The organism is Blautia sp. MCC270, from assembly GCF_018785605.1.
Classification (GTDB): Bacteria; Bacillota; Clostridia; order Lachnospirales; family Lachnospiraceae; genus Blautia_A; species Blautia_A fusiformis.
This window is the reverse complement of sequence record NZ_WQQD01000017.1, coordinates 1-57,671: the sequence shown is the minus strand read 5'-3', so window position 1 is coordinate 57,671 and position 57,671 is coordinate 1. Positions and strand designations below refer to the sequence as shown.

Below are 57,671 nucleotides of genomic sequence, written 5' to 3'. Positions count from 1 at the left end.
TTGATGGTCTCGGTGACAAAGATGCCATTGCAAAACGTGTTGCACAGATCCGTGCGCAGATCGAGGAGACAAAATCCGAGTTTGATAAAGAGAAACTTCAGGAGAGACTTGCAAAACTGGCTGGCGGCGTAGCTGTTATCCGTGTAGGTGCTGCTACTGAGACAGAGATGAAAGAAGCAAAACTTCGTCTTGAGGATGCTCTTGCAGCAACAAGAGCAGCTGTTGAGGAAGGTATCATCGCAGGTGGCGGATCTGCTTACATCCATGCTTCCAAAGAGGTTGCAAAACTTGCAACAACACTTGAAGGAGATGAGAAGACAGGTGCTTATGTGATCCTGAAAGCTCTTGAGGCTCCGCTGTTCCACATCGCTGCAAACGCAGGACTGGAAGGCGCTGTTATTATCAACAAAGTAAGAGAGTCTGAGATCGGTACAGGCTTCGATGCTCTCAATGAGAAATACGTAAACATGGTTGAGAACGGAATCCTTGATCCGGCTAAGGTTACAAGAAGTGCTCTTCAGAATGCTACAAGTGTTGCATCTACACTCCTTACAACAGAGGCTGTAGTTTCCACAATCAAAGAAGATACTCCGGCTCCGGCTGCAAACCCGGGAATGGGAATGATGTAATTATCAGCTGAGCAGGTGAAATAATTAATTCACAAAATGAGAGGGCCTGCGCCATAGACGCGGCTCTCTTTTTGTGTTATAATCAAAAAGTCAGTAAATTACGAAAGGAAGAAACAAATGAGTGACTTATATTCAGAGCTTCTGGTAAAAAAGAAGCAGACAGCGAAAGATCTGGTTGTGAAATACGGTCTGATAGCGCTGACGGTGATCATGGTCCTGGGAGGCCTTGTGCTGAATGTACTTTTGCTGGTACCGGCTATTGCACTTGGTATTGCATGTTATTTTGTAATACCGAAGACAGATCTGGAGTACGAGTATCTGTTTGTTAACGGAGAACTGGACATTGATATGATCATGTCAAAATCAAAAAGGAAAAGAGTGAAATCGCTCCAGCTTGCGGAGGCAGACCTTGTGGCACCATTAAAGTCCCACAGAATGGACTATTATAATGGCAATCAGAAGATGAAAGAGTATGATTTTTCATCAGGAATTGAGGATCATAAACGCTATGCAATGATCATAAGAGACAGTGGAGAAACCTGCAAAGTGATCCTGGAACTGGATGACGCACTTGCAAATACCATGAAAAATTCTGCACCAAGTAAAGTTTTTTTGGATTGACATGAATCTTGTTTTTTGTTACACTAGTTCACAAATTTAAAATATCTTACACAAGGGAGGAAATGCAATGGGTACTATTATTGGTGAAGGCATTACGTTTGATGACGTCCTTCTGGTTCCGGCTTATTCTAAAGTGATTCCGAATCAGGTAGATGTTTCAACGTATTTAACCAAGAAAGTAAAGCTGAATATCCCCATGATGAGTGCGGGAATGGACACAGTTACAGAGCACAGAATGGCAATTGCCATGGCCAGACAGGGTGGTATCGGTATCATCCACAAGAATATGTCCATCGAAGCACAGGCAGAAGAGGTTGATAAGGTTAAACGTTCTGAGAACGGTGTTATTACAGATCCATTTTATCTTTCACCGGAGCATACACTGAAAGATGCCAATGATCTGATGGCGAAATACCGTATTTCCGGTGTTCCGATCACAGAAGGCAGAAAGCTTGTAGGTATTATCACAAACCGTGATCTTAAATTTGAGACAGATTTCAGCAGAAAGATCAAGGAGTGCATGACTTCTGAAGGACTGATCACAGCCAAGGAAGGAATCACACTTGAGGATGCCAAGAAGATCCTTGCGAAATCCCGTAAGGAGAAATTACCCATTGTAGATGACGACTTTAATTTAAAAGGACTCATTACCATCAAGGATATCGAGAAACAGATCAAATATCCGCTTGCAGCCAAGGATGCACAGGGACGTCTTCTCTGTGGTGCGGCAGTTGGTATCACAGCCAATGTACTTGCACGTGTAGATGCACTTGTGAAAGCGAATGTGGATGTAATCGTAATTGATTCCGCACATGGTCATTCTGAGAATATCTTAAAAGCAGTCCGCGAGATCAAGGCTGCATATCCGGAACTTCAGGTTATCGCAGGTAACGTTGCAACAGGAGCAGCTACCAAGGCACTGATCGAAGCTGGTGTAGATGCAGTTAAAGTTGGTATCGGACCTGGATCTATCTGTACCACACGTGTTGTTGCAGGTATCGGTGTACCGCAGGTTACTGCTGTTATGGATTGCTATGAAGTAGCCAACAGCTACGGAATCCCGATCATCGCAGATGGTGGAATCAAGTATTCCGGAGACATCACCAAGGCTATCGCGGCAGGCGCCAATGTCTGCATGATGGGCAGCATGTTTGCTGGATGCGATGAGAGCCCGGGAACATTCGAGCTCTATCAGGGAAGAAAATATAAAGTATACCGTGGAATGGGATCTATTGCAGCTATGGAGAACGGCAGCAAGGATCGTTACTTCCAGGAGAACGCCAAGAAGCTTGTTCCAGAAGGTGTTGAAGGACGTGTTGCATACAAAGGACACGTTGAGGATACCGTATTCCAGTTAATTGGCGGTTTAAGATCCGGTATGGGTTACTGCGGAGCAGAGAACATTGAGAAGCTGAAAACAACAGGCAGATTCATTAAGATCTCCGCTGCATCTCTCAAGGAGTCACATCCACATGACATCCATATCACAAAAGAGGCTCCAAACTACAGTGTAGATGAATAATAAAGGAAAAAAAGGTAAGACCGGTAAAAAGTCACCCAGGCCGTCCCATAGCGGGCGGCCTGTTTCCGTAAAGAAAACTTCCTCCGGGTCTTCCAGAAGAAAAAAGAAGTCTTTGAGAAAAAAGAACCCGATCAAGATCCTACAGAGGATTGTGCTGATATGTATCATTGTGATCGTTGCTTTTGCTGCGTGTGCGTTAGGATACGCATTTTTTGAGATGCGCATGGAACAGAGTGAAACTCAGTCCGGACAGGAAGAAATATCCGGGAATGCCAGCGGAAATGGCGGACCGGAACAATGGCAGGCAGAAGGAGCACCTTTTATTGATGTGGAGCTTCTGACACCGAATTCCTATTCCAGACCACAGATTTCTATCGAACAGGTAAATTATATAGCCATTCATTATACGGCCAATCCGGGATCTACTGCCATATCCAACCGGAATTATTTTGAAAATCTTGCGACAACGCAGGACAACAAAGTCAGCAGTCATTTTGTGATAGGTTTGGAGGGAGAAGTGGTACAATGTATTCCCACTTCAGAAATATCCTATGCCACAAATTCCAGAAATGTAGATACCATATCCATTGAATGCTGCCATCCGGATGAAACAGGGCAGTTTAATACAGCAACCTATGATTCGGCGGTAAAGCTGACAGCGTGGCTTTGTACACGCTTTGGACTGACTTCGGATCAGGTGATCCGTCATTATGATGTCACAGGTAAAGACTGTCCGAAGTATTACGTGGAAAATCCCGATGCATGGATCCAGATGAAATCAGACATTGCAGCACAGATCCAGACAGATTATGCATTACAGGGGAAATAAAGTGTTATTGTTTATTTTGTGAGCAACAAGAAGTCTGGAAAAATAATTTCTGAAAATAGGGGCTTGAAAATTAAGAAGAAGTATTGTAGTATAACAGCAGAAGCTGCATGACTGGCGGAAAGTAGGATTACCTACAGGGAGTGCAGTGAAGTGAGAAGCCGACCGCCTGGGCAGCCTGATAAGGGGTGTCCAGGCGGTTTTTTGTTACCGTTCATATCCTGGGATAAGCCCCGGGCCTTACATTAGACAAGGAGGACTGTGAAAAATGACGACATTTTCACTTGAAAAAGAACTGAAAGAAAATTCCTATCCGGGAAGAGGAATTGTGATCGGACGTTCCGCTGACGGGAAACATGCAGTTACTGCATATTTTATTATGGGAAGAAGCGAGAACAGCAGAAACCGTATTTTTGTTGAGGATGGGGAAGGAATCCGTACACAGGCTTTTGATCCGTCCAAGCTTACAGACCCGAGCCTGATCATTTATGCACCGGTACGTGTCCTTGGAAATAAGACCATCGTAACAAACGGTGATCAGACAGATACGATCTATGAGGGAATGGACAGACAGCTCACCTTTGAACAGTCTCTCCGCAGCAGAGAGTTTGAGCCGGATGCGCCGAACTATACACCTCGTATTTCAGGTGTTCTTCATGTTGAAGACGGTAAATTCAATTATGCGATGTCTATTTTAAAGAGCAATAACGGAAATCCGGATTCCTGTCTTCGTTATACATTTGCCTATGAGAATGCGGCGGCAGGACAGGGACGTTTTATCCATACTTATAAATGCGATGGAAATCCACTTCCAAGTTTCGAGGGAGAGCCGAAGCTGGTAGAGATCCCAAGCGATATTGATGAGTTTACGGATCTCCTCTGGAAGAGCCTGAACCAGGATAATAAAGTTTCTCTCTTTGTTCGTTTTATTGACATTGAGACAGGAAAATATGAATCCAGGATCGTAAACAAGAATAAATAAGAAAATAGGGATATCACAGAGAACGGAGGAGCTTTTTCATGAAAGAATTACAGTTAAAATACGGATGTAACCCAAATCAGAAACCATCAAAGATCTATATGGCAGATGGAAGTGAGCTTCCGATCCAGGTACTCTCCGGAAGACCAGGATACATCAACTTCCTGGATGCCTTTAATGGCTGGCAGCTGGTACGTGACCTTAAGAAAGCAACCGGACTTCCGGCAGCAACTTCATTTAAGCATGTATCTCCGGCAGGTGCTTCCATCGGACTTCCGCTGAATGAGACACTGGCAAAGATCTACTGGGTAGGTGATATGGACTGGAAGAATTTTTCCCCGCTTGCATGTGCGTATGCAAGAGCAAGAGGTGCAGATCGTATGTCATCATTTGGTGATTTTATTTCTCTTTCTGATGTCTGCGACAAAGATACCGCAATGCTGATCAAGAGAGAGGTTTCTGATGGTGTGATCGCACCAGGATATACAGAGGAGGCTCTTGAAATTCTGAAGCAGAAGAAAAAAGGCAATTACAATGTGATCCAGATCGATGAAAACTATGTTCCAGAACCTTTGGAGCACAAACAGGTATTTGGAGTCACCTTTGAGCAGGGCCGCCAGGAGCTGGCAATTGATGATGCGCTGATCTCCAATATTGTAACAGAGAATAAAGAGCTTACGGAAGAAGCCAAGAGAGATATGAAGGTTTCTCTGATCATCCTGAAATATACACAGTCCAATTCTGTATGCTTTGTTAAGGACGGACAGGCTATCGGCGTTGGTGCAGGACAGCAGTCCCGTGTACATTGTACACGCCTTGCAGGTCAGAAGGCAGATAACTGGTATCTCCGTCAGTGTCCGAAAGTACTGGAGCTTCCGTTTAAAGACACGATCACACGTGCGGAGAGAGATAATGCCATTGATGTTTACATTGGTGAGGAATATATGGATGTCCTTGCAGATGGTGCATGGGAAAAGACATTCACAGAGAAGCCGGAAGTGTTCACAAAAGAAGAGAAGAGAGCATGGCTGGATGGTCTTACCGGCGTGACACTGGGATCCGATGCATTCTTCCCATTCAGTGATAATATCGAGCGCGCATATAAGAGCGGTGTAAAATATATTGCAGAGCCGGGTGGATCTGTACGTGATGACGCAGTTATCGATACATGTAATAAGTATGGAATGGTGATGGCATTTACAGGAATCCGCCTTTTCCACCACTAAAAGATGCATGCCTTGGCCATGATATGCAGCTGAAATAAAAGATAAAAAATATAAAGTCCCGAATCTGAATTTCTGGAAAAAAGAGATCAGACCCGGGACTTTTTGATCGAAAAAGGATAGTTTTAAAAATAAAAAAGAACTCTGAAAAACTCAGAGTTCTGAAGAGCGATAGACGGGGCTCGAACCCGCGGTCTCGACCTTGGCAAGGTCGCGCGTTACCAACTACGCCACTATCGCATATGTCTTATCGTTTCAAGTGTTTCCCTCAGCGACAAGACATATATTAGCATAGATTTTATATTCTGTCAAATGTTTTTTGGAATTTTTTTGAAATTATACACAACATATAAAGTTTATTCCAGACGTCTGAAATAGAACTTGTATATGACAATATTTCGGTGGTTTATGAGTTATTGTCTAAGTGGTAATAGCGCAAAACATGATCCGGATAGTATTGGTCACCATAGTCCCATGGACCGGCAGGATCATGAAGGGGATCATCTTCATCACGTTGTGTGCCGCCGCTTGCCATCTGAGCAAAGGCCTGAGCACTTTGGGCCGTCCACACAGTCTGACCGTTTTCTTCCAGATAAGCAAAATAGGAATCGGCTCCGAAATTGTATGCCTGCAGAGCCAGACGGATTTTGGAAAGATCAGTCGGACCGGTACAGACGGCCTTTTCCAGAGCATATTTCAGTTCCTGGATGCCACAGGAAATAGAGTAAGAAGGATCTGTGATACCATTGGGCTGCTGAGGATATCTGGTGTTGTAGGCTCCTTCTGAGGACTGCATGGGATCGGTACCCTGTCCGGAGCTTTCCTGCATCATCACAGCCAGGATCAGGTCTACATAGTCGGACATATCATATTGTGCTGCTTCGCTGGAAACCTCATCGCGATAAGCTTCACAGGCTGCATTGATCTGATGGGTTTCCTTCTGCCTGCCGGAAAATTTGGAAAAACGCAGAAGGATACAGCCCACGATCAGCAGAAAAAGACATGTCAGAAAGATCTTCTGCCTTCGCACCTGCTGTACACGGAGTTTGTGGCGCTGTTTTTTAGTAAGGGTTGGTTTCTTGTGTTTTGTATTCATATAAGTATTGTATCCGTTACGGATAGATTTGACCAGTTAAAAAATATGATCTTTTTGTTAAAAATTTCTGAAGACTGTCCTGTGAAATTGCAAAATATGATCTGATATGCTATGATAGTCGGGACAAACCGTAGAATGCCGGAATAAAGGAGGCAAGATTTCATGCGAAAAAAGCTTCTGGCAGTTATTTTATGTGCTTCTATGCTTTTCCCTGCATCCGTATCAGCAGAGGTACTGGGATATGAAGCAACATTGGATACATATACAAAGGAGAAAAAAACACCTCAGCAGTTTCAGATCGATGATGGGGCGGGAAATACAGTAAATGCTCTGGCGAAGAGTGATACGCTTTATGTTACAGCGAAAAATACGGAAATCCGGTCCAATCCGGGAGACAGTGGTACAGAGCTGCGTTCTGTGATCCTGGGAACGAAGCTTGAAAGAGTTGCAGTCTGTGACAATGGCTGGAGCAAGGTGACCTTCCAAAAGAAAGGTGAGGACAAGATCATCGGTTATGTTTCGGACAGCGTGCTCAGTGATACGGAGATCGTAAATAAATTTACAGATACAGTTACAGCGGCACAGGACAGTGATATCCTGGATTATCCCGGCAAGAAGGACGGAGAGGTTGTAGGAGAGGTCCTTCAGGATGATGAGCTGAAAAGAACAGGTACGGTAGATGCTATCTGGAGCAGGATCGTTTACACAGATGACAGTGGTTCAGATCACGTCGGCTATATTCCGACCAGCTGTCTGGAAGGTTATCAGGCTACGGAAGTGGCCAAGGCAGAGCAGGAAAAGAATACAAAAGCAGGATCCCTTACTAAGAGTTCCGGGGAGGGCGTTTTTGCGGATGCGGTGGATGGTGTAACTTCCACAGGTGGTTCCGGAAGTACCGCAGCTGGCGTACAGATCGGAACGCCGGTATCAGTATCTTCGGACGCGACATTGAAACCACTGGGAACATTCCGGATCACGCATTATTGTCCGTGTAGCATCTGCTGCGGACCATGGGCGAATGGAATTACTTCCACAGGAGTAACGGCCACTACCAACCGTACGATCGCAGTGGATCCGAGTCAGATCCCATACGGTTCCAAAGTAGTGATCAATGGACAGGTTTATGTTGCAGAGGACTGCGGAGGAGCGATCCGGACCAATTGCATTGATGTATATGTGGCAACACACTCCGAAGCAGAGCAGAAGGGCGTGTTTTATACAGAAGTTTATTTGCTTCAGTGATCAGAAAAAGACTGCTGTAGATTCCACAAGGGATTTGCAGCAGTTTTTTGTATAAAAAAACTCTGACCAGCAGAGGCTATTCTGCGATCAGAGTAAAAAAATAATGCCCAGAGCCGGAATCGAACCAGCGACACGAGGATTTTCAGTCCTCTGCTCTACCAACTGAGCTATCTGGGCATGTCTCTTTCGAGTACTTTGTTACTTTAACACATTTATGTAGAGAATGCAAGGAAAAAATAAAAAAAGCAGATGTTTTTCTGAAAAATCTGATTTTCAAAAAAACATCTGCAATATTATGGCTACAGATTTATCTGGCAGCAAGATAGATTTTTTCCATATCTTTCATGTTCAGCTGTTTGAACACACCGATGGTACGGGTGTCTTCAAAGCTGCATTTAAACGCTAGATCATGGATCTCCTTTTCTGTAAGATCAAGACCAAGCTCATGAAGGCTGGTAGGCATCTGGATGGAACGGAAATAATCTTCCATGGCTTCTATGCCGGCAAGAGCAGTTTTGTTGAAGTCGGTACTGCAGGGAATGTCAAAGATATTGACTGCAAACTGGGCAAAGCGTTCCGGATTTGCATCATAAACGTAACGTGCCCAGCTTCCCCACAAAGCGGCAAGACCGGCTCCGTGAGCCACATCGTAGGTGCCGCCCAGTTCATGCTCCAGCTGGTGACAGGCCCAGTCACCACCGCCGGTTCCGCAGCCGGTAAGTCCATTGTGGGAAAGACTGCCGGCCCACATGATCTCTGCCCGTGCAGTATAATTATCCGTCTCCTTCATCAGGATCCGGGAGTTATAGATCACGGTCTGCATCAGAGATTCGCTGATACTGTCGGTGATCTCCATGGTTTCGATATTTACAAAGTACCGTTCCATAGTATGCATCAGGATATCCACACAGCCGCTTTCGGTCTGATATTGCGGCAGGGTATAGGTGAGGCGGGGATTTAAAATAGCAAAACGTGGGCGGCACAGATCGTTGCGGGCACTACTCCGTTTCAGCCAGCCCTCTTCATTGGTGATCACACAGGATCCGCTCATTTCACTTCCGGAAGCTGCGATCGTCAGGATAACGCCTACAGGAAGACAGGCTTTTGGGGTTTCGGTGCGGAGAAAAAAGTTCCATACATCTGTATCCGGATTGGCAAGTCCATAGCCGATGGCCTTGCAGGAATCAATAACGCTGCCACCGCCAACAGCCAAAAGAAAATCAACCTGTTCTTTGCGGCAAAGCTCAATACCTTCACGTACCTTGGAGAGACGGGGATTGGGAACCACACCGCCAAGAGTGACATAGGAAATTCCAGCTTCATCCAGAGAAGATCGGATCTCATCGATCAGACCGGAGCTTACTGCACTGTGGCTGCCATAATGGATCAGTACTTTGCTGCAGTTCTGCTCTTTTAGAACAGTGCCGATCTTAAGGTGTGTATCTTTTCCGAAAATAACCCGGGTAGGGGTAAAATATTCAAAATTTCTCATAGAGATTAGGCTCCTTTTTATGATTCATGATCTATTGATAAATATAAGGAATCTGTTTCCTTACAGGTCAAGCAGATATTTATGATCCCGCAGGGGTATCATCTTGATTCATTTAATTGGTTTAAAGTCGTTATAATAATAGCATAGAAGAGAAACAGACGCAAATAAAAGCTATTGAAAAAAAGGTGTAATTTTGGGGGAATGTGATATAATGACTTCTGTGAAGGAAAAGTGACCTGATCACAGAAACAGACCAATGCGAAGCGTATATTATAGAACAGATCCAAACGAAGAAGAAAGCAGGTGTCTGAAATGGAGAATATCATTATCATAGGAGCAGGTCCGGCCGGGATCTCGGCAGCACTTTATGCGGCAAGAGGAAATATGGATCCGCTGATCATAAATACAGGGATCGGTTCACTGGAAAAAGCGGAGAAGATCGAGAACTATTACGGACTGGAGCAGCCGCTGTCCGGCAGAGAGCTTTTCGAAAGAGGTCTTGCCCAGGCAAGAGCACTTGGAGTACGGATCCTGGATGCCCAGGTTGTGGGAATGGGTGGTTTTGATACTTTTGAGGTGAAAACTACCGCAGGAGATTTTGAGGCACGCAGCGTGATCCTGGCAACCGGAAGCAGGAGAGCTTCTGCCAGGATTCCGGGAGTAAAGGAATTTGAGGGAAAAGGTGTCAGCTACTGCGCAGTATGTGACGCATTTTTTTACAGAGGAAAAGAAGTGGCAGTGCTTGGAAACAGTGATTTTGCTCTTCATGAAGCAGAAGAACTTTCTCATACCGCTTCCCGTGTGACGATCTTTACAGATGGAAAGAAACCGGAATTTTCAAGAGAAAATCCGCTTCCGGTTAACACCATGAAGATCCAGGCAATCGAAGGGGATGAGCGTGTTTCCGGCATCCGCCTGAAAAGTGATGTGTCCATGCAGGAAGCAGGTACCGGAGCAGATTCTTTTGTGCCGGCAGAGGGAGTCTTTGTAGCACTTGGTACAGCCGGAAGCTCGGAGATGGCCCGCCAGATCGGAGCGGAATTGAATGAAAAAGGAAATATCCGGGTCAATGAAGAGATGGAGACTACAGTTCCGGGACTGTATGCAGCGGGTGATTGCACCGGTGGACTTCTCCAGGTGGCAAAAGCTGTTCATGACGGTGCCCAGGCAGGACTTTCCGCCTGTCAGTATGTGCGGAAGCTTCTGAAGGCGTAAGCATAAGCTGATACTAAAAATAAATACAGGATCAAGGAGGAATTTTATCATGGCAAAAGTTTTTACAACAGACAATTTTGAAACAGAGGTATTAAAGGCAGAAAAGCCGGTACTGGTAGATTTTTGGGCAACCTGGTGCGGACCATGCAGACGTCAGGCTCCGGTCGTGGAAGAGCTTGCAGAAGCCGGATATGAGGTTGGCAAGGTTGACGTAGACAAAGAGCCATCACTGGCACAGCAGTACAAGATCATGAGTATCCCCACACTGTTGGTATTCAAAGAAGGAAAAGAGACCGCACGTTTTGTGGGACTGACATCAAAGACAGAGCTTGAGGCAGCGCTTCAGTAACCAAAACAGAAAACAGAAAAAACAGATACAGCTCTGGGAACCGAAACGGTTTCCGGAGCATTGTTGGTTTACTGAAAATTTTAGACAAGGGTTAATAAAAATATGGATGAGAAAATAATAAAAAAGAATGCAGTGCCTGTGATCGCGGCAATGATCACAGCGCTGGCCTTTTCTTTTACGGGCCTTCCAATGGATGGAAATACTTCTGTAGAAAAAATGAGCGATGTTTATAATGGATTGGGATGCACGAGCTTGCTTGCATGGATCCTGCTTCTTATTTTATACGTGAAAGGATGGGAGGGCTACCGGAAATACAGAAACTGGCAGGCACATGTTTTGGCAGTGATCTTTTCGGCGGGAATGCTTCTTGGAACTTCTTATTTTACAAATGGAAACTGGGATTTTCTGTTTGGCGCAAAGAAACAGATCCTGATCTCAGCCGGATGCTTTATAGGATTTTATATTATCTGTGATATGGGAATCACTTATTTCTGGAGGATTCCTGAGATGGAGTTTTTCCGAAAGGCCTGCGGGCGTATCCCGGCCAGAGAGGAAGAAGTAATGTGGTTCCGCCTGGCAAAGATATCTATGATCATTGGATGGACACCGTTTATCCTGGCATTTCTCCCAGGTTCGATCCCGGCAGATGGATTTCGGCAGCTGGATGTATTTTTGGGAGCTATGCCGCTGGACAATCATCATCCATGGGTCCTGACGATGATCATGGGTGGACTGCTGACACTTGGAAAAACTATCTGGTGTTATAATTTTGGAGTGTTTCTGATCATCATTGTGTTTACTTCTGTGGAAATCTGGTGTTACAGTGCGGTAGTCCGCTATCTGTACAGATGGAAGGCTCCAAAATGGATACTTTTTGGTACTGTTCTGCTGTTTGCATTTGTTCCCATATTTGGAAGCTATGCGCAGGCAGTGATCAAAGATGGATTATATACGGCAGTCATTACTTTGTATTTTGCAGTGTATATAGATATTTGTCATTCCTTTTCCAAGAGAAAGGCAGTATATTTATTTCTTCTGGGAATCAGTGTTTGTCTTACCCGAAATAATGGCATTCATCTAGTCCTGCCTTCTTTGATCCTTTTGTTTTTCTTCCTGGTAAAGGGCGCGAGGAAATATGCATTTATTGTGGCTGTCTGTGTTTTTGCCTGTTATCTGGGCGTAGAAAAGGGGGTAGCACCTGCCCTTGGCGTGGCACCTGGATCCCGATGTGAAATGCTTTCGGTACCGTTTCAGCAGACTGCCCGATATCTGAGAGAATATCCGGATGATGTAACCGCAAGTGAGAAGAAAGCGATCAACAGGATCCTGGATTATGATGTTCTTGCCGAGAAGTATAATCCGGAACTGTCGGATCCTGTGAAAATTACATTTAGGTTCAGAGATGATGATAATGATCCTAAATTGGATGGATACATGAAAGATTATTTTAAAGCCTGGTTTGCCATGTTCCGTCGTCATCCGGGAGTATATATCCAGGCGACATTGAATAATATCTACAGTTATAATGATCCGTTCCATATGGGAAGAGGACAGCAGGGCGTGTACCGGTTTTACATAGATAAACTGTATCAGAAAAAATCCGGGATCGATGTCAGCTATGTGGGCCCAAAAAAGATCCAGTATCTATTCAGGCTTTATGATGAATTATGGATGCGTGCACCTGGGCTGGGACTTATCTTAAGTGCAGGAACGTATACCTGGCTTACTCTGTTGCTGATGGGGTATCTTCTGGTGAAGAAGCAATGGAAAAAACTCCTGATCTTTGCCATACCGGTGCTGAATATACTGATATGCCTTGTGTCTCCTGTAAATGGGATGATCCGTTATATGTGGCCGGTAATGACTATTATGCCGATGCTGTTCTGGTGGATCCTGCAGCCGGCACCTAAAACATCTTCAAATTAAAAAGTATTCATCATTTCATAAAGACGTCTTTTATCCAGAATGCGGATCGATCCCCGTGAGATCTGGATAGAGCCGTCTTTATTCATTTTTTTAAGGCTGCGGCTGACAGCTTCTCTGGCACTTCCGATGGAGCGGGCGATGGCTTCCTGTGTGAGAGCGAGCTCATCGGAACCGGTATCTGCAGCTTCATCCAGAAGAAAGGCTGCGATTCTCTGAGTCAGGGTCATAAAAAATGTCCGTTCGATTCCTGCGATCACATCTGAGAAATGTTCAGTTGTCCGTTTGTAGATGAAATTTTCCAGATAGATATTGTTTTTCATCAGCCGGGAAAAAGGAACTGCCGGAAGCAGAAGCAGATCACAGTCTGTTTCTGCATCGATCTGTACATCAAATGTAATGGCAGAAAGCATGCAGGAGGCGGAAAGAGTGCAGATGTCACTGTCCCTTAAACGGTACAGGGTAGCCTCTTTTCCCTGAGCAGACAGTAGATAAACACGGAGAACTCCCTTCAGAAGAAAAAGAGTTCCTAGGCACTGGCGCTCTTCAGACTGTATGGCAGCACCTGCCGGGTAATGAAGCTCGCGAATGTTATCAAGAAGAAAATTCCGATCTTCTTCCGTCATATGTTCCCAGAAGGGAAACGCCTGAAAATAATTCAGACAGCTGTTTCGATCCATAAAAAGATTACTCCTTTATAAAAATATATAGTACTCATTTTAACGCTGTTTGGATGGAAATACAACAAAAACGGCATTTTTGCGGCAGGAGGGAAATCCCTGTTTGTTACTGTTCACTCCGTTCTCAGCAACACGCTTCGCGATGCACAGAATTTATGCTGATCGCATAAATTCGCGCGGTATGTCTCGGGTTTTCTGTGACCTTCGCTCACAAAAAACACCTCGCGGAATATTACCAGTGAACAGTAACCCCTGTTTTTCTATTTACATCCGGTGGCGGGAACGTTATAATCATAAAGCGAAAAGGATCAACAGAGAAATAATGAAAACTGCCGGGGAAAGAAATTATCCGACAGAAGTTAGGAGAATATAAAATTTGAAAATCTTACTTGCAGCATGCAATGCAAAATATATCCATTCCAATCTTGCGGTATATAACCTGAAATCCTGTTCCGGAGAATACAGCTCCAGGGTTGTGGTCAAAGAGTATACGATCAATCAGATCAGGGATGACATTTTAAAAGATATTTATCTGGAGCAGCCGGATCTGGTCTGCTTTTCCTGCTATATCTGGAATATTTCCTTTGTCAGGGAGCTGGTGCCGGATCTTAAGAAAATCCTTCCACAGGTGGAGTTTTGGGCAGGAGGCCCGGAGGTATCCTACGATGCGGTGGAATTTCTGAAAAAGAATCCTGCGTTTTTTGGAGTGATGGTGGGAGAAGGAGAGGAAACCTTCCATGAACTGGCAGGTTATTATATAGAAAGAAAACCGGAAACTTTGAGCGGGATCCGCGGAGTAGCTTTTCGTGATGAAAACAAAGGCAGGGATATTGTACACACGGGCTGGCGGGAATTGATGGATTTAAGTAAAGTTCCGTTTGCATACAGCAATCTTACAGAGTTTAAAAACCGCATTATTTATTATGAGAGCAGCAGGGGATGCCCCTTTTCCTGCAGCTACTGCCTTTCTTCCATAGATAAGAAGCTTCGGTTCCGTGATATTGAGCTTGTAAAAAAGGAATTGCAGTTTTTTATTGATAATAAAGTTCCTCAGGTCAAATTTGTGGATCGTACCTTCAACTGCAAGCATGACCATGCCATGGAGATCTGGAGGTATATTACGGAGAATGATAACGGGATCACCAATTTTCATTTTGAGATTTCAGCAGATCTTCTCCGTGCGGAGGAGCTGGCGCTGATGAAAACCATGCGTCCGGGCCTGATCCAGCTGGAGATTGGTGTACAGTCCACCAATCCTCAGACCATCAAAGCCATTCGTAGAACCATGGATTTTGAAAAGCTGAAAGGGATTGTAGAGCAGATCCACAGCTTTGGAAATATCCACCAGCATCTGGATCTGATCGCAGGACTTCCCTATGAGGGATACGACAGCTTCCACAAGTCCTTCTGCGATGTTTACGCACTGCGTCCGGAACAGTTTCAGCTTGGTTTTCTGAAGGTGCTGAAGGGCTCACACATGATGGAAATGACAGGGGAATATCAGATTCTTTACAAGGATCGGGAACCCTATGAGGTACTTTCCACAGCCTGGCTGACCTACGGGGAGATTTTAAGGCTGAAAATGGTGGAAAGTATGGTGGAAGTGTATTATAATAGTGGGCAGTTCAAAAATACCCTTGTATTTCTGGAGAAGTATTTTGACGATCCTTTCCGGATGTATGAGGCACTTGGCAGATTTTATGAGAAAAAAGGATACTCGGAGATCTCTCATTCCAGGATGAGGCGCTATGAGATCCTTATGGAGTTTGCCGGAGAACAGAAAGAGATCCCGTCGGAAGCACTTTCCGATGTAATGCTCCTGGATCTTTATCTTCGAGAGAATTTAAAGAGCAGGCCATCCTTTGCTTCAGACCAGAAGCCGTATGAGCGGCTGATCTGGGATTACCGGAAAGCGAAAAAAATCCCGAAAACCGCCCATATCGAGGTGTTCCGGGATGGAAAGAAGCTTCTTTTTGATTATACAGACAGGGATCCTTTGACCAACAATGCGCAATTAACGGATATTACAGATGAGGTGAATGATAATTATGGGAATGTTTGATCCGAAAAAAAGAAAAGTGATCACAGCGATCATCGCAGTTATTCTGGTACTGGCAATGGTAGTTCCGACTGTGCTTTCGCTTATCCTTTATTAAGGCGGCAGTTATGAAACTTGGAAAAAAAGCACTGGAGGCGCTTCAGGCAGAGATAGACGGACGGCTTATGCCGGGAGACGAGCTGATCGTGGCAGGCCCTGTGGCAGCAGAAGGAACTGCATGGATCACAAAGAATTATTATGACAGGCTGCGGGAGTTTTTTGCAGAACGGTTTCTCGAGGATGCTGTAAAGCTTCCTGAGGTTTACGGAACAGGAACAGAGAATGATAAAATTTGGAAAATGGCGGAAGAATCCGGAGCCAGTGCCCGATATCGGATGGGAGAAGGCGGCTTTCTTGCTGCCCTCTGGAAAATGGCGGAGGCATCCGGAGTAGGTCTTAGTGCAGATCTTCGAAGTGTGCCCATCCGACAGGAAACCATAGAGATCTGTGAGATCCTTGATGTGAATCCGTACAAGCTGCTTTCCGGCGGAAGTATTCTTATGGGAATCCATGGCGGTGATGCGTTTGTGCAGCAGTTGCGGCGAGAGGGGATCATGGCAGCAGTGATCGGGCAGACCGATTCCGGAAATAACAGGCTTCTTTACAGCGGCGGAAATGCCAGATATCTGGAACGCCCGGCAGAAGATGAGACCAAAAAGCTTGGCTTTTTGATCTCATGAGCAAGCAGCGAAGCGGATTGCGAATGCATATTTTGTATATTTAATGCTATGTAGAAAAGAGGAAAAAAATAAATGGGAGTTTTGAATATTGTGCTCCATGAGCCGGAAATTCCGGCAAATACAGGAAATATCGGAAGAACCTGTGTGGCAACAGGAACCAGGCTGCATCTGATCGAACCGCTTGGTTTTCGCCTGAATGAAAAGGCCATCAAGCGTGCAGGTATGGATTATTGGGAACATCTGGATGTGACCAGATATCTAGACTATGAGGATTTTCTCAAAAAGAATCCGGGAGCAAAGATTTATTACGCAACCACCAAGGCACCTCAGACTTATACAGATGTGCAGTATGAGGATGACTGTTTCATTATGTTTGGCAAGGAGAGTGCGGGAATCCCGGAGGATATCCTGGTAAACAATCAGGAAACCTGCGTGCGGATCCCGATGATCGGAGATATCCGTTCCCTGAATTTAAGCAATTCAGTTGCCATTGTGCTTTATGAGGCGCTGCGACAGCATAATTTTACGCATATGAATCTGGAAGGCCATCTGAGAAATTACGACTGGAAATAAGCCTGCAAAGAGTAAATAAAAACCTCTGATCCGGAAATACTGTAGGAGATATTGAGAGATATTTCTTTTACAGCCTTCCGGATCAGAGGTTTTTTGATGTTTTATTTTGCTTTTTCCAGTGTAAAGATAAATTCTGTTCCAACACCTACGGTGCTGATCACATTGATATTCTGCTTATGAGCGTTGATGATCTCTTTTACAATGGCAAGGCCAAGCCCGGTACCCTTGCGGTCTTTTCCACGGGAGGCATCGATCTTATAGAAACGATCCCAGATCCTGGAAAGACTTTCCTTTGGAATTCCGCTTCCATGGTCTTTGACTGAGACAAAAACCTTGCCATGATTGACTGTGGTTTCCAGTGTGATAGAAGAATTGTCGTTGCTGAATTTTACTGCATTGTCCAATAAATTGTACAGTACCTGCTGGATCTGTTCCATATCTGCACGGACAAAAAGCTCTTTTCCCGCAAGGAGGAGCTCCAGACGGATGTTTCGTTCCGAACAGGTTCCCTCAAAGGTGGCGGCTGTGGTACGGATTGTTTCATTGATATCAAAACGCCGCATATGCATCATACGCTTTTTGACATCCAGTTCGTTTAAGGTAAGGAGACTTCGAGTAAGCTTCTCCAGACGGGTGGATTCAAAAGCAATGACTTTCAGATAACGTTCCTGCATTTCCGGTGGGATGGTACCGTCCAGCATGGCTTCCACATAGCCTTTGATGGAGGTCAGAGGTGAGCGGAAATCATGGGACACATTGGAAATGAATTGTCGTTGATACTCTCCGTTTTTGTTCAGCTTGTCTGCCATGTAATTCAGGGAGTGGGAAAGATATCCCATCTCATCTTCAGAATCTACTGGGATCGTGTAGGTAAGATTTCCGTTGGCAAATTCCAGGGCACCCTTTAAGATTTCTTTCAGAGGTTTGTGGACCCTGTAAAAATAGATCAGAAGAAAACTGAAAAAAAGTGCATAGATCACAATAAAGATCAGGATCATAACCTCTACGATATTGCTGCGGCTTTCGTAGAGGTTTTTCATAGGGTAGTGGATCACCAGATAACCAGTCACCAGATCCGTATCTTTTATGGGAACGACTGTGCTTAGCTGTGGGGTTTTTAATGTCCCGTAAAACGTACCGGAGGAATAGCAGGTATCTTCGTAATCTTCCGGTCGGAAGTTCCTGACGGTGATATCACCGGAATCAGAGGACTGCTGGTTTGTGTTTATCAGAACGTTCCCATCTGTATCCATAACCCAGAAATCTGCATTTTGAAAGGCTGCTGCAGAGGAAAGAGCCAGGGTGAGGGATTCGTTTTTGGGGTTTTTTACAGCCTGACGAAGTTCATTTTTGGAAACCAGCTGGCTGGCAGTGCGGTAAAGGGACTCTCCGGTAGAGCGCTCCAGCCTTTTTTCTACCAGGTAGGAGCCACCGGAGGAAAGCAGCAGAAAGCAGATTCCGCCCAGCATAAAGTACAGGATCAGCAGTTTAGTATAAAGATGCTGTTTCATGAATCCTTTACCTCAAATTTGTAACCGATTCCCCAGACTGTGGAAAGAGCCCAGTTTGGGTTATCCTTGATCTTCTCACGTAGACGTTTGATGTGAACGTCTACGGTTCTGGTATCGCCAATGTATTCATAGCCCCAGATGTGATCCAGAAGCTGTTCTCTTGTGAAAACCTGATTGGGAGAAGCTGCCAGGAAATAGAGAAGCTCCAGCTCCTTTGGCGGCATATCGATCTGGTGTCCCATATAAGTTACAGAATAGTTGGTCAGGTTGATCACCAGATCCGGATAGGAAACACATTTTTCCTTTGGCGCGGCAGACGGAGATTTTACATGAAATCTGCGCAGTACCGCACGGACACGTGCCACCAGCTCTTTGGAGTCAAAAGGCTTGATGATGTAATCATCTGCTCCAAGTTCCAGTCCCAGGACTTTGTCAAAGGTTTCTCCCTTGGCGGAAAGCATAATGATCGGTATATCGGAGGTGTGACGGATCTCACGGCATACCTGGTATCCGTCAATGCCCGGAAGCATGAGATCCAGAAGGATCAGATCCGGATGAAAAATATGGAACTGCTTCAGGGCTTCCTCGCCGTCATTTACGATCTTAGTCTCAAAGCATTCTTTTGTGAGATAGAGAGCAACCAGCTCTGCAATGTTGTTGTCATCGTCAACAATGAGGATTTTCTGTTTTGTAGCCATGGCTTCAGCTCCTTTTTATTTCTTGAATTCTACAATGGTCACGCCGGCATCGCCTTCTCCGAATTCGCCGAGACGGAAGGAAGCTACGTGCTTTTGACGCTTCAGGTAATTGTGGACACCTTTGCGGAGGGCACCGGTACCTTTTCCGTGAACGATACGGACGGATTTCATGTGTGCGATATAGGCGTCATCCAGATATTTATCCAGCTCTGCAACTGCCTCATCTACGGTTTTTCCCAGAAGATTGATCTCTGTGGAAATGCTGGCTGCCTTGGACATACGGATCTTTCCGGCGCCGGTACGCTGCATGGACGGAGTGGTGATCACCGGCTCGTCCACAAGCTCCAGATCGGAGATATGAACCTTGGAACGGATGATACCCATCTGCACAAAGAGATATCCTCTGGAATCCGGATGACTGGAAACTGTTCCTTTCAGATTCAGGCTGAGCACCTTTACGGTATCGCCAAGAGAAAGATCGGATGGCTTCAGCTGTTTCTTTGGCTTTTGCTTCTGCTGTCTGGAAGACATTCCATTTTCGGCTTTTGACATACGTTTTTTCAGGTTCTGGCGTTCTTTTTCCACGGAAGCGGTATCTATGTGATCCTTCTGGAATTTATGGAAAAGCTTCATGGTCTGATCTGCGTATTCCTTGGTATCGCGGAGAATCGCATGTGCCTGTTCATTGGCTTCTCTGAGAATCCGCTCTTTACGTTCATCCAGTTTTTCTTCTTTTTCCTGAAGGGATTTTTTCAGCTCTTCTACCTGCTCTTTGTAACGGGCAATTTCAGCACGCTCGTTTTCGATGGTGACACGGCTCTGCTCCAGGGATGTCAGAACATCTTCAAAAGATTCATCCTGCTCGCTGATCTGTTCCTTTGCTTTGTCGATGATGAAATCCGGAAGCCCCAGCTTGGAAGAAATGGCAAATGCGTTACTTTTTCCCGGAACACCGATCAGAAGGCGGTAGGTCGGACGTAAGGTTTCCACATCGAATTCACAGCAGGCATTTTCCACACCTGGAGTGGAGAGGGCATAGATCTTCAGTTCGCTGTAATGGGTGGTTGCCATGGTACGGATACCCTGCTCGTGAAGATGTGACAGGATCGCAATGGCAAGAGCGGCACCCTCTGTAGGGTCCGTACCTGCACCAAGCTCATCGAAGAGGACCAGGGAATCCTGATCTGCGGATTTCAGGAAGGAAACCACGTTTGTCATATGAGAGGAGAAGGTACTTAAGGACTGTTCAATGCTCTGCTCATCTCCGATATCAGCATAAACCTCGCGGAAAAGTGCAAGTTCGGAACGATCCAGCGCCGGGATATGGAGACCCGACTGTCCCATCATGGTAAGAAGACCTACGGTTTTCAGAGAAACAGTTTTACCACCGGTGTTTGGTCCGGTGACAACCAGGAGGTCAAAATCATCCCCGAGACGGATGTCAATAGGAACGGCTTTTTTCTTATCGATCAGTGGATGACGGGCCTGGCGAAGCCGGATCCGGCCTTCTGTGTTGAAAACAGGTTCACTGGCGTTCATGTCCATGGCAAGTGCGGCACGGGCAAAAATAAAGTCCAGCTGTACCATGATGGAAAGATCTGCGTGAATAGCCTCCAGCTCAGCAGCTACCTGCTGGCTTAAGGATGCAAGGATCACTTCGATCTCTTTCTGCTCTTTCAGCTCCAGCTCGCGGATGTCGTTGTTCAGCTTGACAACAGCCATGGGCTCAATGAAAAGAGTGGAACCTGTGGCGGACTGGTCGTGGATCATACCGGGAACCTGGCCTTTATATTCAGCTTTTACCGGGATACAGTAGCGACCGTCGCGCATGGTGATAACGGAATCCTGAAGATAATTCCTGGCACTTCCTGCAACCAGAGAAGAAAGCTGGGTGTGTATCCGGTCGTTGGTGGCTTTGATGCTGCGGCGGATCTGGCGAAGCGTGCTGCTGGCATCGTCACTGATCTCATCCTCGGAAAGGATACAGCGGCGGATCTCTGTGCTGAGTGGTGTCAGAGGTTCCAGTGCCGCAAACATTCCGTCAAGGGAATCGGTCATTCCGTCATCACGGTCACTTCTGGAATAGGCCTTTACACGACCGGTATTCTCAAGAAGACTGCAGACAGAAAGCAGCTCCGGTGCATTCAGGGCGCTGCCAACAGTAAGACGTTTTAATGTGCCGCGGATGTCCTTGACGCTGCCGAAGGAAATGCCGCCTTTTTTGAACAGGCGTGCAAGGGCATCGTGTGTCTGCAGCTGCATGGCCCGGATCTCTTCAATGTCTGTGGAAGGGGTAAGCTTCCGACAGAGATCCTTTCCCATGGGGGAGGATGCCTTGTCTGTGAGCAGATCTATGATTTTATAGTATTCAAGTGCTTTGTATGCTTTTTTGTTCATTGTTGCTATAGTTACTCCTTTTTGTTACTTCTGTTACTTCTGTGCTTTTCTGCGTAACACAGGATATGCAAAAAAACACTTCGTTTCCTATTTTACATGATTTCCATAGCAAAGGAAAGTAAAATGTGTTATGATACTGAATAAAGCCCGGAAGTAAGTGGAAACTGTGCAAAAATGCCAGAAAGCCCGGACCGGGATGCGGCCAAAGATCATAAAGAAAGTCTGGCTATGAATGCAAAGTGTGAAGCGGATGTGTTCGTGAGTATGTCTGCTTTGAAAGTAAAAAGAACAGAAAGGCAAGAATTTTATGCGTTTTTTAAATGAATTACATGAGGGAGACAGAGTAAACGGGATCTATCTCTGCAAACAGAAACAGGCAGCTACAACGAAGAATGGCAAGCCCTATGAGAATCTGATCCTTCAGGATAAAACAGGTGTGATCGATGGTAAGATCTGGGATCCCAATTCTCTGGGAATTGATGAGTTTGATACTCTTGATTACATTGAGATCATGGGAGATGTGACAAGCTTTGCAGGCGCCATGCAGCTGAATATCAAGAGAGCACGCAAGGCAGGAGAAGGGGAGTATGATCCGGCAGATTATCTTCCTACCAGTGAGAACAGTGTGGATGATATGCAGAGCCAGCTACGAGAGCTTATCAACAGTGTGAAGAATCCCTATCTTTCCCAGCTTCTGAAGAAGCTCTTTGTGGAAGATCAGGAATTTATGAAGATATTTGAGGGACATTCTGCAGCGAAGACCGTACATCATGGCTTTATCGGCGGGCTGATGGAGCACACTCTTGGAGTGACCCGTCTCTGCGATTATATGGCGAATGCATATCCACTATTGAACCGAGATCTTCTGATCACAACCGCACTTCTTCATGATGTGGGCAAAACGAAGGAGCTTTCTGCTTTTCCGATGAATGATTATACAGATGAGGGACAGCTTCTTGGACATATTGTGATCGGGGCACAGATGGTACATGATCTTGCAAAAGAGATCCCGGATTTTCCGGAGAAGCTTGAAAATCAGGTGATCCATTGTATTCTTGCACATCATGGTGAGCTGGAGTACGGTTCTCCCAAGAAACCGGCACTTGCGGAGGCAGTTGCCCTGAATCTGGCAGACAATACAGATGCAAGGATGGAGACACTGACAGAAATTTTCCACGCAGACAAAGGCAAAAAAGAATGGCTTGGTTTCAACCGGCTTTTTGAGTCCAATTTAAGAAGAACAGGAGATATTTAATACATGGAATTCCGTAAAAACGATATACTCACTTTAGATATAGAGGATTGCGGAGTTGACGGTGAAGGTATCGGGAAAGCCGATGGCTTCACCGTTTTTGTGAAAGACGCCGTGATCGGAGACCGGATCAAAGCCAAGATCATCAAGGCAAAAAAGAACTATGGCTATGGCCGTCTGATGGAGGTGATCACACCGTCTCCATACCGTGTGAAACCTGCCTGCTCTATTGCCCGCCAGTGCGGAGGATGCCAGCTTCAGGCATTATCCTACGAGCAGCAGCTGAAATTCAAGGAGAAAAAAGTCCGTGGCCATCTGGAGCGGATCGGCGGTTTTAAGGATTTCCCGATGGAGACGATCATGGGAATGGACGAGCCTTACCATTACCGCAACAAGGCACAGTTCCCGGTAGGAAAAAATAAAGACGGAAAGATCATCACCGGTTTTTATGCAGGAAGGACCCACTCCATCATTGATAACCGAGAATGTATTCTGGGAGTGAAACAGAATAAAGAGGTTTTGGACCGTGTGATCGGACACATGGAAAAATATCATGTACAGCCCTACGATGAGGCCACGGGAAAAGGTCTTGTACGTCATATTATGATTCGTTACGGCTTCCATACAGATGAGATGATGGTCTGTCTGATCTTAAACGGAGATAAGATCCCTGCAGAAAAGGCTCTTGTGGAATCACTCTGTGAAATTCCGGAAATGACCAGCATTACCATCAATGTTAATAAAAAACGGAACAATGTGATCCTGGGTGATCAGCTTCGCCTCCTTTGGGGACAGTCCTATATAACGGACAGCATCGGAGATATTTCCTATCAGATCTCTCCCCTGTCCTTTTTCCAGGTCAATCCCATCCAGACCGAAAAACTGTATGGAAAGGCTCTGGAGTACGCCGGCCTTACGGGAAATGAAACTGTCTGGGATCTGTACTGCGGAATCGGAACTATCTCCCTGTTCCTGGCCCAGAAAGCAAAATTCGTCCGCGGCGTGGAGATCGTACCACAGGCCATTGACAATGCAAGAGAGAATGCGAAGCTCAATGGCATTGAGAATGTAGAGTTTTTTGTCGGAAAAGCAGAGGAAGTGCTGCCGAGAGAGTATGAGAAGAATGGCGTTTATGCAGACGTTATCGTGGTAGACCCGCCACGGAAGGGCTGTGATGAGGTACTTCTGAATACGATCCTTAAAATGAAGCCGGAGAGGGTTGTGTATGTGAGCTGTGACAGTGCGACACTGGCGAGGGATCTGAAGGTGCTGTGTGCGGAGGATTATGAACTGGTGCGGGTTTCTACTACTGATATGTTTCCGCAGGGAGTCCACGTTGAGACGGTCTGTTTGCTGTCAAGAAAAGATAAATAAAGGCTAAAAAGTGGCGTATTTCCGGGCTTTTTGTAAGGTTAGTATCATCGTAAGAAGCCTTGCGGAAAGCTCGGTTTTCTTGTATGGAAACATATCTACTTTTCGGTCTGACTGGAGAGAAATTGAGTAACCGGAGAATAGCGGTAGGGTTTAGGCTGTGGATTAGATGTCAGAGGTTGTGGCACCGGGATTGTTGCCAGAGCCGACCGCAGTTTAAGCCACTCGATACTAAGAGGCAGACTTGGCAGTGGAATAGATGATATGGAAGGAGGAAGATACCGTTGGGGAGAGCAAAGAAAAAAAGAGTAGCAAAAAGAAGAAAGCGTATGTTTAACAGAAACTCTATAAGAGCAAAAATGGGGAAACCTGTATTTTTCACTTTGACTCACTGCAATAAAAAGATGAGTGGTATATCGAATAAATACAATTATAAAGCGAATATGCATAAGCTTTGCTTTGTAAGTGCACGTTTTTATAATGTAAAGTATCAGGCCTCTATTATGACTGATTGTAATTATCGAGATGCAAATATCATTGGAGTGGATTATTTCAATTGCAACATGCGTGAAACATCATTTAAAAATGCACGATTAAAGAATGTAGTATTTTTTAATTGTAATCTCAAAGGCGTGGATTTTGCAGGAACTCAATTTGATGATGTTACATTTATTAGTACAAATCTGCAGGAGCCAAAAAACCTTAATCTTGATAATCCGGGAATCAGAATTTTACGTACTTATAGGACGATTAATCTTGATAGATTAGTTGAGGACAGATTATTAGTATTGGCGAAGAATAAGTCGATATTTAATGCTAAGGTACTTCATGTGAATAAGAATAAATTAAATCAATGGACGATTGGCTTAATTTATGACAAGTATGGTATCGATGGAATAGACACACTTAGTCGGATTCTATGCAAGAAAGAAAAGTGGAATAATATGTACACTGTCTTTTCGTATATGTTGCTAATTGAAAATTGGAATAAAAAATGATATAATAATTAAGTCCTGCTCCGGAACCAGTGATGGTGTATGCTAACTTGTATAAATGAGGACACATAACATTAGCAAGTATTCGAGGAGGGATGTCTATGATTAGTAATATCTTAACGGTTTTATCTTTTGTTGTATTATTGTTGAGCTCTATAATTGATTGTAACTTCCTATCCCGATTACTCGGGGTTTCGAGCAAATAATAAGTATTTTCACCCTCTTAGGCAGTTTTGTCTCGGAGGGATTTTTTTTACAAATAATTCACAAAAAAGTATTGCTTTGCCATCAGGGCAATGTTTTATAATGGATTGTGTCAGGAGGTGGTGTAGTGGGATACAAAGTTAAATGGGTAGAAGACCATCTTGGAATTTCGCGTAAGGCATTACGTAACTATGAAAGACTTGGTTTAATGCCACCAAATAAAGGTGGAAAATATCGAGATTATTCGGATGAAGATATTGACCGTATATGGAGTATAAAACTTCTTCAAGGTGTAGGGTACTCGTTAGCAGAAATTCGCGAGCTCATGGATAATCCAGAAGCAGATTTTTATAAATCAATCTCAGAGAAAGTTGTTGAGCTTGAAAGAAAACGAGATGACATTACAAATTTCATAGAATTTGCGAAAACCATCAAGCTTACAGGTCGAGTTCCAACCACTAAAGAAGTGGGTAGCATTAGGTATTCCGAGTTCATGGAGTATTCAAGGGAAAATTGGAACTTTTATATTGAACCAAAAGCGGCTTCCTATTTAGATGCAATGGAATTAACACAGAATGCTAATGAACAGGAACTTTCTGAAATTGATATTGACAGATTAGAGTCTCTTGCAAATTTGATGAGGGATTATAAGGAAATGCAATACACATATACGATAAATGCCTACTATCAAATATTATCAAGAATGAAGTCACTTGACTTTAACAGTGAAGCAGTACAGACTGTGGTTGAACAGTTGTTCTGTTTTCTTTCAGAGTGTGATACAGCTAAGGAAATTGGAGAAAAATACACACCTGTTTTCTTTTCAAAATTTACAGCACCATTTTTCTTAGAGGGAAGTGATATTGGAGAAATAAACATTGCTACATATGGAAGAGAAGGGGCTGAATTTATTGCAAGGGCTATAGCTTTCTTTGGAGGCTTTGATTCTCTAGATGATTTATACGAACTGTAAGGAATGGAGGAAAAGAAATGCTTGTTTTAGGAATTAACAAAATTTTGAATTGGTGTCAAATTATTTCCGGAGGCAGAACATATACTTGTCCGACGAAGCTGATTGACGGAAAGTTGGTTTTTCATTTCAAGAAAGAATGGCATAGTGTGGCAGAGTTTGTTTCTGACCATGCGGAGGAACTTGTTTCAGAAGGCGGTAAGATTTTCTCTCGCCCATTCAAAAAGTAGGAGGTAATTGTTATGAGATGTGCAAATTGTGGAAATGAAGATGAGAATACTCTATGGGACGAGGGAGGTACAATTTATTGTTCTCGCTGTACTCATAGAACGAGAACCTCTGATGGAGAAGAGGACTTGGTTGAATGCCCTCATTGTCATGAGATGAGAGATAGCAAGGCATATTATTGCAGACATTGTAATATGCCGTTCTAACAGAGGAAGGTGAAAAAATGACCAGAGATGAACTTAAAGAACAGATTGATGAGTTGATGAGAGAGTATGCTGATGAAGAAATTGATGGTGCTACATACTCACAAAGAATGAAGGAGTTAACCACAACAGCTCAGAATGAAAACGATGATTGATAGAAGGGAGAAAGTGTATTATGACAAAAAGTGAAGCAGAAATTTTTATTGATGAAATGGAATCAATAGGTGATGTTTGGACAGTGGAGCAGGTTATGGATGTGTATGGGAATGTCACATTAGAAATGGCTTTAAAAGATCGTAAGGCATCAGTGGGAACATTTATGAATATTATAAGTGCTGTAATTCAGAAATAACTCTTGATGTTATTATTTCTGTTGGCTATCGTGTAAAATCAAAACGAGGAATACAGTTCAGAATCTGGGTAACCGGGATTCTAAAAGAATACATGAGAAAAGGTTTTGTCTTAGATGACGATCGTTTGAAAAATCTGGGTGGTGGTGGATATTTCAAGGAATTATTGGAGAGAATCCGTGATATTCGTGATATTCGTGCATCCGAGAAAGTGTTTTATCGTCAGATACTGGAAAGTTATGCAACGAGCATAGATTATGATCCGAAAGCGGAAATATCCATTGTATTTTTCAAAATGTAGTTGCCAAGAATTATGGAGCGATCTGCTTGATCAGTATGCCAAATATCATAAAACACTGCACTTTGATCAAATCAATTAAGTCCCCTGAAACATACCATGTTCCTTATACAGAAGTCGTAAGCTGTAAATTCCAAAACGATGCAAATTTGGGTGGGCACTGCAATGTTTTCTGACATATGCAGGATAGTAGATTGACTGGGAGAAAAAGAAAATTGCTTAACAGCTTTTCAGATCAGGTGATGCTGCATAAATCCTCAAATACTCCTTGCAATAAAAAAATACAGCAATTATAATATAAATACAAAAGCCGGATGCGGAGGCTGACTTCTGAAAACAAAGAAAGGAAGTATAAAATGGCGAAAATTTTAATCAGTCCATCCAAATATTTACAGGGTGCGGGAGAAATGAAGAATCTTGGAACTTATGCTGCAAAGAGCGGAAAAAAAGCGTTGGTTCTGATCAGTAAAGGCGGATATAAAAGAATCGGTAAAACGATCGAAGAGAGCTTTGCTGAGAGTACCTGTGAGGTGGTTTTTGATTATTTTAACGGAGAATGCTGTAACAGTGAGATTGATCGTCTGATAAAGATCGTAAAAGATGAGCAGTGTGATCTTACCATTGGTATTGGTGGAGGAAAGATCTTTGATACAGCGAAGGCAGTTGCATACTATGCGGGAACACCGGTATTTATCTGTCCGACGATCGCATCTACAGATGCCCCTTGCAGTGCTTTGTCTGTTATTTATACAGAAGAAGGAGTTTTTGAAAAATATCTGTTTCTTCCGGCGAATCCGAATCTTGTTCTGATGGATACAGATATCATCACCAAATCGCCGGTTCGTCTTACTGTGGCTGGTATGGGAGATGCACTGGCAACATATTTTGAGGCAAGGGCATGCAAGAGAAGCGGAGCAACTTCCTGTGCAGGAGGTAAGACAACAGAGGCTGCCATGGCACTGGCTGAACTTTGCTTTAATACCTTGATGGATGAGGGCGTAAAAGCTAAGATAGCTCTGGAAGCAGGCGTATGCACACCGGCAGTTGAGAAAGTGATTGAGGCTAATACACTTCTTTCTGGAATTGGTTTTGAAAGTGCAGGACTTGCAGGTGCACATGCGATCCATAACGGATTTACTGTACTGGAAGAATGCCATCATATGTATCATGGAGAAAAAGTTGCATTCGGAACCATCACACAGCTGGTACTGGAGAATATTCCCCAGGAAGATCTGGAAGAGATCATCTTATGGTGCATTGAAGTAGGACTTCCTGTTACTCTGGCAGAGCTTGGAGCTGGGAAGGTAACGGATGAGCAGCTTATGGAAGTTGCCACAACTGCATGTGCGGAGAATGATACACTTCACAACATGCCATTTGAAGTTACACCGGAAACTGTATTTGCAGCAATCAAAGCGGCAGATGCATATGGAAGATATTACCTGGATGAGGAATAAACAGATAAAAAGTAAATAGCTGATATAAAAATTGCAATCTGCAGAAACAAGAGTTATCAAGTATTGTTATCCTGCAGGTTGCTTTTTTTTATGTATGGCTGTAATATAACAGAAAGATCAGTAAATATTGGAACAGAAAACATACGGAGGAATATTTGTGGCAAAAAAACGAAAACCCAAAATGGAGCTTCGATATTATAAGATGCCGGAGGGGAGCCCCATCCTTGCATTGCTTGGACAGAAGTGGGTTCAGAATTATGGGAACGATATCGATTATCTCCATTTTCATAATTATCTGGAAATCGGATTCTGCTATGAAGGACAGGGATTTATGATACTTGGAGAGGATAAGGTACAGTTTCATGACCGGGATTTTACGGTGATCCCATCCAATTATCCACATACCACAAACAGTGATATTGGAACTATCAGCCGCTGGGAGTATCTTTTTATTGATGTAGAAGGATTCCTGGATAAATTTATTAATAATTCGGTAAAAAAAGAAAAAATCGTTCAGCGGATCAACTCCAGATCACTTTTTCTGAATGAAAAAGAAAACCGATCCATGGCAGGTAAGATCCTTAAGATCCTGGATATCATGCGGGATGGAGAGGAATTTTATCTGGAAGAAGCTAAGGGAGTTTTGGCATCGCTTCTTGTGGAAATCGCAAGGATAAACCGGGATTCAGGCGAAGAACGTTACAGCGAAGGCAGAGGAAAAGTCATGGATATGATATCCAGGTTCCAGGATTATATTTCTGATCATTACATGGAGGATCTTCGTATTGACGAACTGGCAGAATACTGTCATATCAGTGAAACTCATTTGCGCCGGATATTTACGACTTACATGAAGATGAGCCCGCTGGAATACATCAATACGATCCGTATCCAGGCGGCCTGTGATTATCTGAAAAAAACAGATCAGCCAATTGCAGATATAGCACATAAGTGTGGCTTTACCACCAATTCCACATTTAATCGGAATTTTCGTCAGGTTACGGGAATGACACCGCTGGAGTGGAGAAAACGTCCGGAGAACTATGAACAGCAGCTTCTTAAGTTTGACATCCATTCAGAGGAAGGCTGGTAAAACAACAAAACCAGATCTGTGGATCTGTCACGACAGAATAGAAATATCAGACTGTATGCGGATCAGGCAGATAGAAAGAGGTAAGAAATGTACGATTACAGGATTGTGGAGCAGGTCTCCAGAAAAAAGAAACATATGTCAGGAGCTCTCAGAAAAGTAATGGTGATCTTTGCGGCAATTTTTGTACTGATGGGTATCACGATCTCTCAGGCATTCATGCTTCCGGGATTTCTTCTGGCGCTGCTTTACTTTGCTTATGACATATTCAGCCAGAGAGACTATGAATATACCATGGAAAACGGACAACTGACCATAGATGTGATCTATGGTAAAAAATATCGTAAAACAGCTCACGTGCTGAAGCTTGAGGAGATGGAAGTGACAGCACCTCACTATCATGAAAAAGTGGCAAAATATAAAAAGAATACCGGAACGGAGAAACTGAAAAAATACGATTATACCTCTTATGAAGATGATGTGCCTTACTATACCATGATCATTCAGGAAGATGGACGTAAAATAAAACTTCTTCTGGATCTGACAGAGGAAATGCTGCATACGATGAAAACGCAGTTTCCTGAAAGGGTTTATTTTGCATAATATGCAGAAATGTTTGTGAAATATGTATGAAAAACAACATAAAATTTTATGAAATAGAAACAAAAACCTTCTTTTTTGACAAAAAATGTTCGCACAATGTCAAAAAAGAAGGTTTTTTTGGGGCATCCTGACGAATGTAAAAAGAAAAAATCCTCAAAGTGCATATTTTTTGTAAAAATATAGCGTGACAATAGTGCACAATCAATAAAATGGTTGAAATTGCACATTATATGAACAATTCTGCAAACTATAGAGGAAATACGTATGCTATAATCCATTCATAAGCAAACGGGAAATGCTTAATAAAGGAGGAAAAGTAAATGAAGAAAAAATTACTCGCAGTATTAATGACAGGTATCATGGCAATGTCTTTTGCTGCAACTACTACAGCAGTATATGCAAAAGGTGATGACGATAACACCCTGACTGTATGGGCATGGGATCAGAACTTCAACATCAAGGCTATGAATATTGCAGGTGAGCAGTATGCAAAGGATCACGAAGGATTCAAGGTTGATGTAGTTGAGACATCTTCTGATGACTGCCAGACCAAACTTACAACAGCAGCAAACGCCGGAGATTACAGCACACTTCCGGACATCGTTCTGATGCAGGACAACAGCTATCAGAAGTATCTGAAGAGTTATCCGGATGCTTTCACAGATCTGAAGGATATGGATATCAACTGGGATGATTTCGGAAAACTGAAACAGTCCTACTCCATGGTAGATGACACACATTACGGAGTTCCGTTTGATAACGGTGCAACAATTGCCTGCTATCGTACAGATATCCTGGAAGAAGCAGGATATACCATTGATGATCTTACAGATATCACATGGAGCAAATTCATGGAGATCGGAAAAGACGTTCACGAAAAAACAGGTAAATATCTCCTTACAAGTGAAGCAACAGGTGGCGATACTCTGATGATGATGATCCAGTCCTGTGGAGCAAACTTCGTAAATGATGACGGAGAGGCTTATATCGTTGGCAACGATGTAGCAGAGAAATGCGTAGATCTTTATGTGGATCTTGTAAAGAACAATGTTGTTAAATTAGTAAATAACTGGGATGAGTACATCTCCACAATCACAGGCGGAGAGGCTGCCGGTATCGTTAACGGTAACTGGATCACAGCTACACTGATGGGAACAGAGGATCAGAAGGGTCTGTGGCAGATCACAACAATGCCGAAAGTTGACGGCGTTGATACAGCTACAAACTATGCAAACAATGGCGGATCTTCCTGGTACATTACATCTAACTGCAAGAATGTAGAGCTTGCTGAGGACTTCCTTGCAAGTACATTTGGTTCCAGCACAGACTTCTATGATGCAATCCTTCCGGAAACAGGTGCAATTTCCTGCTACCTGCCGGCTGGTGAGTCTGAGGTTTACAATGAGCCAAGCGAGTTCTTCAATAACCAGCCGATCTTCTCAACAATTGTAGAGTACTCTTCACACATTCCGGAATTTACAAAAACTCCGTACCACTATGAGGCAAGAGAGTGCATCAACACAGCTGTTGTTAATATTGTAAACGGCGCAGATAAAGAATCTGCACTTCAGGAAGCACAGGATACACTGGCATTCAAGATGACAGAGTAAAACTGAAATATTAATGAAATACAGAGCAGGGGACTGCATGCAGTCCCTTGTCTTATGTAAAGGTTTAGATGTTTGAAAGGAGGAGTTCCTGTGAATTCCAAAAAAAGTGGCATGTCTCTGGTAGCGAAACAAAGAGCGGCCGGCTGGATCTTTCTGGCACCGGCAACCATTATGATCGCTGTCATGAGTTTTTATCCGATGATCCGCGCATTTATCATTTCTTTACAGACAGGTGCCGGAGCAAACATGAGGTTTGCGGATCCGATCTTCAGTAACTATAAACGTATTATGGTGGATAAGGTATTCCAGCAGTCCATTGTCAATACATTTCTGTATCTTATTATCCAGGTGCCGATCATGCTGGTCCTTGCGATCCTGCTCGCACAGCTTCTGAATAACAAAGATCTGAAATTCAAAGGATTTTTCCGTACATGCGTATTCCTTCCATGTGCGACATCTCTTGTATCTTATTCCCTGATCTTCCGTTCCATGTTTGCAACAGATGGCCTGATCAACAGTATCCTGATCAAACTTGGAATTTTAACAACCGGTTATAACTTCCTTGGAAACTCCACAAGTGCAAAGATTGTTATTATCATCGCGCTGATCTGGAGATGGACTGGATATAACATGGTATTTTATCTTGCGGGACTTCAGAATATCGAATATTCCGTATATGAGGCAGCAAAGATCGATGGAGCCAATGGCTGGAAGACTTTCTGGAAGATTACAGTACCGCTTCTGAAACCGACGATCATCATGACATTCATCATGTCTATTAATGGTACACTGCAGTTGTTCGATGAGTCTGTCAACCTGACAAAAGGTGGCCCGGCTAACTCAACCATCACAATGTCTCACTATGTTTACAATACATGTTTTATTAATGTGCCAAACTTCGGATATGCTGCAGCAATGTCATTTATCATATTTATCATGGTAGCGATCCTGGCCTTTATCAATTTGAAAGTAGGTGATACACGTGACTGAGAAAAAGAATAAATCCGCAATTCAGAGAAGATTGATCCCTACATATATTTTTCTGATCATCGTATCATTTATCTCTGTATTTCCACTGTATTGGATGATCTCTGCGGCAACCAATACATCCACAGATGTATCCAGAGGCCGTATCCTTCCGGGTACATATTTTATGCAGAACTTTAAAAACCTGACTGCACAGCAGCCGCTGTGGAGAGCTCTTGGAAACTCTCTGTTTTATGCAGTTCTTACTACAGTGATCTGCCTTCTGATCTGTTCTATCGCAGGTTATGGCTTTGAGGTATATCATGACAGATGGAAAGACAGACTGTTTTCCACCCTGCTTCTTGCAATGATGGTTCCGCAGGTTGCAACGATGGTTCCTTTATTTAAGATGTTTTCAAAAGCCGGACTCTTAAATACAGCGGTAGGTTTTATCCTTCCGATCATTTCCACACCATTTATGATCATGATGTTCCGTCAGAATGCCAGAGCATTTCCTATCGATATCATTGAGGCAGCACGGATTGACGGATTAAGCGAGGTAAGGATCTTTTTCCAGATGTTTATCCCGACTATGAAATCTACTTATGCGGCGGCAGCAGTTATCACATTTATGAATGCATGGAATTCCTATCTGTGGCCGAAGGTAATCATGACAGATAATAAGGCGATGACCATGCCGATGTTGATCGCCAATCTGATCACAGGATATGTAACGGATTACGGCATGCTGATGTGCGGCGTATTATTCTGTTCCATTCCGACCATGATCGTATTCTTCGTATTACAGAAACAGTTCGCAGAGGGTATTACCGGAGCTGTAAAATAATTTTAAAACAAAAAGGATGCTGCCGAAATCTGTAGGTATATTGTATAATATGCTTTAACTGGATCACGCAGCATTCTTTTTATACCAGATCAACTGTGGATCAGTTGTCTGGTATAAATTTTCTCAGAGAAGAGGATGCTTTTGTCCGCTTGATGTGAATCAAATCATAAGGAGATAAAAAATGGCAGAGCAGATTAGATACAGCCATTATCTGCACGGTGGCGATTACAACCCTGAGCAGTGGCTGGACAGACCGGATATTCTGAAAAAAGATATCGAATATTTCAAAAAAGCCCATATCAATACCGTTTCCATGGGAATGTTTTCCTGGGCAGTGCTGGAGCCAGAAGAGGGAAGATATAACTTTGACTGGCTGGAAGAAGTGATCGATAATCTGTATAAAGAAGGAATTTATACGATACTTTCCACACCATCCGGAGCAAGACCGAAATGGATGGCAGATAAATATGAAGAAGTTCTTCGCATGGATCCGGATCGCACGAGAAGATTTTTCGGTGGAAGACATAATCACTGTTATACTTCTCCAGTATACAGGGAAAAAGTCTACAATATTAATAAGAAGCTTTCTGAACGTTTCGGAAAACATCCCGCAGTGCTTTTGTGGCATATTTCCAATGAATATGGCGGAGAATGCCACTGTCCTCTGTGCCGGGAAAAATTCCGGGAATGGCTGAAAGAAAAATACGGGACCATCGAAAATTTAAATTCCAGCTGGTGCACAACATTTTGGAGCCATACCTATAACAGCTTTGATCAGATCGAAAGTCCTTCGCCAAAGGGGGAAAATGCTCTTCATGCACTTACCTTGGACTGGAAACGTTTTGTTACAGACAGGACTGTGGATTTTATGAAGCATGAGATTTCTGCGATCCGTGCAGGTGGTTCCGAGCTTCCGGCAACTGCCAATCTGATGTATGACTACAACGGACTGGACTATAAAAAATTTAAGGATGTTATGGATATTGCATCCTGGGATAATTATCCAAGCTGGCATAAAAAAGACAATTATACCACAGCGTTGGACGGAGCCATGCAGCATGATCTTATGCGAAGCATCAAGAAAGCACCGTTTCTTCTGATGGAATCCTGTCCCTCTGCGACCAACTGGAAACCTATCAACAAGCTGAAAAAACCAGGAATACATCTGGCTGCCTCTCTGCAGGCAGTTGCTCATGGTTCAGACAGTGTTCTGTATTTCCAGCTTCGTCAGAGCCAGGGAGCCTCTGAGAAATTCCATGGTGCGGTGATCGATCACTACGGTGGGGATGATACTCGTATTTTCCGCGAAGTGACAGAGGTAGGAGAAGCGTTGGAGCAGATCCGGGAAACTGCTGGAAGCGTGACGAAGTCTCCGGTGGCTGTTCTCTATGACCGGGAAAATGACTGGGCGCTGAAGGATGCGCAGGGACCTCGAAACGAGGATATGCATTATCAGGAAAATGTACTGAAACAGTATCGTGCTCTCCGAAGAAAAGGCTATAATACAGATATCATCAATATGGAACATGATCTGTCCCGGTACCGTTTGGTAACGGCACCGATGGCCTACATGTTTTATCATGGATATGCCGAAAAGCTTCGCGCTTTTGCAAAAAACGGTGGTACTCTGGTAATTTCCTACTGGTCCGGACTTGTAGATGAAACAGATAAATGCTATCTGGAGGGAACCCCTCACGGACTGATGGAAGCAGCTGGTATCCGTACGGAAGAAATCGATGCACTTTATGACTGGGAAGAAAACGTAGGTATCCCGGAAACAGGAAATCATCTCAGAATTACAGAAAGCTATACCTGCAAAAATCTCTGTGAGCTTGCAAAGGTTTCCGATGCGGAAGTACTGCTGCGTTATGGAAGGGATTTCTATCAGGGGTATCCGGTACTGACTCACAAGAAATACGGAAAGGGCCATGTTTATTATGTGGCGGCAGATATGGAAGCAGCCTTTTATGAGGATTTTCTGGGAAGGGCAGCAGAGGAAGCAGGCGTGAAGATGCCGCTTACATTTATACCGGAAGGTATTTCTGTGACAACCAGAGAAAATGAGGATACGGAATATCTGTTTATCCAGAATTTCGGAGAAAAGACAGAAACGGTTTCTGTCCCGGGGGATTACGAAGTTCTCTACGGATCAACGGATGAAAATATGGCTCCGCTTGCCACCAGGATCTTAAAGCGGAAAAAATAATCATAGTAAAAAAATCACAGCAAAAAGTATAAAGCATATTTGGTTTCGGACGGTATGCTTTTTACTGCTGTCTGGGAAAGAGAAGGTAAAATGGCAGGTACACCAAAAGAAAAGATAAAAAGAATAGCGGATCAGTTTGCATTTACCGGAGAACTGGTTTCCTGCGGCCCCTGCGGAAGCGGGCATATCAACGAAACCTATATGCTTAGATATCGGATCGGAGAGATGGGGTCCATTAAGGTGATCCTTCAGAAGATCAATCGGGAGATCTTTCAGAAACCGGAAGAACTGATGGAGAACATTGCCGGAGTCACCAGGCATCTGAAAAAGAAAGTTCTTCAGAAGGGGGGAGATCCGGAACGGGAGGTTCTGAACCTGATTCCGACAAAGGACGGGAAGGCATTCCTGACAGATGAAAACGGAGAATGCTGGAGAGCTTATATTTTTATTACCGACGCAGTAAGCTATGATCTGGCGGAAAAACCGGAGGATTTTTATGAAAGTGCAGTTGCATTTGGAAAATTCCAGGAAATGCTGGCGGATTACCCGGCAGAGACTCTGCATGAAACGATAAAGGATTTCCATGATACAAAGAAACGTTTTCAGACTTTGAAAAATGCCATAGAGAAGGACAGCTGCCATCGTGCCGCATCCGTAAAAGAAGAGATCGCATTTGCGTTTCAGCATGAGTATCTGGCAAATGTATTCGGTGAGCTTCTGGCAAAAGGTGAGGTGCCCCTTCGGGTAACACACAACGATACGAAGCTGAATAACGTTATGATCGACCTGGAAACAGGAAGGGGAATCTGTGTAGTGGACCTGGACACGGTTATGCCGGGACTTGCCATGAATGATTTTGGAGATTCCATTCGTTTCGGGGCCAGCACTGCATTGGAGGATGAGAAAGATTTAAGCAAAGTTTCCTGTGATATGGAGCTCTATGAAATCTATGTAAAAGGCTTTCTGGAAAGCTGTGGAGATAAGCTCAGTGCAAAAGAGATCGAGATGCTTCCCATGGGAGCTAAGGTGATGACTTATGAATGCGGCATTCGCTTTCTTACCGATTATCTGGAAGGAGATCATTATTTTAAGATCGACCGGGAAGAACACAATCTAGACCGCTGCCGCACACAGTTTAAGCTGGTGGCTGATATGGAACAGAAATGGGATACTATGCAGACGATCGTGAAAAAATATCAGAAATAAAAAAAACAGGGGTTTTTACAATGGAGGTAAAGCGATGAGCGAAACAAAAGGAAGAGTGACTATTCCGACAGATCTGGATGTGATTCCGGAGACACTGAAAATGCTGGACGAGTGGGGTGCAGATGCCATCCGTGACTGTGACGGAACGGAATTTCCGGCAGAGTTGAAGAAAACCGGCGCAAAGATTTATGCAACTTATTATACCACCAGAAAGGATAATGCCTGGGCAAAGGCCCATCCGGAAGAAATCCAGCAGATGTATATCATGACATCCTTTCACACGGCAGTGTCGGATACTCTGGAAATCCATCTGATGGATCATCTGTATCCGGATATGCTGGCTGTGAATACAAGAGATGATATCAGAAGATGGTGGGAAGTCATTGACCGGACTACAGGGGAAGCTGTCAGTACAGAGGAATGGTCATACGATGAAAAAAACGGAAATGTTGTGATCAGGCCGGCGAAAGAGTTTCATGAGTATACGGTAAGTTTTCTTGCATATATCATGTGGGATCCGGTACATATGTACAATGCAGTTGTCAATGACTGGAAGGATGTAGAGCCTCAGATCACTTTTGATGTGCGTCAGCCCGCAACACGTGCACATTCCATGGATCGCCTCCGCAGATTTCTGGATTCCCATGATTATGTGAATGTAGTACGATTTACTACCTTTTTTCACCAGTTCACACTGATCTTTGATGAGATGGCACGGGAAAAATATGTAGACTGGTTCGGGTATTCCGCTTCGGTGAGCCCCTATATCCTGGAACAGTTTGAGCAGGAAGTGGGATATAAGTTCCGTCCGGAGTTTATCATTGATCAGGGATATATGAACAACACTTATCGGATCCCATCAAAAGAGTTTAAAGATTTCCAGGCCTTCCAGAGACGGGAAGTGGCGAAGCTTGCAAAGGAAATGGTAGACATTGTCCATGAATACGGAAAAGAGGCCATGATGTTCATGGGCGATCACTGGATCGGTATGGAGCCCTTTATGGATGAGTTTGCTTCCATCGGGCTGGATGCGGTAGTGGGAAGCGTCGGAAACGGAGCGACCCTACGTTTGTTCAGTGATATTAAACATGTAAAATATACAGAGGGAAGATTTCTGCCGTACTTTTTCCCGGACACCTTCCATGAGGGCGGGGATCCTGTAAAAGAGGCAAAAGTAAACTGGGTGACTGCAAGAAGAGCTATCCTTCGAAGTCCGATCCAGAGAATTGGATACGGCGGTTATCTGAAACTGGCTCTGGAATTTCCGGATTTTGTACAGTATATCAAGGAAGTCTGCCAGGAATTCCGTGTGCTCTACGACAATATCCAGGGAACCACACCGTACTGCGTAAAACGTGTGGCTGTTTTAAACTGCTGGGGAAAAATGCGCTCCTGGGGCAACCATATGGTACATCATGCCATCTATTACAAGCAGAACTATTCCTATTTCGGAATTATCGAGGCATTAAGTGGTGCGCCTTTTGATGTTTCCTTTATCAGCTTTGACGATATCCGTGAGGATAAAGATCTACTGAATGATTTTGATGTGATCATCAATGTAGGTGATGCGGACACTGCACAGTCCGGTGGTGAGAACTGGGCAGATCCGGAAATCCTTACAGCAGTGCGGAAATTTGTCTATAATGGCGGCGGATTTATTGGCGTCGGTGAACCGGCAGCTCATCAGTGGCAGGGAAAATTCTTCCAGCTGGATGACATCCTTGGTGTAGAGGAAGAAAGAGGATTTAATCTTAATACCGATAAATACAACTGGGAAGAGCATAAAGATCATTTTATCCTGAAGGATACAGATGGAACCGTAGATTTCGGTGAGGGGAAAAAGAATATCTTTGCACTTCCGGATACGAAGATCCTTATCCAGAAAGATCAGGAAGTCCAGATGGCAGTAAAAACCTTCGGAAAAGGCCGGGGCGTTTATATCAGCGGACTTCCGTACAGCTTTTGCAACAGCCGTATTCTTTACAGAGCCGTACTCTGGTCAGCGGCAGCGGAAGGTGAGCTTCACCGTTGGTTTTCTTCCAATTATAATGTGGAAGTACATGCTTATGTGAAAAATAAAAAGTATTGTGTGGTAAACAACACCTATGAGCCACAGGACACTACGGTTTACACAGGGGATGGAAAGAGCTTTGACCTTCATCTGGAAGCTAATGAGATCCGCTGGTATCAGATCTGAGAAAGCAGGATACAGGTTTACTGATAAAGAAAAGCTGTGAAATTGTCTGAGGGCGTTGACAGAGAAAAAAACTTATAATATAATAAATCCATTCCAAAAGTAGGAAAACAAAGCTGTTGTAATAGAGAAAATCTATTATAACAGCTTTTTGTTATTGCTGACAAACAATTTTACTTACAAAGAGGAGGGATTTATGAACAAAAAGATCAAAACCCTGTTTTGCAGAAAAAGAGTGCTTTTTCTCCGAAAAATAAAAGCAGAAAAAGCAGTATTGTGATAAAATAAAAGAAAAATATTTCAAAGATAAAATGATCAGAAGAAAAGAGGTAGATAGATTATGATAAAAGCAGAAAAAAAGACACTGAAGCTTTCGGTAGAGAAGCCTCAGTATATTACAGTAAATGATATTACTTACGCACAGGTGGATTCCTGGTTCGGACATTGCAGGCGGGATCTGAAACTGGATATAATCTACCCGGAAACAAAAGATGGAAAAATCTATCCCTGCATCCTCTGGATCTGTGGAGGCGCATGGCTGATGATGGATAAATCCGCACATAATCTTTATCTGAGCAGACTGGCATCCAGTGGCTTTGTAGTGGCAAGTGTGGAGTATCGTACTTCCAATCAGGGCCCGTATCCCATGCCGCTGCAGGATGTAAAGGCAGCTATCCGTTATCTGAAAGCCCATGCAGACCGGTTCCGCATCAACAAAGAGCAGATAGGAGTTATGGGAGAGTCTGCCGGAGGATATCTTACCTGTATGGCTGCGCTGGACAATGATCCGGCTCTGGATGTGGGAGAGTATCTGGAAGAATCCAGTAAGGTACAGGCTGCCTGCCCATGGTATCCGCCTACGGATCTTTCCGCATTTCCATGTGAATCTGCAGAAAAATGTGCTTCTTCCGCAGAATCCCTTCTGCTTGGATTTAATTCCATGTTAAATAAAGAAAAGGCATACCAGAGCAGTCCGGTTTCCAAGGTTACGAAGGATGCACCGCCATTTCTGATCATCCATGGCAACTGCGATCAGGTCGTTCCTTATGTTCAGTCGGAAACTTTATACGGACTTCTGGAGAAAAAAGACTGTGATGTCACTTTGCTGACACTGGATGGTGCAGACCATGCAGATATCCAGTTTTTCCAGGATGAGGTGTGGAACCGGATCGCAGAGTTTTTCCATGAAAAACTGAAATAAATAAAAGACAGGAACACAGATCATCCAGCAGTTGTTGTAAATATGTGATCCTGAAAAGACCAAAATAGAAAAGAGAAACACAAATGATAACATTAAACGATTATCTGTATTCCGGAGATACTCTTCTCCGGATACTGAAGAAATACATTCGGGATCTTAGGACAGAGGCGAAGGAAAAACATAATGAGATCGATCTGGTACACTGTAATTTTTTGATCCAGATACAGGAGCTTCTGGAGCATAATGATTTCCTCACTGCCCAGTCTCAGAAGATCCGGGAATTTTATAAATATATGGCAGGGGAATATCCGTTTCTGGCGTTTACCTTCAAGGGAAGAATCAAATCCCTGATCCGTGCGGAGGAAAAATTTAACGGATATGTAGTAGAATTTATTTATGACTACTATAAAGAATATGGGGAATATCCTTCCGTATCCCAGATCAAGGAACGGTTAAGCTGTTTCCGCGATTTTATTGCCTACAGGATCGTTATCGCCATGCCCAGATGTCATCTGAAAAATGGTGAGAATGTCAGAGAAGAAGAGCTTCGTTATCTTTATGAGATCGCCAATGTACTTCCGGGATTTCTGGAAGAAAGAGGATTTACCGCAGAGCCGGCCAGAGGAGTGCAGGAAAGTACATCGCCACTGCTCAGCAGGGAAGCAAAGCCTTACTATAGGGATTACATCTGTAATAACAGTGAGGATGATTATCAGTCCCTGCATATCACGTTTTATGATAACAGTTCCCGAAGCTATATGGAAGTACAGCTGCGGACCAAAGACATGGATGATGTTGCGGAGATTGGTTCCGCCAACCATTTAAGCTATGAGAAAAAACAGGAAAGTGAACGCAGGAGAAGGGACGCGATTCCCCAGGGGGAATGTATCTATTTTGATGAGGCTTATGAGCGGGGTATGCGACTTCTTGGACTGGATCTTGCTGCGCTGGACGTTAATATGTTTGGTGCGGTAAACAACAGCCTGATCAATGATGGCTGCGGACTGTTCCGCGGAAGGATGATCCTTCCTTATGAGCATCTTTCCCGTTTTCAGAATGATATCGTTGACTGAGGGAGGATGACATGAAAGACTTGACAAAAGGGAAGCCTTCCACATTGATCCTGTCCTTTGCGCTTCCTGTATTTCTGGGAAATCTCTTGCAGCTGACGTACAGCCTGGCAGATACCCGGATCGTGGGAAGCTTTTTAAAAGAAGATGCGCTGGCGGCAGTAGGGGCCACCAGTCCTTTAAGCGGGCTGATCATCGGTTTTCTGATGGGCCTTGCAAATGGATTTGCCATTGTCACCGCACAGAAATTCGGTGCCGGAAACCGGGAAGAAGTACGAAAATCTTTTGCGCTGTCTCTTGTAATGGGCAGCGTGATTTCTCTGATCCTGACTGTTTTGGGACTTTTGTTTCTGCATCCGATCCTGAGGTTCCTGAATGTTCCGGATCATTTGACGGGAACTGCCAGGCAGTATATCTTTATTATTATCGCAGGTATGCTGGCAACGTTTCTTTATGATACCTGCGCGGCATCTCTGCGCGCACTTGGGGATACGGTGACGCCTCTTGTGATCCTGGCGGTGTCTGTAACTTTAAATATCGCAGGAGATCTGTTTTTTATTCTGGTAGTAAAAGCAGGAGTTCAGGGAGCGGCCGTTGCCACGGTACTTTCACAGACGCTGGCATTTCTGATATGCTGGTTTTACATGATCCGCAGGTATGAGATCCTACGGCTGAAAAAAGAGGATTTTTTCGGTCTCGAAAGAAATATGATGAAAAATATGCTGAGTGCCGGACTTTCTATGGGATTTGTAAGCTCTCTTGTAAATCTTGGTACACTGGCACTTCAGACCTCCATCAATCGGCTGGGAAGAGATATCATTGTGGCACATACAGCAGCTCGTAAGATCACAGAGATGTTTATGATCATGTTTGGCGTGTTCGGCCAGACCATGGCGATCTTCTGCGGCCAGAACGCAGGTGCAGGGAGGATGGACCGGGTACGCCATGGAATCGGTCTTGCAGTTCTGTATACCTGTATCTGGTCCGTGATGACTGTGATCTTCAGTTTTACCATTGGAAAACAGCTGATCTATCTGGTCACAGGAAGCCATAATGAAACGGTGATCCGCAATGCCGCTAATTATCTTAAATTTGATACGATTTTTTATTTCGTAACGGCTGTGATCAGTGTCCTCAGAAATGCTATGCAGGGCCTTGGAGAAACGGTGATCCCTCTGGTTTCCAGTGCGCTGGAGATGATCGGAAAAGTAGTGATCGCGGTGACTCTGGTGCCACTTCTCGGATATACCGGCGTGATCGTAGCAGAACCGATAGTCTGGGTCATTATGGTGATCCCGCTGATCGTGAAGATACTTAAGATGCCTGAATTAAAGAAAACAGTCTGAGAGATTCGAAGATCCGATGAGAAAGATTCGCGTGAAAAATAAAAAGCACATTGTATGGAATGAGCCGCCACCGGAAAGTATGACTTTTGGGGTGGTTCAACCATAGCAATGTGCTTTTTTTAATTTTACATAGTTGCTGTCGCTTCTTTTACGTTTTCCTTTTCAGGAAAGATATGTCTGAAAATAAAACGTACGATCGGACCTGCATAGATCAGCTGCCAGAAGAATGCCATCGGGAAGTTGAATGCGGTTGTCTGAAGCCATACAGCTACGAACTGATTTCCTGCATCCTTAAAGAGAATGGTTGCGGCAAGACTCATTAATGGGCACATGAAAGCAACGGAAGGAACGGAGATCGCAAGGATCTTGCTGAACGGATGGCAGTTTTTGAAATCTACCATGCGCATTGCACAACCAAAGGCAAGCTTGGATACAAGGAAGAAGTCAAGGATAAATGCGATCGGTCCCATGATCACCAGCTCATGAAAAGCGTCAAGGAACACGCGGTTTGTCATACTCCCTGTGTTCAGGGAAATGTTGTAGCAAATCATGGCGTAAACCATGAAAAATACCATGATAAGGGTAAAGATAACTTCCTGAAATTTGTTTTTTGGCATAAAAAATCCTCCTTTAAAATGATTAAGTGATAATGTAAAACCTCAGAGCATGTGTTGTTCGTTAATCATTCAGGAGAATGTGCGTTTCCAATATATGACAGGATTTTGTCATAAACCATATTCGGTTTTTTGACCAAATCAAACTGCGAAGCAGTTGTTTGGCTGTAAGCAGGCAGCAGAGCGGTTTACGAATATCCGCTTGATACCGGCGGTTATGATATCATAAGTAGTAAAGCCTTGTCAATAAGTAAAATTCGCAACATCCTGCGGAATGTTCTGAAAAAACATGGAAATATCAGAAGAGTAATTGAGAAAAAAATGGCAATAACTCCTCTTGACCGTTAAAGTTAGATATAGTAAACTTGTAAACAGTTAGCGGATTCTAACTAATGCGTAAAATTTGTGGCGGGCCGTATCCCCTGACAAAATGCGGCCTGAACAGGAGTTATGGACAGGGCGAAAAGACCAGACAGGAGGATAAATATCAAATGGATTATTTAGAGATTGAGAAGGTCATTGGAAGAGAGATCATTGATTCAAGAGGAAATCCGACCGTAGAGGCAGAGGTTTATCTGGCAGATGGAACGGTCGGAAGAGGAGCAGCACCAAGCGGAGCGTCCACAGGAGAATTCGAAGCACTTGAGCTGAGAGATCAGGATAAAAGCCGTTTTGGAGGAAAAGGTGTTTCGAAGGCCATTGAAAATATCAATACAGTAATTAATGATGCGCTGGCAGGAATGGATGCATCTGATATTTATGCAGTGGATGCTGCCATGCTCAAAGCAGATGGAACAAAGGACAAATCAAAACTGGGCGCAAATGCCATTCTTGCGGTTTCTATTGCGTGCGCACGTGCGGCTGCGATTTCTCTTGACATCCCCCTTTACAGATTTCTTGGTGGGGTGAACGGAAACAGACTTCCGGTTCCGATGATGAATATCCTAAACGGTGGTGCACATGCTGCGAATACCGTTGATGTTCAGGAATTCATGATCATGCCGGCAGGAGCACCAAGCTTTAAAGAGGGACTTCGCTGGTGTACAGAGGTATTCCACGCTCTTGCTGCACTTCTGAAAGAAAAAGGCCTTGCAACAAGCGTTGGAGATGAAGGTGGTTTTGCACCAGACCTTGGAAGCGATGAGGAAGCCATTGAGTACATCCTTGAATCAGTGAAAAAAGCGGGATATGAGCCTGGAAAGGATTTTGTACTTGCCATGGATGCTGCATCCAGTGAGTGGAAAGGAAACAAAAAGGGGGAGTATGTTCTTCCGAAATGCGGAAAGAAATTTACATCTGCGGAGCTTGTTGATCACTGGAAAAATCTGATCGAAAAATATCCAATCTACTCTATTGAGGATGGCCTTGATGAGGAAGACTGGGAAGGCTGGCAGATCATGACAAAAGAACTTGGAGGAAAAGTACAGCTTGTAGGTGATGACCTGTTTGTTACAAATACAGAGCGTCTTGAGAAAGGTATCAGCCTTGGCTGCGGAAATTCTATTCTGATCAAACTGAATCAGATCGGTTCTGTATCTGAGACTCTGGAAGCCATCAAAATGGCACATAAAGCTGGCTATACAGCGATTTCTTCCCATCGTTCCGGAGAGACAGAGGATACAACCATTGCAGATCTTGCAGTGGCACTGAATACCTGCCAGATCAAGACAGGAGCTCCTTCCAGAAGCGAACGTGTGGCAAAATATAATCAGCTTCTCCGTATTGAGGAAGAGCTTGGTGATGCAGCAGTATATCCGGGATTCCGGGCATTCAATATCAAGAGATAAGATCATAACTAACACATTTCTCAAAAAGGTACGCTTTGGCGTGCCTTTTTTTGGCGAAAATAAGGTTGCCAGATTTCTCAAAATAGTATATTATGATTTACAGCCGTGTGAAAAAATAAAATTGAATATTGGAGATGCTATGAAAGAATACGTAAATACTTTTATGCGTTACAGGTTTCTTCTGGGAGAGCTTGTAAAAAAAGGAATCAAACTGAAGTACAGACGTTCCTATCTTGGTATCATCTGGTCTCTTCTTGAGCCGTTGCTTACCATGATCGTACTGACGATCGTATTCGGTACCCTGTTTGGAAACAAGGATCGGACATTTCCTGTATATATCCTGACAGGACGTCTTTTGTACACATTCTATTCCAGTGCCACAAAAGCGGCATTGAAATCAGTAAGAGCGAATTCGGCAATGATCAAGAAAGTTTATGTGCCAAAATATCTCTATCCGCTGTCAAGTGTACTTTTTAACTATGTGATCTTCCTGATCTCACTGATCGTGCTGGTTCCGGTAGGAGCAGTACTTGGTGTGGAGCCGACACTTTATATGCTCCAGATCCCGATCGCGCTGATCCTGGTATTTCTGTTGTCTTATGGTTGTGGAATGATCCTTGCTACGATTGGCGTTTTTTTCAGAGATATGGAATATCTGTGGTCAGTAGCGCTGATGCTGATCATGTATACCTGTGCGATCTTTTATTATCCGTCCAGACTGCTGAAAAGTGGTTTTTCATGGATCCTGAAATATAATCCGCTGTACTGTACCATCGATGTTTTTCGTTCGGGAATGTTCGGAGAGCCGATGAATCTTCATTATGCGGCATACGCACTGGTATTCAGCCTTGTGACGATTGCCATCGGAATGTTCTGTTTCAAGAAGAAACAGGATGAATTTATCCTTTATATTTAACAGGAGAAAAATATGGAAAAACCTGCAGTAGTTGTAGATAACGTAAGTATGAAGTTTAATCTCAGTAAAGAAAAGGTAGACAGCCTGAAGGATTACGTGATTAAATTCTTAAAAAAAGAAATTAAATATAATGAATTCTGGGCTCTTCAGAATGTTGATTTTGAGGTGAAAAAAGGTGACCGTGTAGGAATCCTGGGACTTAATGGAGCGGGAAAAAGTACTCTGCTCAAAGTAATTGCCGGTGTATTCAAGCCTACCGAAGGCAAGGTGGTCCGAAACGGACGTCTGGTCCCTCTTCTGGAACTGGGAGCCGGTTTTGATTCGCAGTATACAGGACGTGAGAATATTTTTCTGTATGGTGCGATGCTCGGATATTCCAAGAAGTTTCTGGAATCGAAATTTGATGAGATCGTTGAGTTTTCTGAACTGAAGGAATTTATCGATGTCCCTATTAAGAATTATTCTTCCGGTATGAAGGCAAGACTTGGATTCTCCATTGCCACACTGGTATCACCGGATATCCTGATCCTGGATGAAGTCCTTTCTGTAGGAGATGCCAAATTCCGGAAAAAGAGTGAAAAGAAAGTCTTAAGTATGTTTGATAAGGGCGTTACGGTACTGTTTGTATCCCATTCTCTGGAACAGGTACAGCGCTTGTGCAATAAAGCAATGATACTTGAAAAAGGAAAACTGATCGCATATGGAGATATTGATGAGATCTCGGCCAAATATGCGGAGATGATCAGATAAAGAACAGAAGGCGGCCCAGGCAGTCGCATAAATAAAAAGAACCGGACAGTGAACGGTTTGAATAGCAGATAGCCAGACGATTTGCGGAAATGATGCAAATGTCTGGCTATTATGTTATTATATTACGAAGAAAACAGGGAGGCAAAAAGATGACTTTACAGCAGATCCTTGAAAAGGTAAAAAAAGGCCAGCTCTCTGTGGAGCATGCAGAGGACCTTCTGAAAAAAGAGGGATATGAAGAAATGGATTATGCGAAGCTGGATACTACCCGAAAAGCGCGGACCGGTTTTGCGGAGGTAGTTTACTGTGCGAGAAAAGCAGACGAACATCTTTTGAATATCTATCAGAAGCTTTATGAGGAAGATGGAGAGGTCTTTGGAACAAGGGCGTCAGAACATCAGTATGAACTGGTAAAAAAGGTTCTTCCTGATGTGGTTTATGACCCGGTTTCCGGAATTTTGAAGATTGAAAAAGAGAAGGAGCATATCGGAAAGGTGGCAGTGTGTACAGCCGGAACAGCAGATATTTCTGTTGCGGAGGAAGCTGCCCAGACAGCAGAGTATTTCGGCACACATGTGGAGAGGATCTATGATGTGGGAGTCAGTGGTATGCACAGACTTTTTTCCAGGCTGGATACCATCCAGGAGGCTAACTGTGTGGTTGCGGTAGCAGGAATGGAGGGTGCGCTGGCAAGTGTTATGGGCGGTCTTGTGAAACGTCCGGTGATCGCGGTACCTACTTCTGTGGGATATGGCGCCAGCTTTCATGGATTGTCAGCGCTTCTGACAATGATCAATTCCTGTGCCAACGGAATTGCAGTAGTAAATATTGACAACGGATTTGGGGCAGGATATCTGGCAACCCAGATCAATCGGCTTGCGGAGGGAAAATAAATGAGAAACAAATTATATCTGGAGTGTACCTCCGGGATCAGCGGGGATATGACAGTTGCAGCTCTTCTGGATCTGGGTGCAGATCAGAAAAAACTGGTGAGAACTCTTAAAAGTCTGCCGGTAAAAGGTTTCGACATAAAGATCAGCCGTGTGATGAAATCAGGGATCGATGCCTGTGATTTTGATGTACTGCTGGATCATGATCATGAGAATCATGATCATGATATGAAATATCTGTATGGGCATGATGGAGATTCTCACTGCCAGGATCATGAGGAACATCATTATCAACATAGTCATGAAGCCCTGGAAGCCCATGGGCATCCCCATTCTCATGAACATTATGTACAGGAAACCCATGGAAACAGTCATATATATACAGAAACGATGCATTCCCACCACGGACACCATCACCATGAACACCGTGGCCTTAACGAGATCATGGAGATTATCGACCATGCAGATATGACAGATCGTGCAAAATCCTATGGAAAAAGGATTTTTAAGATTCTTGCCGAGGCAGAAGCAAAAGCCCATAATGTACCGGTGGATCAGGTCCATTTCCATGAAGTGGGTGCAGTGGATTCCATTGTGGATATTCTTTCTGTTGCAATCTGTATGGATGATCTGGATGTGGAGGAAGTGATCGTTCCAAGACTTTGTGAGGGTAGCGGAACGATTCGCTGTCAGCACGGAATCCTTCCGGTGCCGGTACCGGCGGTAAGTAATATTGTAAGTGCTCATCAGCTGAAGCTGCATATCACATCGGTGCAGGGTGAACTGATAACGCCTACAGGAGCAGCCATTGTGGCGGCATTCCTTACATCAGAAAAACTGCCTGAAGATTTTACGGTGGAGAAGATCGGTATCGGAGCAGGCAAGCGCCAGTATGAGTGCCCGGGAATTCTCCGTGCCATGCTGATCCGGGAATCCGGGGAGGAGGCTTCAGGCAATGATGCTTGTACGGAAATAGACACCATTATAAAGCTGGAATCCAACATTGATGACTGTACAGGAGAAACGCTTGGCTATGTTATGGAGCTTCTGTATGAGGCAGGAGCCAGAGAGGCCAATTACATGCCTGTATTTATGAAGAAAAACCGTCCGGCATGGCTGCTTACCGTTCTATGTAAAAAAGAACAGGTTTCAGCGATGGAGCAGATCATTTTCAGAGAAACGACAACCATTGGGATCCGTCGCCAGGAGATGGAGAGAACCATTCTGAAAAGAGAGAAAAGAACGGTTACAACCCCGCTGGGAAATGTAGAAGTGAAGGTCTGCACTTTTGACGGACAGGAATATTATTATCCGGAATACGAAAGCGTAAAAAAACTTTGTGAAAAAACAGGGATTTCTTATAAAGAAGTATATCATATGGCTGTGCGGGGATAAGATCGGGTTGATTGCCTTGTATAATGCACTTACATATTGACACCTTTTCGAAAAAACTATATAAATGTATATAGAAAGATTATTGCCGGACGGAACAGTTGGCAATGATACAGTAAGGCAGAGGCAGGAGAAGGATTTATGGCGGTAACAATACAGCAGATTGCAGAACAGGCAGGGGTTTCCAGGGGAACCGTGGACAGAGCATTGAACCACAGAGGACGGATCAATCCGGAGGTGGCAGAGAGAATCTGCCGTCTGGCGGACGAGATGGGATATGTACAGAAAGAACGGAAACATTCCAGAACAGCTAAAGATGAAAGACTGAAGATCGGAGTGGTGACACAGCTTGCCAGATCTTCTTTTATGCAGGAAGTAAACCGTGGTATTGAGAAGGCAGCCGTGGAACTGAAAGAAAAAGGGATCCAGCTGATCCTGAAAGAGGGTCTTTCCGTTGATGAAGAGGAACAGCTGCAGGCCATTGAGGAACTGGAACAGGAAGGAATCCGGGGACTTGCGATCATGCCGGTAGACAGTGAGACTGTCCGGGAGAAACTGAATGCTTTGATCGAAGAGAAGAATATCCCAGTAGTAACCTTTAACTCTGATATTGTAGGAACGAGAAGAACCTGTTTTGTGGGAATGGATAACCGCAAGAGCGGACGTACCGCAGCCGGACTTCTTGGAATGCTGACAAGAGGAAATGGAAAGATCCTGATCATCACCGGATATTTCAGCAATCATGTTGACAATCAGCGAGTGGATGGCTTTGTGGAGGAAGCCAAGCGGGCTTTTCCACATCTGGAGATTGCCGGTGTTCACGGAAGCTTTGATGAAGCAGCTGAGGTGGAGCACATTATAGAAAATGCCATGATGAGTACTTCAGGGATCAGCGGGATCCTGGTGGTATCCGGAGGCCAGGCAGGAGTGGGTAAGGCATTTGAAAAGCTGAGACTTGACCGCAGGCCCTACGTTGTGATCTACGATCAGACTCCGAAGAATGAACGGGCACTGAAGAATGATCATGTGGATTTTCTGATCGACCAGAATGGATATGTCCAGGGGTATGAACCGCCAAGGATCCTGGCGGATATCCTGACAAAAGGACAGGAGCCGGAGAGAGAATATCTCTTTACAGATATCAAGATCAAAACAAAATATAACCTTTGAACATGTATTGTGCAAAGTATCATATAAAATAGTCTGCAGGATGAAAACTGCAGGCTTTTTTATATTACAGGAAATCTGTAAGATACTACGATATGGAATATAGATTCCAAGAAAACAACTGTCTGGATACATTTGATTGCGTGCTAATAGCGTGCTAAAAATATCAACACGCAAATGCACATGCAGATAATAGCTACTTTGAACAAAACAAAACTACAAAAATTGTATAGAATAACTGAAAAAAAGAAAAATGAAAAGAAGTACTTGCCCAAATTGTAAAACAGTGCTATATTAACATCATAAGAAACACGCAAGAAAGCACGCTAAATAAAAGAAAAAGCACGCAAAGTAAAAAAGCACACAAAAAAGAAGTAAAAAATAAACCATCAAACAAACGGAGGTAAGATCATGAAGTATATCGAATTTGATGAATCCAGACCAATGGACCTGGTGCTCCTTGGAAGAGTTGCCATTGATTTTAATCCTGCTTACAACGATCAGGTAAAGGAGGAGTTCAAACCCCTGAAGAAGGTACATATGTTTGAGAAATTTGTAGGAGGATCTCCTGCAAACATCGCTGTAGGTGTTACCAAGCATGGCCTGAAAGCAGGATTTATCGGAAAGGTTTCGGATGATCAGTTCGGTGAGTATGTTGTAGATTATTTTGATGAGAGAGGAATCGATACCTCACAGATCACAAAATGTACAAACGGAGAGAAGCTGGGACTTACCTTTACCGAGATGCTTTCTCCAAAGGAAAGCAGCATCCTCATGTATCGTAACCGTATCGCAGATCTGCAGCTTCATGTAGACGACATCCACGAGGATTATATCAAAAATGCAAAAGCGATCCTCATTTCCGGAACTGCTCTCGCAGAGAGCCCTTCCAGAGAAGCAGCGATCAAAGCGGTTATGCTTGCTAAGAAAGTAAACACAAAGATCATTTTTGATATTGATTACAGAGAGTACAACTGGAAGAATGCAGATGAGATTTCCATCTACTATTCCATCGTAGCTAAGGAAGCTGACATCATCATGGGCTCCAGAGAAGAGTTTGACCTTACAGAGAAACTGATCAAAGAAGGCATGACTGATGAGGAGAGTGCAGCTTACTGGCAGGCAAAAAATGCAAAGATCGTTGTCATCAAACACGGTATGAAGGGTTCCACAGCCTACACAGTTGACGGACAGAAGTTCAGCATCAAGCCATTCCCGGTTGAGGCAAGAAAAGGCTTCGGCGGCGGCGACGGATACGGCTCCGGATTCCTGTATGGACTGTATCAGGGCTGGGAGATCATTGACTGCCTGGAGTTTGGTTCTGCTGAGGCATCCATGATGGTTAAAAGCAACAACTGCTCCGATTCCCTTCCGGGACCGGATGAAGTTCACGCATTCATTAAAGATGAAAAAGAAAAATTCGGCGAAATGATCGCAAGAGTATAAAGAAAAGGAGTGGGAAAAATGGCAAAGACAGTAAGAATGACAACTGCACAGGCAATTGTAAAATTTCTGGATAATCAGTATGTTTCCATGGACGGAGTGGAGACAAAATTCGTAGAAGGATTTTTCACGATCTTCGGACACGGTATTGCTGTAGGACTTGGTGAGGCACTGGATACAAATCCGGGACAGCTGAAGGTTCTTCAGGGAAGAAATGAGCAGGGTATGTGTCACGTTGCTACCGCTTTTGCAAAACAGAGCAACCGCAAAAAAATCATTGCATGCGCTTCCTCCATCGGACCTGGAGCTGCAAACATGGTAACAGCATGTGCAACAGCAACTGTAAATAATATTCCGCTTCTTGTATTTCCGGCAGATACTTTTGCATCTCGCCAGCCTGACCCGGTTCTCCAGCAGCTGGAGCAGAGCAGCAGCCTTGCCGTCAGTACGAACGATGCATTCAAGCCAGTCTGCAAATACTGGGATAGGATCACAAGACCGGAGATGGTCATGACCGCTCTGATCAATGCAATGAGAGTTCTTACAGATCCGGCTGAAACAGGTGCATGCTGCATCGCGCTTTGCCAGGATGTTGAGGGTGAGTCCTTTGACTTCCCGGAGTACTTCTTCAAGAAGAGAGTGCACAGGATCACAAGACCGGTTGCAGTAGAGGAAGAGCTTGAGGATGTGGCAGAGGTCATCGCAGGAGCGAAGAAACCGCTTATCGTTGTTGGTGGTGGTGTCCGTTACTCAGAAGCTGGAGAAGCTGTTGAGAAATTCTGTGAAGAGTTCAAGATCCCATTCGGCGAGACACAGGCCGGAAAGAGTGCCTGCCAGTCTGGCAATCCGTACTGTCTTGGCGGTATCGGTGTAACAGGAACCTACGCTTCCAACATCATCGGTAAAGACGCAGACGTGGTAATTTCTATCGGTTCCAGAATGTCTGACTTTACAACAAGCTCCAAGCATCTGTTCCAGAATGAGGATGTTCAGTTTGTAAGTATCAACAACTGCAGATTCCACGCATACAAGATGGATGCAGTAAAAGCAGTGGGTGATGCAAAAGCTACCGTAGAAGCACTAGCAGAAAAGCTTCGTGCAAGAGGATATAAATCTGCATACACAGATGAGATCGAGAAAGCAAAAGCTGCATGGGATAAAGAGATGGAGCGCCTTGGAAGCATTGAGTACACAGGAGATGATTTTGAGCCGCTGATCAAGGCAAGAGATCCTCGTACGATTCCGGAATATGTAAAGCTTACAAACGGAAAGATCACACAGACAGCAGCACTTGCAGCAATCAACAGAACTATCGACAAAGATGCAACCATCATCACAGCAGGCGGTTCCCTTCCAAGCTGTATGCAGCGTATGTGGAGAACAGACAAACGTGGCGGATATCATGCAGAGTACGGATATTCCTGTATGGGATATGAGGTTGCCGCTACCCTCGGTGTGAAATTTGCTGAGCCGGATAATGAAGTATACTGCGTAGTTGGAGATTCCAGCTTCCAGATGCTCCACAGTGAGATCATGACTATCATGCAGGAGAGACAGAAAGTCAATATCATGGTATTCGATAACTGCGGATTTGGCTGCATCAATAACCTTGAGATGAACCACGGAATCGGAAGCCTTGCAACAGAGTTCCGTTATACAGACGGCAAGAAACCGACCGGAGATCTGATCCCTGTAGATTATGCAAAGATCGGCGAAGGCTATGGTCTGAAGACCTATACCTGCCGCACCATCCAGGAATTGGTAGACGCTCTGGAAGATGCCAAAAAGCAGGAGATCGCATGCCTCTTTGATCTCAAAGTTATCCCGAAGACCATGACAGACGGATATGAGTCCTGGTGGGATGTAGGAATCGCAACAACATCTGAGAAAGAAAGCGTAAGAAAGGCCTGCGAGGGAGTTATGAAAGGCCGTGAAGAGGCAAGACTGTACTAATCTGGGAGGTAAGAAAATGAGTAAAGTATTTGGTTATCCGGAATATGACGAAAAAGGCGAAAAGATTCTTACAACATACGATAATGAGTACAAGGCCATGATGATGGACATCCGTGTTTACCGTATGAAATCAGGAGAGACAAGAACATTTTTAAGAGAGGGTGAGGAGACAGCAGTTCTCCTCCTCTCCGGAAACATTACCTATAAATGGAACGGAAACGAAGCTGTAGCAACCAGAAAAGACGTGTTCACAGAGGGACCATGGTGTGTTCACGGATGCACAGGAATTGAGATTACAGTTGTAGCAAATGCAGAGTCACAGATCCTTGTTCAGTGCACAAAGAACGAGAAAGATTTCGGTGCAAAACTCTACAAACCGGAAGATGCTCCGTGGGGATATTCCTGCGTAGGCAAGTTCGGAAATGTTGCGAAGAGAAGAGTAAACACCATCTTCGATCATGACATTTCACCGGAGTCCAATATGGTACTTGGTGAGGTTCTCAATGACAGAGGAAACTGGTCCGGATACCTGCCGCACAGACATCCGCAGCCTGAGACATACTTTTTCAAATTTGATCATCCGGAAGGATTTGGAGCAAGCTTTGTCGGTGATCAGGTATTTAAGAGTACAGACGAGAGCTTTTCCGCAATTCCAGGAGGAGAGCTTCATCCGCAGGCAGTTGCACCTGGATATCAGATGTATACATGCTGGATGATCCGCCACATTGACGGAAATCCGTGGCTGCAGACAGACCGCTGCGAGGATGAGAGATATACCTGGCTTCATGACGCCGAGTTTTAAGGATTCGGAGATACTGATACTGGATCGTAAATAACAGGCAGCAGGAAGAGGAAAATGCTGTTGTTCGTGAGGAGCGGACAGCAGTAGACCTGCTGCTATTATGAAAAAAATTGTACTGACTGAAGGGAGATTTTGACAATGGCAAGAGAATTTATTGTACCTGGAGAAATTATTTCCGGTTCCGGAGCACTGGACATGGCAGAAGGAGCACTGAAACTCCTTGGTAAAAAAGCTCTGATCGTAACCGATAAAGTAATGATCGACCTGGGAAACTGTGCAAAAGTTGAGAAGGCGCTGACAAATCAAGGCATTGAATACAGCATTTATTCTGACATCTGTGGTGAGCCAACAGATACCATGATCGAAAAAGGCTTACAGATCTATAAAGATGAGAACTGTGACTTCCTGGTAGCTCTGGGAGGCGGAAGCCCCATTGACTCCATGAAAGCCATCGGCTCACTGGTAGTAAACGGTGGAAGCATTTCCGACTACATGGGAAAAGTGATCGATGTAAAGATGCCGCCAATGGCGGCGATCCCTACCACAGCAGGAACGGGATCTGAGGCAACACAGTTCACGATTATCACGGATACCAAAAAAGACATCAAGATGCTTCTTAAAGGCAAAGTTCTCATGCCGGATCTTGCCATTATCGACCCACAGTTTACTATGACTGCACCTCCAAAGATCACAGCAGCAACAGGTCTTGATGCACTTTGCCACTGTGTGGAAGCTTATACATCCAGAAAAGCACAGACACTTTCCGATACTTTTGCAGTATCTGCAGTAAAGAGGATCTTTAAATATCTTCCGGTTGCATATAAAGACGGAAAGAATGAAGAAGCTCGTGTACAGATGTCTGTCGCTGCTCTTGAGGCAGGAATCGCATTTAACAATGCATCTGTTACCATTATCCATGGAATGAGCCGTCCGATCGGAGCACTGTTCCATGTAGCACACGGACTTTCCAATGCCATGCTTCTGAAGGAGTGCCTTACCTTTGCGCTTCCCGGAGCATACGACAGATTCGGAGCGTTGGGACGTGATATTGGTGTGGCGGATGCAACTGATTCTGATCAGGAAGCAGCTGAGAAATTCCTGAAAGCAGTAGAGTCACTTGTAAATGAACTGGATACTCCGACTCTGGAGCAGTTCGGTATCAATAAAGAAGAGTTCTTCAACGTCATCGACAAAATGGCACATGATGCCATGGACAGTGGAAGTCCTCAGAATACCATGCGTGATGTAACAGAAGAGGAAGTAAAAGAAATCTACAGAAAACTCTGGTAAAATGTAAATGTAAACCCTGCATTGCCAGATAGGAAAAGACTCCGGACCGGAGAAAAAGGCTCCGGAGTCTTTTTTCCCGTGGCAAATATAGCTGCAAAAGAAAAGGAGGCATATCCTTCATGAGAAAAAAGTATATCTGTATTCTGGTGGCAGTCATAGGAGTTTGCAGCCTTTCCGGATGCGGGTCTTCTGCAAAGAAAACAGAAGAAGAGCAGGTAACGATCGGTGTTGTTACAAAATCTAAAAGCAGTGAATATTGGTTGTCTGTCTGCGACGGAATGAAAGATGCGGCAGAAAAATATCATGCAGATGTGGTGATTCTGTCTCCGGATTCCGAAACAGAAGAAGAGGTTCAGAAAAATATGATCCGGGATCTTCTGAAAACCGATATCCAGGCGATGGCAGTTTCTCCTATAGATTCCTATGAATGCGAAGATTATTTAAATTTCGCAAGAGAAAAGGGGATTTCTGTATATGCCTGTGATACTCCCATAGAGGATTCAGAAATCCCTTATATTGGAATTGACAATGAAAAACTAGGCTATGAGCTGGGCGAGCAGCTTGCAAAGGCTCTGGATCATAAAGGAAAGATTGGCGTGATCGCCGGTGATTTTAAGCAGGCTGGACACCGGATGCGTGTTGCCGGATTTGAAAAATATATGGAAAAAGAGCCTGGGATCACCATTGAAATGGTTCGGAACGGATACAGCAATATGCGGGTTTCCCAGAAGGATGTGGATGAGATCCTGGTGAAGTATCCGGATCTTAACGGAATCATGGCCACAAGTGCAGTGACGGCCCTGGGGCTTTCAGAGGCAACTGAAGGACGGGAGATTTCTATTGTTTCCGTAGATGCTCAGGAAGATGCCTTGAAAGCGGTTCAGGATGGGCGTATTGTGGCGCTTGGCGCGCAGTCCGGTTATCAGATCGGTTATGAAACTATCCGGTATATTGTGAAGGATCTGGAGGGAGAGGGAACAGGAGAAGATGAGATTCTGGATTCCCAGGTGCTTACCGAAGAAAATATTGATACATATATGAAGGATGACGGACATTCTCATCCCTGATACAAGCAGGTTTCCGTCCGCTGCTTATTATTTTTTACAATCCGGCAGAGGCATTGACTGATTCGGTAAAAAGTCAGGCTGGTATCCAAAAATAAAACACGAAACATAAAAATAGGACAAAAGAAGGATGTAGAGATATCAGAATCAGAAAAACTTTGGTACAGATTTAACAGTCAGGT

Annotated in this window: 50 protein-coding genes, 2 tRNA genes, 1 pseudogene and 1 riboswitch (1 of these 54 running past the window's edge); of the genes and pseudogenes, 44 read left to right on the top strand and 9 right to left on the bottom strand. The window is 44.1% G+C overall.

Annotation, left to right across the window (positions count from 1 at the left end; genetic code table 11):
* From groL to GPK58_RS06575, 6 genes are all read left to right on the top strand, one after another.
* A protein-coding gene (groL, locus tag GPK58_RS06600) for a chaperonin GroEL (RefSeq protein ID WP_021975898.1) crosses the window boundary here: on the top strand, positions 1-629 show its 3' end. It extends 991 nt beyond the left edge of the window; 629 of the gene's 1,620 nt are visible here — the last part of the coding sequence; its start codon lies beyond the left edge, outside the window; its stop codon occupies positions 627-629.
* 117 nt (positions 630-746) lie between these two features.
* Entirely contained in the window at positions 747-1,250 is a 504-nt protein-coding gene (locus tag GPK58_RS06595) for a DUF6106 family protein (protein WP_021975899.1), read from the top strand.
* A 67-nt stretch (positions 1,251-1,317) separates the two neighbouring features.
* Positions 1,318-2,772: an IMP dehydrogenase gene (guaB, locus tag GPK58_RS06590; protein WP_021975900.1), complete on the top strand. Its 1,455-nt coding sequence runs from the start codon at positions 1,318-1,320 to the stop codon at positions 2,770-2,772.
* A gap of 112 nt (positions 2,773-2,884) precedes the next feature.
* Complete coding sequence (locus GPK58_RS06585; RefSeq protein WP_044961668.1) at positions 2,885-3,601, top strand: peptidoglycan recognition protein family protein; 717 nt, start codon at positions 2,885-2,887, stop codon at positions 3,599-3,601.
* 97 nt (positions 3,602-3,698) lie between these two features.
* A riboswitch (ZMP/ZTP riboswitch) is annotated at positions 3,699-3,780 on the top strand.
* An 86-nt stretch (positions 3,781-3,866) separates the two neighbouring features.
* Entirely contained in the window at positions 3,867-4,580 is a 714-nt protein-coding gene (locus GPK58_RS06580; RefSeq protein WP_015524355.1) for an IMP cyclohydrolase, read from the top strand.
* A gap of 38 nt (positions 4,581-4,618) precedes the next feature.
* Positions 4,619-5,803: a phosphoribosylaminoimidazolecarboxamide formyltransferase gene (locus GPK58_RS06575; RefSeq protein ID WP_110103451.1), complete on the top strand. Its 1,185-nt coding sequence runs from the start codon at positions 4,619-4,621 to the stop codon at positions 5,801-5,803.
* A 164-nt stretch (positions 5,804-5,967) separates the two neighbouring features.
* Here the strand turns inward: GPK58_RS06575 and GPK58_RS06570 are convergent.
* Both GPK58_RS06570 and GPK58_RS06565 read right to left on the bottom strand, forming a co-directional pair.
* Positions 5,968-6,040: transfer RNA gene (locus tag GPK58_RS06570), tRNA-Gly, on the bottom strand.
* A 166-nt stretch (positions 6,041-6,206) separates the two neighbouring features.
* Complete coding sequence (locus tag GPK58_RS06565; RefSeq protein WP_044961647.1) at positions 6,207-6,896, bottom strand: lysozyme family protein; 690 nt, start codon at positions 6,894-6,896, stop codon at positions 6,207-6,209.
* 162 nt (positions 6,897-7,058) lie between these two features.
* On the opposite strand from GPK58_RS06565, the gene GPK58_RS06560 reads away from it, so the two are divergent.
* Positions 7,059-8,138 (top strand): 3D domain-containing protein, encoded by a 1,080-nt coding sequence (locus GPK58_RS06560; protein WP_015524358.1) that lies wholly within the window; start codon positions 7,059-7,061, stop codon positions 8,136-8,138.
* Between the two features lie 104 nt (positions 8,139-8,242).
* Here GPK58_RS06560 and GPK58_RS06555 read toward each other — a convergent pair.
* Together GPK58_RS06555 and GPK58_RS06550 are read right to left on the bottom strand one after the other, a co-directional pair.
* Positions 8,243-8,315, bottom strand: a tRNA-Phe gene (locus GPK58_RS06555).
* A 130-nt stretch (positions 8,316-8,445) separates the two neighbouring features.
* Entirely contained in the window at positions 8,446-9,630 is a 1,185-nt protein-coding gene (locus GPK58_RS06550; protein WP_015524359.1) for an iron-containing alcohol dehydrogenase, read from the bottom strand.
* A gap of 312 nt (positions 9,631-9,942) precedes the next feature.
* Here GPK58_RS06550 and GPK58_RS06545 point away from each other — a divergent pair, with 312 nt between their 5' ends.
* The 3 genes from GPK58_RS06545 (at position 9,943) to GPK58_RS06535 (ending at position 13,120) form a co-directional block, all read left to right on the top strand.
* Entirely contained in the window at positions 9,943-10,845 is a 903-nt protein-coding gene (locus GPK58_RS06545) for an NAD(P)/FAD-dependent oxidoreductase (RefSeq protein WP_021651805.1), read from the top strand.
* A gap of 49 nt (positions 10,846-10,894) precedes the next feature.
* Complete coding sequence (gene trxA, locus GPK58_RS06540) at positions 10,895-11,194, top strand: thioredoxin (RefSeq protein ID WP_021651804.1); 300 nt, start codon at positions 10,895-10,897, stop codon at positions 11,192-11,194.
* 102 nt (positions 11,195-11,296) lie between these two features.
* Complete coding sequence (locus GPK58_RS06535; RefSeq protein WP_173740235.1) at positions 11,297-13,120, top strand: DUF6020 family protein; 1,824 nt, start codon at positions 11,297-11,299, stop codon at positions 13,118-13,120.
* On the opposite strand, the gene GPK58_RS06530 is transcribed toward GPK58_RS06535, so the two are convergent.
* Complete coding sequence (locus tag GPK58_RS06530; RefSeq protein ID WP_021651802.1) at positions 13,117-13,797, bottom strand: Crp/Fnr family transcriptional regulator; 681 nt, start codon at positions 13,795-13,797, stop codon at positions 13,117-13,119. The two genes, GPK58_RS06535 and GPK58_RS06530, sit on opposite strands and share 4 nt — an antisense overlap.
* Positions 13,798-14,173: 376 nt before the next feature.
* Between GPK58_RS06530 and GPK58_RS06525 the strand changes: the two genes are divergently transcribed.
* From GPK58_RS06525 to trmL, 3 genes are all read left to right on the top strand, one after another.
* Positions 14,174-15,859, top strand: a complete 1,686-nt coding sequence (locus tag GPK58_RS06525; RefSeq protein WP_215638381.1) for a B12-binding domain-containing radical SAM protein — start codon at positions 14,174-14,176, stop codon at positions 15,857-15,859.
* A gap of 104 nt (positions 15,860-15,963) precedes the next feature.
* On the top strand, positions 15,964-16,575 hold the full coding sequence (locus tag GPK58_RS06520) for an AIR synthase-related protein (RefSeq protein ID WP_243874182.1): 612 nt from the start codon (positions 15,964-15,966) through the stop codon (positions 16,573-16,575).
* Positions 16,576-16,647: 72 nt separating this feature from the next.
* On the top strand, positions 16,648-17,148 hold the full coding sequence (trmL, locus tag GPK58_RS06515; RefSeq protein WP_015524365.1) for a tRNA (uridine(34)/cytosine(34)/5-carboxymethylaminomethyluridine(34)-2'-O)-methyltransferase TrmL: 501 nt from the start codon (positions 16,648-16,650) through the stop codon (positions 17,146-17,148).
* 101 nt (positions 17,149-17,249) lie between these two features.
* Here the strand turns inward: trmL and GPK58_RS06510 are convergent, their stop codons facing one another.
* Genes GPK58_RS06510 through GPK58_RS06500 form a run of 3 tightly spaced genes read right to left on the bottom strand, consistent with a single transcriptional unit; the run spans position 17,250 to position 21,754 of the window.
* Positions 17,250-18,659, bottom strand: a complete 1,410-nt coding sequence (locus tag GPK58_RS06510; RefSeq protein ID WP_022426653.1) for a sensor histidine kinase — start codon at positions 18,657-18,659, stop codon at positions 17,250-17,252.
* Positions 18,656-19,357: a response regulator transcription factor gene (locus GPK58_RS06505; protein WP_022426654.1), complete on the bottom strand. Its 702-nt coding sequence runs from the start codon at positions 19,355-19,357 to the stop codon at positions 18,656-18,658. Before GPK58_RS06505 ends, GPK58_RS06510 begins: the two co-directional genes overlap by 4 nt.
* Positions 19,358-19,372: 15 nt before the next feature.
* Positions 19,373-21,754, bottom strand: coding sequence for an endonuclease MutS2 (locus GPK58_RS06500; RefSeq protein ID WP_215638380.1), 2,382 nt, complete (start codon positions 21,752-21,754; stop codon positions 19,373-19,375).
* A 307-nt stretch (positions 21,755-22,061) separates the two neighbouring features.
* Here GPK58_RS06500 and GPK58_RS06495 point away from each other — a divergent pair, with 307 nt between their 5' ends.
* The 20 genes and pseudogenes from GPK58_RS06495 (at position 22,062) to GPK58_RS06405 (ending at position 43,421) form a co-directional block, all read left to right on the top strand.
* Positions 22,062-23,009: a 3'-5' exoribonuclease YhaM family protein gene (locus GPK58_RS06495; protein ID WP_015524370.1), complete on the top strand. Its 948-nt coding sequence runs from the start codon at positions 22,062-22,064 to the stop codon at positions 23,007-23,009.
* Between the two features lie 3 nt (positions 23,010-23,012).
* Positions 23,013-24,380 (top strand): 23S rRNA (uracil(1939)-C(5))-methyltransferase RlmD, encoded by a 1,368-nt coding sequence (rlmD, locus tag GPK58_RS06490; protein ID WP_215638379.1) that lies wholly within the window; start codon positions 23,013-23,015, stop codon positions 24,378-24,380.
* A 281-nt stretch (positions 24,381-24,661) separates the two neighbouring features.
* Positions 24,662-25,375 carry a pentapeptide repeat-containing protein gene (locus GPK58_RS06485; protein ID WP_252195779.1) on the top strand — a complete coding sequence of 238 codons (714 nt, stop codon included), beginning with the start codon at positions 24,662-24,664 and terminating at the stop codon, positions 25,373-25,375.
* Positions 25,376-25,703: 328 nt separating this feature from the next.
* Entirely contained in the window at positions 25,704-26,549 is an 846-nt protein-coding gene (locus GPK58_RS06480; RefSeq protein WP_215638378.1) for a MerR family transcriptional regulator, read from the top strand.
* 17 nt (positions 26,550-26,566) lie between these two features.
* Positions 26,567-26,776, top strand: coding sequence for a hypothetical protein (locus GPK58_RS06475; protein WP_118752513.1), 210 nt, complete (start codon positions 26,567-26,569; stop codon positions 26,774-26,776).
* A gap of 221 nt (positions 26,777-26,997) precedes the next feature.
* On the top strand, positions 26,998-27,132 hold the full coding sequence (locus tag GPK58_RS13170; RefSeq protein ID WP_256163681.1) for a hypothetical protein: 135 nt from the start codon (positions 26,998-27,000) through the stop codon (positions 27,130-27,132).
* A gap of 20 nt (positions 27,133-27,152) precedes the next feature.
* A complete protein-coding gene (locus GPK58_RS06470) occupies positions 27,153-27,329 on the top strand; it encodes a hypothetical protein (protein ID WP_173740227.1) in 177 nt (58 codons plus the stop codon).
* Positions 27,330-27,331: 2 nt separating this feature from the next.
* Positions 27,332-27,622 (top strand): annotated as a pseudogene (gene rhuM, locus GPK58_RS06465) (RhuM family protein); the annotation flags it as partial.
* A gap of 359 nt (positions 27,623-27,981) precedes the next feature.
* A complete protein-coding gene (locus tag GPK58_RS06460) occupies positions 27,982-29,082 on the top strand; it encodes a glycerol dehydrogenase (protein ID WP_215638377.1) in 1,101 nt (366 codons plus the stop codon).
* Positions 29,083-29,239: 157 nt separating this feature from the next.
* Positions 29,240-30,175: a helix-turn-helix domain-containing protein gene (locus GPK58_RS06455; RefSeq protein ID WP_243113429.1), complete on the top strand. Its 936-nt coding sequence runs from the start codon at positions 29,240-29,242 to the stop codon at positions 30,173-30,175.
* Positions 30,176-30,262: 87 nt separating this feature from the next.
* Entirely contained in the window at positions 30,263-30,775 is a 513-nt protein-coding gene (locus GPK58_RS06450) for a hypothetical protein (RefSeq protein WP_021651763.1), read from the top strand.
* A 320-nt stretch (positions 30,776-31,095) separates the two neighbouring features.
* The gene (locus GPK58_RS06445; protein WP_015524390.1) at positions 31,096-32,385 is read left to right on the top strand and encodes an ABC transporter substrate-binding protein; all 1,290 of its coding nucleotides are present in this window, start codon (positions 31,096-31,098) and stop codon (positions 32,383-32,385) included.
* A gap of 90 nt (positions 32,386-32,475) precedes the next feature.
* On the top strand, positions 32,476-33,375 hold the full coding sequence (locus GPK58_RS06440; protein ID WP_129974422.1) for a carbohydrate ABC transporter permease: 900 nt from the start codon (positions 32,476-32,478) through the stop codon (positions 33,373-33,375).
* A complete protein-coding gene (locus GPK58_RS06435) occupies positions 33,368-34,198 on the top strand; it encodes a carbohydrate ABC transporter permease (RefSeq protein ID WP_021651760.1) in 831 nt (276 codons plus the stop codon). The genes GPK58_RS06440 and GPK58_RS06435 overlap by 8 nt, the downstream gene beginning before the upstream one ends.
* 181 nt (positions 34,199-34,379) lie before the next feature.
* On the top strand, positions 34,380-36,404 hold the full coding sequence (locus GPK58_RS06430; RefSeq protein WP_215638376.1) for a beta-galactosidase: 2,025 nt from the start codon (positions 34,380-34,382) through the stop codon (positions 36,402-36,404).
* 90 nt (positions 36,405-36,494) lie between these two features.
* A complete protein-coding gene (locus tag GPK58_RS06425) occupies positions 36,495-37,610 on the top strand; it encodes a phosphotransferase enzyme family protein (RefSeq protein WP_059085457.1) in 1,116 nt (371 codons plus the stop codon).
* 34 nt (positions 37,611-37,644) lie between these two features.
* The gene (gene gnpA, locus GPK58_RS06420; protein ID WP_215638375.1) at positions 37,645-39,807 is read left to right on the top strand and encodes a 1,3-beta-galactosyl-N-acetylhexosamine phosphorylase; all 2,163 of its coding nucleotides are present in this window, start codon (positions 37,645-37,647) and stop codon (positions 39,805-39,807) included.
* Positions 39,808-40,144: 337 nt separating this feature from the next.
* Positions 40,145-41,005, top strand: a complete 861-nt coding sequence (locus tag GPK58_RS06415) for an alpha/beta hydrolase (RefSeq protein WP_015524395.1) — start codon at positions 40,145-40,147, stop codon at positions 41,003-41,005.
* Between the two features lie 83 nt (positions 41,006-41,088).
* Positions 41,089-42,078, top strand: a complete 990-nt coding sequence (locus GPK58_RS06410) for a guanosine polyphosphate pyrophosphohydrolase (protein ID WP_215638374.1) — start codon at positions 41,089-41,091, stop codon at positions 42,076-42,078.
* Positions 42,079-42,089: 11 nt separating this feature from the next.
* Positions 42,090-43,421 carry an MATE family efflux transporter gene (locus GPK58_RS06405; RefSeq protein WP_215638373.1) on the top strand — a complete coding sequence of 444 codons (1,332 nt, stop codon included), beginning with the start codon at positions 42,090-42,092 and terminating at the stop codon, positions 43,419-43,421.
* Between the two features lie 125 nt (positions 43,422-43,546).
* Here GPK58_RS06405 and GPK58_RS06400 read toward each other — a convergent pair whose 3' ends face one another.
* Positions 43,547-44,038: a DUF2798 domain-containing protein gene (locus GPK58_RS06400; RefSeq protein WP_173723214.1), complete on the bottom strand. Its 492-nt coding sequence runs from the start codon at positions 44,036-44,038 to the stop codon at positions 43,547-43,549.
* A 488-nt stretch (positions 44,039-44,526) separates the two neighbouring features.
* Here GPK58_RS06400 and eno point away from each other — a divergent pair, with 488 nt between their 5' ends.
* The 11 genes from eno to GPK58_RS06345 all read left to right on the top strand — a co-directional run bounded on the left by eno (position 44,527) and on the right by GPK58_RS06345 (position 57,492).
* Positions 44,527-45,822 carry a phosphopyruvate hydratase gene (eno, locus tag GPK58_RS06395; protein ID WP_215638372.1) on the top strand — a complete coding sequence of 432 codons (1,296 nt, stop codon included), beginning with the start codon at positions 44,527-44,529 and terminating at the stop codon, positions 45,820-45,822.
* 139 nt (positions 45,823-45,961) lie between these two features.
* A complete protein-coding gene (locus GPK58_RS06390) occupies positions 45,962-46,738 on the top strand; it encodes an ABC transporter permease (RefSeq protein ID WP_044961662.1) in 777 nt (258 codons plus the stop codon).
* Between the two features lie 12 nt (positions 46,739-46,750).
* Positions 46,751-47,488, top strand: coding sequence for an ABC transporter ATP-binding protein (locus GPK58_RS06385; RefSeq protein ID WP_092072899.1), 738 nt, complete (start codon positions 46,751-46,753; stop codon positions 47,486-47,488).
* Positions 47,489-47,637: 149 nt separating this feature from the next.
* Positions 47,638-48,381, top strand: coding sequence for a nickel pincer cofactor biosynthesis protein LarB (gene larB, locus GPK58_RS06380; RefSeq protein ID WP_022426321.1), 744 nt, complete (start codon positions 47,638-47,640; stop codon positions 48,379-48,381).
* Positions 48,382-49,773 carry a nickel pincer cofactor biosynthesis protein LarC gene (larC, locus tag GPK58_RS06375; protein WP_215638371.1) on the top strand — a complete coding sequence of 464 codons (1,392 nt, stop codon included), beginning with the start codon at positions 48,382-48,384 and terminating at the stop codon, positions 49,771-49,773. It begins immediately after the preceding gene.
* 138 nt (positions 49,774-49,911) lie between these two features.
* Positions 49,912-50,940 (top strand): LacI family DNA-binding transcriptional regulator, encoded by a 1,029-nt coding sequence (locus tag GPK58_RS06370; protein ID WP_022426319.1) that lies wholly within the window; start codon positions 49,912-49,914, stop codon positions 50,938-50,940.
* A gap of 408 nt (positions 50,941-51,348) precedes the next feature.
* Positions 51,349-52,383 carry a 5-dehydro-2-deoxygluconokinase gene (iolC, locus tag GPK58_RS06365; protein ID WP_015524405.1) on the top strand — a complete coding sequence of 345 codons (1,035 nt, stop codon included), beginning with the start codon at positions 51,349-51,351 and terminating at the stop codon, positions 52,381-52,383.
* An 18-nt stretch (positions 52,384-52,401) separates the two neighbouring features.
* Positions 52,402-54,333: a 3D-(3,5/4)-trihydroxycyclohexane-1,2-dione acylhydrolase (decyclizing) gene (iolD, locus tag GPK58_RS06360; RefSeq protein ID WP_118608902.1), complete on the top strand. Its 1,932-nt coding sequence runs from the start codon at positions 52,402-52,404 to the stop codon at positions 54,331-54,333.
* A gap of 16 nt (positions 54,334-54,349) precedes the next feature.
* On the top strand, positions 54,350-55,135 hold the full coding sequence (locus GPK58_RS06355) for a 5-deoxy-glucuronate isomerase (RefSeq protein ID WP_215638370.1): 786 nt from the start codon (positions 54,350-54,352) through the stop codon (positions 55,133-55,135).
* A gap of 138 nt (positions 55,136-55,273) precedes the next feature.
* Complete coding sequence (locus GPK58_RS06350) at positions 55,274-56,425, top strand: iron-containing alcohol dehydrogenase (protein WP_015524408.1); 1,152 nt, start codon at positions 55,274-55,276, stop codon at positions 56,423-56,425.
* Between the two features lie 119 nt (positions 56,426-56,544).
* Complete coding sequence (locus GPK58_RS06345; protein ID WP_015524409.1) at positions 56,545-57,492, top strand: substrate-binding domain-containing protein; 948 nt, start codon at positions 56,545-56,547, stop codon at positions 57,490-57,492.
* Positions 57,493-57,671 lie beyond the last annotated feature (179 nt).

What these genes read in the sequence shown, in the direction of transcription:
- larC (WP_215638371.1), top strand. Translation starts at nt 48,382, where the DNA reads ATGAGAAACAAATTATATCTGGAGTGTACCTCCGGGATCAGCGGGGAT.
- GPK58_RS06445 (WP_015524390.1), top strand. Translation starts at nt 31,096, where the DNA reads ATGAAGAAAAAATTACTCGCAGTATTAATGACAGGTATCATGGCAATG.
- GPK58_RS06560 (WP_015524358.1), top strand. Translation starts at nt 7,059, where the DNA reads ATGCGAAAAAAGCTTCTGGCAGTTATTTTATGTGCTTCTATGCTTTTC.
- GPK58_RS06370 (WP_022426319.1), top strand. Translation starts at nt 49,912, where the DNA reads ATGGCGGTAACAATACAGCAGATTGCAGAACAGGCAGGGGTTTCCAGG.
- GPK58_RS06390 (WP_044961662.1), top strand. Translation starts at nt 45,962, where the DNA reads ATGAAAGAATACGTAAATACTTTTATGCGTTACAGGTTTCTTCTGGGA.
- guaB (WP_021975900.1), top strand. Translation starts at nt 1,318, where the DNA reads ATGGGTACTATTATTGGTGAAGGCATTACGTTTGATGACGTCCTTCTG.
- gnpA (WP_215638375.1), top strand. Translation starts at nt 37,645, where the DNA reads ATGAGCGAAACAAAAGGAAGAGTGACTATTCCGACAGATCTGGATGTG.
- GPK58_RS06470 (WP_173740227.1), top strand. Translation starts at nt 27,153, where the DNA reads ATGACAAAAAGTGAAGCAGAAATTTTTATTGATGAAATGGAATCAATA.
- eno (WP_215638372.1), top strand. Translation starts at nt 44,527, where the DNA reads ATGGATTATTTAGAGATTGAGAAGGTCATTGGAAGAGAGATCATTGAT.
- GPK58_RS06425 (WP_059085457.1), top strand. Translation starts at nt 36,495, where the DNA reads ATGGCAGGTACACCAAAAGAAAAGATAAAAAGAATAGCGGATCAGTTT.
- rlmD (WP_215638379.1), top strand. Translation starts at nt 23,013, where the DNA reads ATGGAATTCCGTAAAAACGATATACTCACTTTAGATATAGAGGATTGC.
- GPK58_RS06355 (WP_215638370.1), top strand. Translation starts at nt 54,350, where the DNA reads ATGAGTAAAGTATTTGGTTATCCGGAATATGACGAAAAAGGCGAAAAG.
- trmL (WP_015524365.1), top strand. Translation starts at nt 16,648, where the DNA reads ATGGGAGTTTTGAATATTGTGCTCCATGAGCCGGAAATTCCGGCAAAT.
- GPK58_RS06510 (WP_022426653.1), bottom strand. Translation starts at nt 18,659, where the DNA reads ATGAAACAGCATCTTTATACTAAACTGCTGATCCTGTACTTTATGCTG.
- GPK58_RS06415 (WP_015524395.1), top strand. Translation starts at nt 40,145, where the DNA reads ATGATAAAAGCAGAAAAAAAGACACTGAAGCTTTCGGTAGAGAAGCCT.
- GPK58_RS06530 (WP_021651802.1), bottom strand. Translation starts at nt 13,797, where the DNA reads ATGGATCGAAACAGCTGTCTGAATTATTTTCAGGCGTTTCCCTTCTGG.
- GPK58_RS06535 (WP_173740235.1), top strand. Translation starts at nt 11,297, where the DNA reads ATGGATGAGAAAATAATAAAAAAGAATGCAGTGCCTGTGATCGCGGCA.
- GPK58_RS06575 (WP_110103451.1), top strand. Translation starts at nt 4,619, where the DNA reads ATGAAAGAATTACAGTTAAAATACGGATGTAACCCAAATCAGAAACCA.
- GPK58_RS06385 (WP_092072899.1), top strand. Translation starts at nt 46,751, where the DNA reads ATGGAAAAACCTGCAGTAGTTGTAGATAACGTAAGTATGAAGTTTAAT.
- GPK58_RS06545 (WP_021651805.1), top strand. Translation starts at nt 9,943, where the DNA reads ATGGAGAATATCATTATCATAGGAGCAGGTCCGGCCGGGATCTCGGCA.
- larB (WP_022426321.1), top strand. Translation starts at nt 47,638, where the DNA reads ATGACTTTACAGCAGATCCTTGAAAAGGTAAAAAAAGGCCAGCTCTCT.
- trxA (WP_021651804.1), top strand. Translation starts at nt 10,895, where the DNA reads ATGGCAAAAGTTTTTACAACAGACAATTTTGAAACAGAGGTATTAAAG.
- GPK58_RS06580 (WP_015524355.1), top strand. Translation starts at nt 3,867, where the DNA reads ATGACGACATTTTCACTTGAAAAAGAACTGAAAGAAAATTCCTATCCG.
- GPK58_RS06505 (WP_022426654.1), bottom strand. Translation starts at nt 19,357, where the DNA reads ATGGCTACAAAACAGAAAATCCTCATTGTTGACGATGACAACAACATT.
- GPK58_RS06520 (WP_243874182.1), top strand. Translation starts at nt 15,964, where the DNA reads ATGAAACTTGGAAAAAAAGCACTGGAGGCGCTTCAGGCAGAGATAGAC.
- iolC (WP_015524405.1), top strand. Translation starts at nt 51,349, where the DNA reads ATGAAGTATATCGAATTTGATGAATCCAGACCAATGGACCTGGTGCTC.
- GPK58_RS13170 (WP_256163681.1), top strand. Translation starts at nt 26,998, where the DNA reads ATGACCAGAGATGAACTTAAAGAACAGATTGATGAGTTGATGAGAGAG.
- GPK58_RS06550 (WP_015524359.1), bottom strand. Translation starts at nt 9,630, where the DNA reads ATGAGAAATTTTGAATATTTTACCCCTACCCGGGTTATTTTCGGAAAA.
- GPK58_RS06400 (WP_173723214.1), bottom strand. Translation starts at nt 44,038, where the DNA reads ATGCCAAAAAACAAATTTCAGGAAGTTATCTTTACCCTTATCATGGTA.
- iolD (WP_118608902.1), top strand. Translation starts at nt 52,402, where the DNA reads ATGGCAAAGACAGTAAGAATGACAACTGCACAGGCAATTGTAAAATTT.
- GPK58_RS06350 (WP_015524408.1), top strand. Translation starts at nt 55,274, where the DNA reads ATGGCAAGAGAATTTATTGTACCTGGAGAAATTATTTCCGGTTCCGGA.
- GPK58_RS06345 (WP_015524409.1), top strand. Translation starts at nt 56,545, where the DNA reads ATGAGAAAAAAGTATATCTGTATTCTGGTGGCAGTCATAGGAGTTTGC.
- GPK58_RS06410 (WP_215638374.1), top strand. Translation starts at nt 41,089, where the DNA reads ATGATAACATTAAACGATTATCTGTATTCCGGAGATACTCTTCTCCGG.
- GPK58_RS06430 (WP_215638376.1), top strand. Translation starts at nt 34,380, where the DNA reads ATGGCAGAGCAGATTAGATACAGCCATTATCTGCACGGTGGCGATTAC.
- GPK58_RS06495 (WP_015524370.1), top strand. Translation starts at nt 22,062, where the DNA reads ATGCGTTTTTTAAATGAATTACATGAGGGAGACAGAGTAAACGGGATC.
- GPK58_RS06450 (WP_021651763.1), top strand. Translation starts at nt 30,263, where the DNA reads ATGTACGATTACAGGATTGTGGAGCAGGTCTCCAGAAAAAAGAAACAT.
- GPK58_RS06475 (WP_118752513.1), top strand. Translation starts at nt 26,567, where the DNA reads ATGCTTGTTTTAGGAATTAACAAAATTTTGAATTGGTGTCAAATTATT.
- GPK58_RS06460 (WP_215638377.1), top strand. Translation starts at nt 27,982, where the DNA reads ATGGCGAAAATTTTAATCAGTCCATCCAAATATTTACAGGGTGCGGGA.
- GPK58_RS06565 (WP_044961647.1), bottom strand. Translation starts at nt 6,896, where the DNA reads ATGAATACAAAACACAAGAAACCAACCCTTACTAAAAAACAGCGCCAC.
- GPK58_RS06405 (WP_215638373.1), top strand. Translation starts at nt 42,090, where the DNA reads ATGAAAGACTTGACAAAAGGGAAGCCTTCCACATTGATCCTGTCCTTT.
- GPK58_RS06595 (WP_021975899.1), top strand. Translation starts at nt 747, where the DNA reads ATGAGTGACTTATATTCAGAGCTTCTGGTAAAAAAGAAGCAGACAGCG.
- GPK58_RS06500 (WP_215638380.1), bottom strand. Translation starts at nt 21,754, where the DNA reads ATGAACAAAAAAGCATACAAAGCACTTGAATACTATAAAATCATAGAT.